The organism is Pseudomonas sp. Marseille-Q5115 (assembly GCF_916618905.1).
In the GTDB taxonomy this organism is placed as follows: Bacteria; Pseudomonadota; Gammaproteobacteria; order Pseudomonadales; family Pseudomonadaceae; genus Aquipseudomonas; species Aquipseudomonas japonica_A.
Map to the genome: position 1 here is coordinate 3602309 of NZ_CAKAKI010000001.1, position 57257 is coordinate 3659565.

At 61.4% G+C, this 57257-nt stretch carries 54 protein-coding genes; 27 read left to right on the top strand and 27 right to left on the bottom strand.

Going from position 1 to position 57257, the window contains the following annotated elements:
- The first annotated feature begins 209 nt into the window (after positions 1 to 209).
- On the top strand, positions 210 to 827 hold the full coding sequence (locus LG385_RS16480) for a flavin reductase family protein (protein WP_225775144.1): 618 nt from the start codon (positions 210 to 212) through the stop codon (positions 825 to 827).
- On the opposite strand, the gene LG385_RS16485 is transcribed toward LG385_RS16480, so the two are convergent.
- Positions 828 to 1154, bottom strand: coding sequence for a putative quinol monooxygenase (locus tag LG385_RS16485; protein ID WP_225775145.1), 327 nt, complete (start codon positions 1152 to 1154; stop codon positions 828 to 830).
- 334 nt (positions 1155 to 1488) lie between these two features.
- Between LG385_RS16485 and LG385_RS16490 the strand changes: the two genes are divergently transcribed.
- The 3 genes from LG385_RS16490 to LG385_RS16500 all read left to right on the top strand — a co-directional run bounded on the left by LG385_RS16490 (position 1489) and on the right by LG385_RS16500 (position 4276).
- A complete protein-coding gene (locus LG385_RS16490; protein ID WP_225775146.1) occupies positions 1489 to 2430 on the top strand; it encodes an AraC family transcriptional regulator in 942 nt (313 codons plus the stop codon).
- Positions 2431 to 2502: 72 nt separating this feature from the next.
- A complete protein-coding gene (locus LG385_RS16495; RefSeq protein WP_181117182.1) occupies positions 2503 to 2679 on the top strand; it encodes a hypothetical protein in 177 nt (58 codons plus the stop codon).
- 181 nt (positions 2680 to 2860) lie between these two features.
- Entirely contained in the window at positions 2861 to 4276 is a 1416-nt protein-coding gene (locus LG385_RS16500) for an MDR family MFS transporter (protein ID WP_225776267.1), read from the top strand.
- On the opposite strand, the gene LG385_RS16505 is transcribed toward LG385_RS16500, so the two are convergent.
- Entirely contained in the window at positions 4256 to 4918 is a 663-nt protein-coding gene (locus tag LG385_RS16505; protein WP_225775147.1) for a TetR family transcriptional regulator, read from the bottom strand. The genes LG385_RS16500 and LG385_RS16505 overlap by 21 nt on opposite strands.
- A 226-nt stretch (positions 4919 to 5144) precedes the next feature.
- On the opposite strand from LG385_RS16505, the gene LG385_RS16510 reads away from it, so the two are divergent.
- From LG385_RS16510 to LG385_RS16525, 4 genes are all read left to right on the top strand, one after another.
- Complete coding sequence (locus tag LG385_RS16510; protein ID WP_225775148.1) at positions 5145 to 6287, top strand: efflux RND transporter periplasmic adaptor subunit; 1143 nt, start codon at positions 5145 to 5147, stop codon at positions 6285 to 6287.
- Between the two features lie 3 nt (positions 6288 to 6290).
- Positions 6291 to 9440, top strand: a complete 3150-nt coding sequence (locus LG385_RS16515; RefSeq protein ID WP_225775149.1) for an efflux RND transporter permease subunit — start codon at positions 6291 to 6293, stop codon at positions 9438 to 9440.
- Positions 9437 to 10888, top strand: a complete 1452-nt coding sequence (adeC, locus tag LG385_RS16520; protein WP_225775150.1) for an AdeC/AdeK/OprM family multidrug efflux complex outer membrane factor — start codon at positions 9437 to 9439, stop codon at positions 10886 to 10888. Before LG385_RS16515 ends, adeC begins: the two co-directional genes overlap by 4 nt.
- 644 nt (positions 10889 to 11532) lie before the next feature.
- On the top strand, positions 11533 to 12885 hold the full coding sequence (locus tag LG385_RS16525; RefSeq protein ID WP_225775151.1) for an OprD family porin: 1353 nt from the start codon (positions 11533 to 11535) through the stop codon (positions 12883 to 12885).
- Between the two features lie 193 nt (positions 12886 to 13078).
- Here the strand turns inward: LG385_RS16525 and pcaC are convergent, their stop codons facing one another.
- The 9 genes from pcaC to pcaR all read right to left on the bottom strand — a co-directional run bounded on the left by pcaC (position 13079) and on the right by pcaR (position 22575).
- Positions 13079 to 13471 (bottom strand): 4-carboxymuconolactone decarboxylase, encoded by a 393-nt coding sequence (pcaC, locus tag LG385_RS16530; RefSeq protein WP_225775152.1) that lies wholly within the window; start codon positions 13469 to 13471, stop codon positions 13079 to 13081.
- Between the two features lie 14 nt (positions 13472 to 13485).
- Positions 13486 to 14274, bottom strand: coding sequence for a 3-oxoadipate enol-lactonase (pcaD, locus tag LG385_RS16535; RefSeq protein WP_225775153.1), 789 nt, complete (start codon positions 14272 to 14274; stop codon positions 13486 to 13488).
- 12 nt (positions 14275 to 14286) lie between these two features.
- Complete coding sequence (locus LG385_RS16540; RefSeq protein WP_225775154.1) at positions 14287 to 15651, bottom strand: 3-carboxy-cis,cis-muconate cycloisomerase; 1365 nt, start codon at positions 15649 to 15651, stop codon at positions 14287 to 14289.
- Between the two features lie 48 nt (positions 15652 to 15699).
- Positions 15700 to 16989: an MFS family transporter gene (locus tag LG385_RS16545; RefSeq protein WP_225775155.1), complete on the bottom strand. Its 1290-nt coding sequence runs from the start codon at positions 16987 to 16989 to the stop codon at positions 15700 to 15702.
- A gap of 120 nt (positions 16990 to 17109) precedes the next feature.
- Complete coding sequence (gene pcaF / locus LG385_RS16550) at positions 17110 to 18315, bottom strand: 3-oxoadipyl-CoA thiolase (protein WP_181117171.1); 1206 nt, start codon at positions 18313 to 18315, stop codon at positions 17110 to 17112.
- Positions 18312 to 19094, bottom strand: a complete 783-nt coding sequence (locus LG385_RS16555; RefSeq protein WP_181117198.1) for a CoA-transferase subunit beta — start codon at positions 19092 to 19094, stop codon at positions 18312 to 18314. The genes pcaF and LG385_RS16555 overlap by 4 nt, the downstream gene beginning before the upstream one ends.
- Positions 19091 to 19948, bottom strand: a complete 858-nt coding sequence (locus tag LG385_RS16560) for a CoA transferase subunit A (RefSeq protein WP_181117170.1) — start codon at positions 19946 to 19948, stop codon at positions 19091 to 19093. Before LG385_RS16560 ends, LG385_RS16555 begins: the two co-directional genes overlap by 4 nt.
- Positions 19949 to 20101: 153 nt before the next feature.
- Entirely contained in the window at positions 20102 to 21448 is a 1347-nt protein-coding gene (locus LG385_RS16565; protein ID WP_225775156.1) for an MFS transporter, read from the bottom strand.
- A 284-nt stretch (positions 21449 to 21732) separates the two neighbouring features.
- Positions 21733 to 22575, bottom strand: coding sequence for a pca regulon transcriptional regulator PcaR (gene pcaR / locus LG385_RS16570; protein WP_181117168.1), 843 nt, complete (start codon positions 22573 to 22575; stop codon positions 21733 to 21735).
- Positions 22576 to 23045: 470 nt separating this feature from the next.
- On the opposite strand from pcaR, the gene LG385_RS16575 reads away from it, so the two are divergent.
- The 5 genes from LG385_RS16575 (at position 23046) to LG385_RS16595 (ending at position 27870) form a co-directional block, all read left to right on the top strand.
- Entirely contained in the window at positions 23046 to 23249 is a 204-nt protein-coding gene (locus tag LG385_RS16575; protein WP_181117167.1) for a hypothetical protein, read from the top strand.
- A 129-nt stretch (positions 23250 to 23378) separates the two neighbouring features.
- The gene (locus LG385_RS16580; protein WP_225775157.1) at positions 23379 to 24851 is read left to right on the top strand and encodes an inorganic phosphate transporter; all 1473 of its coding nucleotides are present in this window, start codon (positions 23379 to 23381) and stop codon (positions 24849 to 24851) included.
- A 160-nt stretch (positions 24852 to 25011) separates the two neighbouring features.
- On the top strand, positions 25012 to 26106 hold the full coding sequence (locus LG385_RS16585; RefSeq protein ID WP_225776268.1) for a glycosyltransferase family 4 protein: 1095 nt from the start codon (positions 25012 to 25014) through the stop codon (positions 26104 to 26106).
- Positions 26099 to 26878: a DUF2334 domain-containing protein gene (locus LG385_RS16590; RefSeq protein WP_225775158.1), complete on the top strand. Its 780-nt coding sequence runs from the start codon at positions 26099 to 26101 to the stop codon at positions 26876 to 26878. The genes LG385_RS16585 and LG385_RS16590 overlap by 8 nt, the downstream gene beginning before the upstream one ends.
- Positions 26875 to 27870 (top strand): lysylphosphatidylglycerol synthase transmembrane domain-containing protein, encoded by a 996-nt coding sequence (locus LG385_RS16595; protein ID WP_225775159.1) that lies wholly within the window; start codon positions 26875 to 26877, stop codon positions 27868 to 27870. Before LG385_RS16590 ends, LG385_RS16595 begins: the two co-directional genes overlap by 4 nt.
- Here the strand turns inward: LG385_RS16595 and LG385_RS16600 are convergent.
- Positions 27848 to 28039 carry a hypothetical protein gene (locus LG385_RS16600; RefSeq protein ID WP_225775160.1) on the bottom strand — a complete coding sequence of 64 codons (192 nt, stop codon included), beginning with the start codon at positions 28037 to 28039 and terminating at the stop codon, positions 27848 to 27850. The genes LG385_RS16595 and LG385_RS16600 overlap by 23 nt on opposite strands.
- A 17-nt stretch (positions 28040 to 28056) precedes the next feature.
- Complete coding sequence (gene purU, locus LG385_RS16605) at positions 28057 to 28908, bottom strand: formyltetrahydrofolate deformylase (protein ID WP_181117162.1); 852 nt, start codon at positions 28906 to 28908, stop codon at positions 28057 to 28059.
- Between the two features lie 260 nt (positions 28909 to 29168).
- Between purU and mvaT the strand changes: the two genes are divergently transcribed.
- A complete protein-coding gene (mvaT, locus tag LG385_RS16610) occupies positions 29169 to 29549 on the top strand; it encodes a histone-like nucleoid-structuring protein MvaT (protein WP_181117161.1) in 381 nt (126 codons plus the stop codon).
- Between the two features lie 45 nt (positions 29550 to 29594).
- On the opposite strand, the gene sbcB is transcribed toward mvaT, so the two are convergent.
- Entirely contained in the window at positions 29595 to 31025 is a 1431-nt protein-coding gene (sbcB, locus tag LG385_RS16615; RefSeq protein ID WP_225775161.1) for an exodeoxyribonuclease I, read from the bottom strand.
- A gap of 442 nt (positions 31026 to 31467) precedes the next feature.
- Here sbcB and LG385_RS16620 point away from each other — a divergent pair, with 442 nt between their 5' ends.
- Genes LG385_RS16620 through LG385_RS16635 form a run of 4 tightly spaced genes read left to right on the top strand, consistent with a single transcriptional unit; the run spans position 31468 to position 35046 of the window.
- Positions 31468 to 31797 carry a DUF4129 domain-containing protein gene (locus LG385_RS16620; RefSeq protein WP_225775162.1) on the top strand — a complete coding sequence of 110 codons (330 nt, stop codon included), beginning with the start codon at positions 31468 to 31470 and terminating at the stop codon, positions 31795 to 31797.
- Positions 31794 to 32867, top strand: a complete 1074-nt coding sequence (locus tag LG385_RS16625) for a DUF4350 domain-containing protein (protein WP_225775163.1) — start codon at positions 31794 to 31796, stop codon at positions 32865 to 32867. Before LG385_RS16620 ends, LG385_RS16625 begins: the two co-directional genes overlap by 4 nt.
- Positions 32864 to 33844, top strand: coding sequence for an AAA family ATPase (locus LG385_RS16630; RefSeq protein ID WP_225775164.1), 981 nt, complete (start codon positions 32864 to 32866; stop codon positions 33842 to 33844). Before LG385_RS16625 ends, LG385_RS16630 begins: the two co-directional genes overlap by 4 nt.
- Before the next feature lie 11 nt (positions 33845 to 33855).
- Positions 33856 to 35046 carry a hypothetical protein gene (locus tag LG385_RS16635; protein WP_225775165.1) on the top strand — a complete coding sequence of 397 codons (1191 nt, stop codon included), beginning with the start codon at positions 33856 to 33858 and terminating at the stop codon, positions 35044 to 35046.
- Here the strand turns inward: LG385_RS16635 and LG385_RS16640 are convergent.
- Both LG385_RS16640 and LG385_RS16645 read right to left on the bottom strand, forming a co-directional pair.
- Positions 35015 to 35374: a PilZ domain-containing protein gene (locus LG385_RS16640; protein ID WP_181117155.1), complete on the bottom strand. Its 360-nt coding sequence runs from the start codon at positions 35372 to 35374 to the stop codon at positions 35015 to 35017. The genes LG385_RS16635 and LG385_RS16640 overlap by 32 nt on opposite strands.
- A 134-nt stretch (positions 35375 to 35508) precedes the next feature.
- On the bottom strand, positions 35509 to 35883 hold the full coding sequence (locus tag LG385_RS16645; protein ID WP_181117154.1) for a tetratricopeptide repeat protein: 375 nt from the start codon (positions 35881 to 35883) through the stop codon (positions 35509 to 35511).
- A 156-nt stretch (positions 35884 to 36039) separates the two neighbouring features.
- Between LG385_RS16645 and pyk the strand changes: the two genes are divergently transcribed.
- The 7 genes from pyk (at position 36040) to LG385_RS16680 (ending at position 43076) form a co-directional block, all read left to right on the top strand.
- A complete protein-coding gene (pyk, locus tag LG385_RS16650) occupies positions 36040 to 37491 on the top strand; it encodes a pyruvate kinase (RefSeq protein WP_181117153.1) in 1452 nt (483 codons plus the stop codon).
- Positions 37492 to 37613: 122 nt separating this feature from the next.
- Positions 37614 to 38441: an STAS domain-containing protein gene (locus tag LG385_RS16655; protein WP_225775166.1), complete on the top strand. Its 828-nt coding sequence runs from the start codon at positions 37614 to 37616 to the stop codon at positions 38439 to 38441.
- Positions 38442 to 38451: 10 nt separating this feature from the next.
- Positions 38452 to 38874, top strand: coding sequence for an STAS domain-containing protein (locus LG385_RS16660; RefSeq protein ID WP_225775167.1), 423 nt, complete (start codon positions 38452 to 38454; stop codon positions 38872 to 38874).
- Positions 38834 to 39232, top strand: coding sequence for an anti-sigma regulatory factor (locus tag LG385_RS16665; RefSeq protein ID WP_225775168.1), 399 nt, complete (start codon positions 38834 to 38836; stop codon positions 39230 to 39232). Before LG385_RS16660 ends, LG385_RS16665 begins: the two co-directional genes overlap by 41 nt.
- Positions 39223 to 40203, top strand: coding sequence for a SpoIIE family protein phosphatase (locus tag LG385_RS16670; protein ID WP_225775169.1), 981 nt, complete (start codon positions 39223 to 39225; stop codon positions 40201 to 40203). Before LG385_RS16665 ends, LG385_RS16670 begins: the two co-directional genes overlap by 10 nt.
- Positions 40196 to 41962 (top strand): ATP-binding protein, encoded by a 1767-nt coding sequence (locus LG385_RS16675; protein ID WP_225775170.1) that lies wholly within the window; start codon positions 40196 to 40198, stop codon positions 41960 to 41962. Before LG385_RS16670 ends, LG385_RS16675 begins: the two co-directional genes overlap by 8 nt.
- Positions 41952 to 43076, top strand: a complete 1125-nt coding sequence (locus LG385_RS16680; RefSeq protein WP_225775171.1) for a response regulator — start codon at positions 41952 to 41954, stop codon at positions 43074 to 43076. Before LG385_RS16675 ends, LG385_RS16680 begins: the two co-directional genes overlap by 11 nt.
- Positions 43077 to 43100: 24 nt before the next feature.
- Here LG385_RS16680 and hemB read toward each other — a convergent pair whose 3' ends face one another.
- The 10 genes from hemB to hmpA all read right to left on the bottom strand — a co-directional run bounded on the left by hemB (position 43101) and on the right by hmpA (position 54222).
- Positions 43101 to 44075 (bottom strand): porphobilinogen synthase, encoded by a 975-nt coding sequence (hemB, locus tag LG385_RS16685; protein ID WP_225775172.1) that lies wholly within the window; start codon positions 44073 to 44075, stop codon positions 43101 to 43103.
- An 18-nt stretch (positions 44076 to 44093) separates the two neighbouring features.
- Positions 44094 to 45257, bottom strand: coding sequence for a cyclopropane fatty acyl phospholipid synthase (cfa, locus tag LG385_RS16690; protein WP_225775173.1), 1164 nt, complete (start codon positions 45255 to 45257; stop codon positions 44094 to 44096).
- A 333-nt stretch (positions 45258 to 45590) separates the two neighbouring features.
- Complete coding sequence (gene alaC / locus LG385_RS16695) at positions 45591 to 46832, bottom strand: alanine transaminase (protein ID WP_181117144.1); 1242 nt, start codon at positions 46830 to 46832, stop codon at positions 45591 to 45593.
- 154 nt (positions 46833 to 46986) lie between these two features.
- Complete coding sequence (cyoE, locus tag LG385_RS16700) at positions 46987 to 47877, bottom strand: heme o synthase (protein ID WP_225775174.1); 891 nt, start codon at positions 47875 to 47877, stop codon at positions 46987 to 46989.
- 10 nt (positions 47878 to 47887) lie between these two features.
- Positions 47888 to 48217 carry a cytochrome o ubiquinol oxidase subunit IV gene (gene cyoD / locus LG385_RS16705; protein ID WP_225775175.1) on the bottom strand — a complete coding sequence of 110 codons (330 nt, stop codon included), beginning with the start codon at positions 48215 to 48217 and terminating at the stop codon, positions 47888 to 47890.
- Positions 48217 to 48840, bottom strand: coding sequence for a cytochrome o ubiquinol oxidase subunit III (locus tag LG385_RS16710; RefSeq protein WP_181117141.1), 624 nt, complete (start codon positions 48838 to 48840; stop codon positions 48217 to 48219). The genes cyoD and LG385_RS16710 overlap by 1 nt, the downstream gene beginning before the upstream one ends.
- 3 nt (positions 48841 to 48843) lie before the next feature.
- A complete protein-coding gene (cyoB, locus tag LG385_RS16715; RefSeq protein ID WP_225775176.1) occupies positions 48844 to 50868 on the bottom strand; it encodes a cytochrome o ubiquinol oxidase subunit I in 2025 nt (674 codons plus the stop codon).
- A 3-nt stretch (positions 50869 to 50871) separates the two neighbouring features.
- Positions 50872 to 51807, bottom strand: a complete 936-nt coding sequence (cyoA, locus tag LG385_RS16720; RefSeq protein ID WP_225775177.1) for a ubiquinol oxidase subunit II — start codon at positions 51805 to 51807, stop codon at positions 50872 to 50874.
- A 554-nt stretch (positions 51808 to 52361) separates the two neighbouring features.
- Positions 52362 to 52868 carry a disulfide bond formation protein B gene (locus LG385_RS16725; protein WP_225775178.1) on the bottom strand — a complete coding sequence of 169 codons (507 nt, stop codon included), beginning with the start codon at positions 52866 to 52868 and terminating at the stop codon, positions 52362 to 52364.
- Positions 52869 to 53040: 172 nt separating this feature from the next.
- Positions 53041 to 54222, bottom strand: a complete 1182-nt coding sequence (hmpA, locus tag LG385_RS16730) for an NO-inducible flavohemoprotein (protein ID WP_225775179.1) — start codon at positions 54220 to 54222, stop codon at positions 53041 to 53043.
- A gap of 149 nt (positions 54223 to 54371) precedes the next feature.
- Here hmpA and norR point away from each other — a divergent pair, with 149 nt between their 5' ends.
- Both norR and LG385_RS16740 read left to right on the top strand, forming a co-directional pair.
- Entirely contained in the window at positions 54372 to 55961 is a 1590-nt protein-coding gene (gene norR, locus LG385_RS16735) for a nitric oxide reductase transcriptional regulator NorR (protein WP_225775180.1), read from the top strand.
- 50 nt (positions 55962 to 56011) lie between these two features.
- The gene (locus LG385_RS16740; RefSeq protein WP_225775181.1) at positions 56012 to 56902 is read left to right on the top strand and encodes a chemotaxis protein CheV; all 891 of its coding nucleotides are present in this window, start codon (positions 56012 to 56014) and stop codon (positions 56900 to 56902) included.
- Positions 56903 to 56924: 22 nt separating this feature from the next.
- On the opposite strand, the gene LG385_RS16745 is transcribed toward LG385_RS16740, so the two are convergent.
- Complete coding sequence (locus LG385_RS16745; RefSeq protein ID WP_225775182.1) at positions 56925 to 57062, bottom strand: hypothetical protein; 138 nt, start codon at positions 57060 to 57062, stop codon at positions 56925 to 56927.
- Positions 57063 to 57257 lie beyond the last annotated feature (195 nt).

The window sequence follows — 57257 nt, forward strand, 5'->3', positions numbered from 1 at the left end:
AGTGGTGCACCGGCTGCACCTTCGGCCCCGGATTTCGGGATCCACAGCTTGCGCTTCGTTTACGGTAGGAAAATTTGTGCCAAAGTTGGCATGTTCGTACCAGATCGGATGCATTGAGTGGGAAGCCGGGTGCCAGAGATGGCAACTCGGCTTTAATATGCGGTCCAATAAGGCAGCTCACTTCGCCCTCCTTTATCAAGGTAAAGCCGATGCAAGACGATTTTCATTACTACGAACCCGCCAATGGCCACGGGCTGCCTCACGACCCGTTCAACGCCATCGTAGGGCCGCGCCCCATTGGCTGGGTGTCCTCGCGCAGCGCGAGCGGTGTGCTCAACCTCGCGCCGTACAGCTTTTTCAACGGCTTCAACTACATCCCGCCGATCATTGGCTTCAGCAGCGTCGGCCGCAAGGACAGCCTCAACAACATCGAGGCTACGGGCGAGTTCGCCTGGAACCTGGCAACCTTTGAACTGGCCGAGCCGATGAACCAGAGCTGCGCGGCCGTGGGGCCGGAAATAGACGAGTTCGCCCTTAGCGGGCTGACACCCGCGCCGTCCCGGGTGATCAGTGTGCCGCGCGTAGCGCAAGCGCCGGTATCCTTCGAATGCAAGCTCACCCAGATCGTGCAGTTGCAGCGTGCCAACGGGGAAACCGTGCCTAGCTGGCTGATCCTTGGGGAAGTGGTTGCCGTGCACATTCGCCGCGACCTGCTCAAGGACGGCGTGTACGACACTGCGGCCGCCCGGCCGATTTTGCGTGGTGGTGGGCCGGCGGATTACTTCGAGCTGGGCAACTTGTTCAAGATGCGCCGCCCTCAAGTGTAATCAACCAGCGCGACGCAGCTCGGCTTGCGCCGTGGGCTCGCCAGGCTGAATGTCGATCTGCTGAATGAGCCGCTGGTTCAGCAGGTCGGTGAACACCGCGGCGGCCGGGTTGCCAAGCCAGGTGGCGAAGGCGTGATGGTCCTCCCAGCACATACTCAAGTGCCATGTATGCAAGCTGCTCGGCTCGCGGCGTGCGGCAATGGACAAGCATCCGGCCAAAGGCCGGGTAGCTTCCACCAGCCGGGCCAGCTGCTCGCCTACAGCGCCGGAGCGGCCTGGCCAGGTACGGATAGCTGCGCGGTGGCTGATCAAAGGCTGTTGAGTCATGGTAAGGCTCCCTGAGTCCAGCCCAGCCAACGTGATGGCCGGGGGAATTGCTGACAGGGTCACCTTAGCCCCCACTGCGCAATGGTCGGTAGACCGATCCTGCGGGCAGATTGCCTGATCCTGCGAACCCGAACCTGACGCGCCCGCCTCACCACAAAACTGCCAACCGAGGCCGCTTGGGGTTCTGTGCAATCCAGTACGCGGCAAACAAGGTGGTATCCAACCTGCCAGCCGGCGCTGCGGCAGGATCAGGCAAGCAGCAGGCAGTATTGGCCTACCCTCATCATTTGCTTGTTTATAGGCTATACCCCGTAACTTACACGGAGCCCCCGCCATGCACGATTCCCAGCCCCGGCTTGCCGCCGATGCGGCACTGGAACGCCAGCGCGCTGAACTGGCCGATGTGATTCGCCGCCACACCAATGGCGAGGCCCTCTGCCAGACCGACGTGCCTGGCCTGGTGCTTGTACGCTATGAGCATTCCACCTCTTCGCTACCGGCGTTGGCTCAGCCTGCGCTCTGTGTGCTGGCCCATGGCAGCAAGGAAGTGACGCTGGGGGACGAGCGCTACATTTACGACCCTCTCAACTATATGGTGGTCTCGGTAGCGATGCCGATCAGCGGGCGCATCCTGGAAGCCGCGCCGGATAATCCCAGCCTGTCACTACGGCTGGATATCGACCCGGCTGAAATCACTGCCTTGATTGCCGATGCCGGCCCCTTGAGCGTTCCCGCCCGGCCCACCGGGCGCGGTTTGTACGTGGACCGGCTGTGCCCCGATCTGCTCGATGCCCTCCTCCGTCTGGTACGGTTGATGGACACGCCGCGAGACCTGGCGGTGCTGGCGCCCCTGATCCGGCGCGAGGTGTTGTATCGCCTGCTGCGTAGCCCTCAAGGCCACAGGCTGTATGAAATCGCCCAGGCCAACAGCCAGACCCACCGTGTAACGCAGGCCATCGAGTGGCTGAACGGCAACTTCAGCGAACCGCTGCGGATCGACGCGCTCGCTCGCCGGGCGAACCTGAGCGTGTCCACCCTTCATCATCGCTTCAAGGCGGTGACTTCGATGAGCCCGCTGCAATATCAGAAACAGCTGCGCCTTCAAGAGGCCCGCCGGCTGATGCTGATCGAAGGCATGGATGTGTCGGTGGCCAGCTACCGGGTGGGCTACGAAAGCCCCTCCCAGTTTAGCCGGGAATACAGCCGACTGTTCGGTGCGCCGCCAAGCCGGGACATGGCGCGGCTGAAAACCGCAACCTTGAGCAGTACCGGCTGAGCCACCGCTTGCGCTTGCACTCCCCGCACGCCGGCCTACGCTTGAATCATGGCAAGCAGTGGAGGAACGGCCATGAACACAAAAATAAAAACGGCTTTGGTTTACGGCACGGCGGGTGCGTTGGTGGTCACACTGTACGGCGCTTCCGTCTATCGCGTGGAACAACTGCGCACGGCTCAGCGAAGCCACACCGGGTGCAGCTACGCACTGTGCATTTCCCAGAACCCCTCGTTCAGCTCGCTCCGATGACGTTCGCGAGGGCTGGCGCAAGGTATCGGCTGTCACAAAGTTCATAGAAGCGCCGCATCGGCTTTAGTAGACTCCGGGGTCAGCCCAGGCCGGCCCGGCCGGGACGTGACTGCGAATCCGCCAGCCCGTGAACGACTCCAGCCCCTCCGCTCCCGCCTTGCGGGATGTCCTTATTGCGCTGATGAGCGCGATCTTTCTCGGCGCGCTCGATCAAACCATCGTTGCCGTCTCCATGCCTGCCATCTCTGCGCAGTTCTCCGATGTGGAGCTACTGGCCTGGGTAATCTCCGGCTATATGGTGGCCATGACCATCGCTACGCCGATCTACGGCAAGCTCGGTGACCTGTACGGCCGTCGGCGCATGATCCTGATCGGCATGGGGGTATTTACCGGAGCATCCGTGCTGTGCGGCCTTGCACAGAGCATGGAGCAGCTCGTATTCGCCCGCATTGTGCAGGGGTTGGGCGCCGGCGGCATGGTTTCGGTGAGCCAGGCGATCATTGGCGACGTGGTGCCACCGCGCGAGCGTGGCCGTTATCAAGGCTACTTCAGCAGCATGTATGCCGCGGCGAGCGTCGCGGGCCCGGTGGTGGGCGGGCTGATGACCGAGCATTTGTCGTGGCGCTGGGTGTTCTGGCTGAATCTGCCGCTGGGCCTGGGCGCCTGGCTGTTCATGCGCAAGACGCTGGCCGGCCTGCACACCCCGCAGCGCCAAGCCCGTATCGACTACCTTGGCACCGTGTTGATGATCGTGGGGCTGGGCAGCCTGTTGCTGGGCATCACCGAGGTGGGACAAGGTCTTGCATGGACCAGCACGCCGGTACTTTCCCTGCTGGCGACCGGTGCCCTGGCGGCGCTCATATTTATCTGGCACGAGCGGCGCTTTATCGAGCCCCTGCTGCCCATGCGGCTATTTGCCGACCGCTCGGCCGTGCTGTGCTGGTGTACGGTCTTTTTCACCAGTTTCCAGGCCATTTCTTTATCGACGCTGGCCCCGCTACGTTTCCAGGCAGTGACCGGGCAAGGCGCCGATACCGCTGCGCTATTCCTGTTGCCGCTGGCCATAGGCTTGCCGATCGGCGCGTTCTTCGGCGGGCGGCATACTGCTCGCAGCGGCCGTTTCAAGCCGGTGATCCTCACCGGTGCGGCGCTTATGCCGGTTAGCGTGCTGGGCATGGCCTACACGCCCGTGTCCACGCTGTGGTTGAGCTGCCTGTTCATGCTGCTGACAGGCATTGCGTCGGGGCTGCAGTTCCCAACGTCTCTGGTAGGGGCGCAGAATGCCGCAGCAGCGGGCGATATCGGAGTGAGCACCAGCACCACCAACCTCTTCCGCTCGCTGGGCGGCGCGGTGGGTATCGCCTTGATGTCTGCGCTTTTATTGGCTTTACTCGGCCCCGCGGGCGATAGCGCCACCAGCCCCCATGGCAATGTGTTGCTGGACAGCCTGGCCGCGGCCCATGCTCAGGCCGATGGCGGCCGCAATCAGGTAGCCGATGCCTTTACTTTGCTGTTCTGTATCAGCGCGGCGATAGCCTTGCTGGGCCTGGCGGCGGCGCTGGCGATGCCGAACCGCTTACTGCGCGGTCGCGGCTGATGGCCATTCGTCCTTTCGCAAGGCCGGGCTGAAGCGAAGCATGTCCAGCAGCGAGGCCACCAGCCGCGGCGCTTCTTCATCCAGGCGCTGGCTGTCGGGTAGCAGCAACCAGAGGCTGATATGGCCGTCAATGAAAGCATGAAGCGCCAGGGCGGCCCGGCGAGTGTCGAGTGTGGGCGGCAACTGTCCCCGGTTCACTGCGTTACGCAACGTGCACTCGATGCGCTCGTTGCATTCGGCAGTCACGGCCTGGCGCTGCTGACGCAGGTCGCACATCTCATTGGTGAACTCGCATTTGTGAAACAGGATTTCGTTGATGCGCCGGGTCTTGGGGTCGAGGGAAACGCCTTGAAAAAGTTTTACAAGCAGTGCCTGCATGCAGCCCAACGGGTCCGGCTCATCCACGCTCTCGCTGGCACGGGCCAGGTCTTCCAGTGGCTCGCTGAGGTTGTCCAGCAACGCCTGAAGCACGTCCGCCTTGTTGCTGAAGTGCCAGTAGATCGCTCCCCGGGTCACCCCTGCTCGGGCAGCGATATCGGCGAGCGTCGTATTGGCCACGCCGCGCTCATAAAAGGCGTGCTCGGCGGCTTCTACGATCTGCTTGCGGGTTTCCAGCGCTTCTTCTTTGGTACGGCGAACCATGGCAGTGACCTCATGGGGCGCTCCGCCAAAGGCGAAGCGGGCCAGCGCTTTTTATTATGGTGAGGCGCGGGCGGGTGATCGGTATGTGGCAATTTGTCGGGGTAACACCTATTTACAAACAGCCGCGAACGTAAGTATATTCGTTAGTAAGCTACTTATCTAGATGTTACAAATCCTTCGTTCCATTACTCTTGAGCGTCTTCCGCGTTCCGCCCCGAGGATCTTCATGCAATTCAAGCCAGCTGTTACCGCATTGGTATCCGCCGTCGCCCTGGCCACACTGCTCAGTGGCTGCGAGAAGCAACAAGCGGCACCGCCCGCTGCACAGGCTCCTCAGGTTGGCGTGGTCACCCTTCAGCCGCAGACCGTCACCCTTACCAACGAGCTTCCGGGCCGCACCAGTGCGTTCCGCATGGCTGAAGTTCGCCCGCAGGTGGATGGCATCATCCTCAAGCGCCTGTTCCAGGAAGGCGCGGATGTGAAGGTCGGCCAGCAGCTGTACCAGATCGACCCCTCGGTGTACGAAGCAACCCTGGCCAACGCCCAGGCTAGCGTGGAGCAATACCGCACCCTCACCAACCGCTACAAGCAGCTGATCGACGAGCAGGCCGTGAGCCGGCAGGAATACGACACGGCGCGCGCGCAACAGCTGCAAGCGGAAGCCACCCTCAAGAGCGCCCAGATCAACCTGCGCTATACCAAGGTGCTAGCGCCGATCTCCGGCCGCATCGGCCGCTCGGCCGTCACCGAAGGTGCATTGGTCACCAATGGTCAAACCACCGCCATGGCGACCATCCAGCAGCTGGACCCAATGTATGTGGACGTGACCCAGTCCACCGCAGACATGCTCAAGCTGCGCCGCGCGCTGGAAAACGGCCAGCTGCAGAAAGCCGGCAACAACTCGGCCAAGGTTCAGCTCAAGCTCGAGGACGGCACGCTCTACGGCCAGGAAGGCAAGCTGGAGTTCTCGGAAGTGTCGGTGGACGAAACCACAGGCTCCGTGACCCTGCGCGCGGTGTTCCCTAACCCCGAGCACACCCTGTTGCCGGGCATGTTCGTGCATGCCGAGCTGATGGCCGGGGTAGCCCAGGCCGCGATCCTGGCGCCGCAGCGCGGCGTGACCCGCGACCTCAAAGGCACCCCGACCGCACTGGTGGTGGGCGCCGACAACAAGGTCGAGCAACGCCAGCTGAAAACCAGCCGCACCGTGGGCGATGCCTGGCTGATCGAGGACGGCCTCAAGGCCGGCGATCGCCTCATCGTCGAAGGGCTGCAGTACGTCAAGCCAGGTGCTGAAGTGAAGGCGCATGAAGCGAAAGCGGATGCTCCCGCCAGCGCGCCGGCCGCCTCCGGTGGCCAGAAGGAGTAAACCATGTCGAAGTTCTTTATTGATCGGCCGATCTTCGCCTGGGTGATCGCGCTGGTGATCATGCTGGTGGGGGGGCTGTCGATCCTCAAACTGCCGATCAACCAGTACCCCGCCATCGCGCCGCCCGCCATCGCCATTGCCGTGAACTACCCGGGCGCCTCGGCGCAAACCGTGCAGGACACGGTGGTTCAGGTGATCGAGCAGCAGATGAACGGCATCGATAACCTGCGCTATATCTCGTCGGAGAGTAACTCCGACGGCAGCATGACCATCACGGTGACCTTCAACCAGGGCACCAACCCGGACATCGCCCAGGTACAGGTGCAGAACAAGCTGAACCTGGCCACGCCTTTGCTGCCGCAGGAAGTGCAACAGCAGGGCCTGCGCGTGACCAAGGCGGTGAAAAACTTCCTGCTGGTGATCGGCCTGGTGTCCAACGATGGCTCGATGACCAAGGACGACCTGGCCAACTACATCGTGTCCAACCTGCAAGACCCGATTTCCCGTACCTCGGGCGTGGGAGACTTCCAGGTGTTCGGCGCCCAGTACGCCATGCGTATCTGGCTGGACCCTGCCAAGCTGAACAACTTCCAGCTCACCCCGCTGGACGTGACTTCGGCGATCACCGCGCAAAACGTGCAGGTATCGTCCGGCCAGTTGGGCGGCTTACCCGCCCTGCCCGGCACTCAGCTGAACGCGACCATCATCGGCAAAACCCGCTTGCAGACCGCCGAGCAGTTCGGCGACATCCTGTTGAAGGTGAACACCGACGGTTCTCAGGTACGCCTGCGTGACGTCGCCACCATCGGACTGGGCGGCGAGAACTACAGCATCAACGCTCAGTTCAACGGCAAGCCGGCTTCGGGCATGGCGATCAAGCTGGCCACTGGCGCCAACGCGCTGGACACCGCCAAGGCAATCCGCGCCACGATCGACAACCTCAAGCCGTTCTTCCCGCAGGGCGTGGAAGCGGTGTTCCCGTACGACACCACCCCAGTGGTGACGGAGTCGATCTCTGGCGTGGTGCACACGCTGATCGAAGCCATCGTGCTGGTGTTCCTGGTGATGTACCTGTTCCTGCAGAATTTCCGCGCCACCATCATCACCACGATGACCGTGCCGGTGGTACTGCTGGGCACCTTCGGTATCCTCGCCGCCGCCGGTTTCACCATCAACACGCTGACCATGTTCGGGATGATCCTGGCCATCGGGCTGCTGGTGGACGACGCCATCGTGGTGGTGGAAAACGTGGAGCGGGTGATGGGCGAGGAGCACCTGTCGCCCAAGGAAGCTACCCGCAAATCCATGGGGCAGATCCAGGGCGCGCTGGTGGGTATCGCCTTGGTACTGTCCGCCGTATTGCTGCCCATGGCCTTCTTTGGCGGCTCTACGGGTGTGATCTATCGGCAGTTCTCCATCACCATCGTATCGGCAATGGCCCTGTCGGTGTTCGTGGCGCTGGTGTTCACCCCGGCCCTGTGCGCGACCATGCTCAAGCAGGCCGACGTTGAAACCCACGGCCAACCCAAGCGTGGGTTCTTCGGCTGGTTCAACCGCACCTTCGACCGCGGCGTGGTGCGTTACGAGCGCGGCGTGGGCAGCATGATCCGCCACCGCCTGCCAGCATTCCTGGTATACATCGTGATCGTGGCCGCCATGGCCTGGCTGTTCACTCGCATTCCCGCAGCCTTCCTGCCCGAGGAAGACCAGGGCGTGATCTTCACCCAGGTGCAGACCCCGCCCAACACCTCGGCCGAAAACACTCAGAAGGTGCTGGACCGCGCCCGCGAATACCTGCTCGATGCCGATAACGGCGAAGGCAAGGCGGTCAAATCCGTGTTCACCGTGAGCGGCTTCAACTTCGCCGGCCGTGGCCAAAGCTCCGGCCTGGCCTTCGTGATGCTCAAGCCGTGGGACGAACGTGACTCGAGCATGAGCGTATTCGAAGTGGCCAAGCGTGCCCAACAACACTTCTTCGGCTACAGCGACGCCATGACCTTCGCGGTAGTACCCCCATCGGTACTGGAACTGGGTAACGCCACCGGTTTCGACTTCTACCTGCAGGATCAGGGCGGGGTTGGCCACGCCAAGCTGATGGAAGCGCGTAACCAGTTCCTGGGCATGGCCGCGCAGAGCAAGATCCTGGCGGGCGTTCGCCCCAACGGGTTGAGCGATGAGCCACAGTACCAACTGACCATCGATGACGAACGCGCCCGCGCCTTGGGCCTGAGCCTGTCGGACATCAACAGCACCTTGTCCGTGGCACTGGGCGGCAGCTACGTCAACGACTTCATCGACCGTGGTCGGGTGAAGAAAGTGTACGTGCAAGGCGATGCCAGCGGCCGCATGCGCCCTGAAGACCTCGAGAAGTGGTACGTGCGCAATACGGCCGGGAAAATGGTGCCATTCTCCGCGTTCGCCACGGGTGAATGGAGCTACGGTTCTCCCAAGCTGTCCCGTTACAACGGCGTAGCGGCGGAAGAAATCCTCGGTACCCCGGCACCTGGCTACAGTACCGGCCAAGCCATGGACGAAGTGGAGCGGCTGGCCAAGCAGCTGCCAACAGGTATCGGCTACAGCTTCACCGGCCTGTCGTTCGAAGAGCGCTTGTCTGGCTCCCAGGCCCCTGCGCTTTACGCCTTGTCGGTACTGGTGGTGTTCCTCTGCCTGGCCGCGTTGTATGAAAGCTGGTCGATCCCGATCGCGGTCATTCTGGTGGTTCCGCTGGGTGTAATCGGTGCGCTTATTGCCACCAGCCTGCGTGGGCTGTCCAACGACGTGTTCTTCCAGGTGGGCCTGTTGGTCACCGTGGGCCTGGCGGCGAAGAACGCCATCCTGATCGTGGAGTTCGCCAAGGAATTGCACGAGCAAGGCAAGAGCCTGCTGGACGCAGCCGTAGAGGCGTGCCGGATGCGTTTGCGGCCGATCGTGATGACGTCCATGGCGTTCATCCTCGGCGTGGTGCCCCTGGCGATTTCCACCGGTGCCGGCTCGGGCAGCCAGCACGCCATCGGTACGGGCGTGATCGGCGGTATGATCACGGCCACTATCCTGGCGATCTTCTGGGTACCGATGTTCTTCGTTGCCGTATCGTCTGTATTCCATGGTCGCAAGAAACCAAGCGACCCTACACCTGATGAGGCTCGCCAATGAGCAAGTCACTGATGTCCCTGGCGATCGCCGCTGCGCTGATGAGCGGCTGTTCGCTGATCCCGGACTACCAGCAGCCGGCGGCCCCGGTTGCTGCGCAATACCCGCAGGGCCCGGCCTATGCGCCGGCCGACGCGGCCAAGGTTGCCGCGGCCGAGCAAGGCTGGCGCGAGTTCTTCCGCGACCCGGCCCTGCAACAGCTGATCGAGGCCTCGCTGCAGAACAACCGCGACCTTCGGGTCGCGGCGCTGAACGTCGACGCCTATGCCGCGCAGTTCCGTATTCAGCGGGCCGACCTGCTGCCTGCGGTGACCGCCGACGCCGCGGGTACCCGGCAGCGCAACCCGGCCGACCTGTCCACCACCGGCCGGGCTGGCATTTCCAGCAGCTACGCAGCCACGCTGGGCATCTCGGCCTATGAACTGGACCTGTTCGGGCGCATCCGCAGCCTCAGCCAGCAAGCTCTGGAAAGCTACTTCGCCACCGAGGAAGCGCGGCGCTCCACGCAAATCAGCCTGGTGGCGAGCGTGGCCAACGCCTACCTCACCTGGCAGGCCGACCAGGAGCTGTACCAGCTCACCCAGGACACCCTCAAGGCGTACGAAGAAAGCCTGCGGCTCACCAGCCGCAGCGCGGAAGTGGGTGTATCGTCGGCGCTGGACCTGAGCCAGGCGCGTACCGCCGTGGAAGGCGCCCGCGCCAACCTGGCGCAGTACCAGCGCCAGGTAGCCCAGGACCTGAACAACCTCACTGTACTGGTTGGCGGCCCGCTGCCGGCCGACCTGCCTGCGCCGCAGCGGTTGGATGAAGACCTGCTCAGCGAAGTGCCGGCTGGCCTGCCATCGGATCTGCTGACCCGCCGGCCGGATATCCTTCAGGCCGAGCACAACCTGCTGGCGGCAAACGCCAACATTGGCGCGGCGCGTGCGGCGTTCTTCCCCAGCATCAGCCTTACCGCCAGCGCCGGTACTGCCAGCGCCGACCTGGATGGGCTGTTCAAGGGAGGCTCCGGGCGTTGGATCTTCAGCCCTGCGATCAGCCTGCCGATCTTCAATGCCGGCGCGCTGGAAGCGAGCCTGGATTACTCCAAGATCCAGAAAGACATCAACGTCGCCAACTACGAGAAGGCGATCCAGACCGCGTTCCAGGAAGTGTCCGACGGACTGACGGCGCGCAAGACCTACACCGATCAGTTGCAGGCACAGCGCGACCTGGTGAAATCCAGCGAGGATTACTACCGGCTGGCCGACCGCCGTTACCGCATTGGCGTGGACAGCCACCTGACCTTGCTCGACGCACAGCGTTCGCTGTTCAGTGCCCAGCAGTCGCTGATCAGCGATCGCCTGTCGCAGCTCACCGCCGAAGTGAACCTGTACAAGGCACTGGGTGGCGGCTGGTATGAGCGTACCGGCCAGGCCAACAACGCCCCGCTTGAAACGCCGAAGGGTTAACCCTCTTCTGCCCCCGCGCCGCTAGCTGCCTTACAGTTAGCGGCGCCGCTTTGCCCACCCCTCTCGCCTCCTCTCGCAAGCCTGCCAGCGCCCTTCGCTGTCATAGGGCTGTCATAGACTTGTCATGAAAGCTCGACACACTAGCGGCCATCGGCCAGCTCTACGACGAGTGATCGTAGCCAGCGCCAGTTAAACGAAACGCATGGCCCGATTTCAAAAAGCGATAAGCGCACGCGCATTCTAGCGTCCTTGAGCGGTTCAGGGCTTGACGGCAGGATTTATTTAGACAAAAGTCATAGCGCGTTAACGAAAAATTTACTTACAATGAATCGGACGTCTGAGGACTGATGTCCTAAAGTAACCGGGCAGTTAGTGTTCGGCTATCGCCCGAATTACCTGTCATGGAATTGACCCAAAGGATCGGGAATTTGCACCATCCGCTAGGCAAGGCCACCCGCGCACACGGGTAGCTATGACCACACTAATAACAACAGGTTGGCCACTATGCATATCACCAGCGCCCATTCCAGCTGAACCACCCAACGCTTGATATCCGCGATGACTGTCGGAGTACCGTTCCACCGGTAACCCCGCGCCGTCTAGTGGCCCGCTATTGCCAATGATCAGCAGAGAACACAACAAGAATGAACGCCATCCCTTCGAGCTTTGCCCGCAAGAAAAGTTTCGGCCTCGCCCTCCTCGGCCTGGCTGTCTCGGCTGCCGCGCTGCCCGCGGCGGCTGCTGAATCGGGGTTTATTGAAGACACCAAGGCCACGCTCAACTTCCGCAACTACTACTTCGACCGTAACTTCGTCGACAATGGTGCCTCCATCGCACAGCCCGGCCCGGGCAATACTAACCGTGGCGCAGCGCAGGAATGGACCCAAGCGTTCATCCTCGATGCCAAGTCTGGGTTCACTCAGGGTACGGTCGGCTTCGGCGTAGATGTGCTCGGTATGTTCGCGGTCAAGCTGGACGGCGGCCGTGGTACCTATGGCACCCAGTTGCTGCCAGCGCACGACGGCAACGTCCCGGCAGATAACTTCGGCCGCCTGGGCGTGGCAGGTAAGGTCAAGTTCTCCAAAACCGAGCTGAAAGTAGGCGAGTGGATGCCGGTGCTGCCGATCCTGCGCTCCGACGACGGCCGCTCGCTGCCACAAACCTTCCAGGGCGCGCAGCTCACCTCGAAGGACATCGACAACACCACGCTGTATGCCGGCTCGTTCAATCGCAACAGCCAGCGTAACGACGCCAGCATGGAACGCATGTCGCTGAACAACGCCGGTTCAACCGTTCGCGGAAAGCCGACCATCAGTGGCAACGCGTTCAACTTCGCGGGTGCAGAATACACCTTCAACGATAAACGCACTCTGGTTGGCGCCTGGTATGGCCAATTGCAGGACGTCTACGACCAGACGTACTTCCAGGTACTGCACTCGCAACCCATCGCTGAAGGCCTCACCGCCGGTGCCAACCTGGGTTACTTCATTGGCTCATCCAACGGCGATGGCCGTGCAGACGATCAGCCGGGCGTAGAAAATCAACAAAACCGCACCATGTCCGGGCTGTTCTCGTTGAAGGCCGGTTTCAATACCTTCTACGTGGGCCTGCAGCGCGTGACCGGCAATGCCGGTTGGCAGCGTATCGCTGGTACCAGCGGCGGCACCCTGGCGAACGACAGCTACGGCTGGAGCTACGACATGGAAGGCGAGAAGTCCTGGCAAGTACGTCACGACTATGACTTCGCTGGCTGGGGCGTACCCGGCTTGACCGTGATGAACCGCTTCATCGAAGGTAGCAACGTTCACTCCGGCACCACCGTCACCAACGGTGAAGACCGTGGCCGTGAAACCGAACTGGCCTATGTGATCCAGAGCGGTACCTTCAAGTCGCTGAGCGTGCGGTGGCGTAACTCGACCTTGCGTCGCAACTACGGCAACACCAACAGCTTCAACGAGAACCGCCTGATCTTCAACTACCCGCTGAGCCTGCTGTAATCGGTTCGAAGGTAGCGTAATAAAAAACGGGGCTCGCGATGAGCCCCGTTTTTTTATGCCCGGCCAATGCTGCCGGCTACGCATTGACCCTGCAGCAGCGTGGCTTGCCCGCCACCGGGCCATACATCGGTGATACGCCGGCGCAACCCAGGTTTGCTGCTAAAGCTCGGCCAGGCTGACCTGGCGAACGACATTACTCTCGCGATTCCACGCCCAGCTCGTCCCACACCGATTCGGCCAGGTGGAAGGTGGCGTTGGCGGCGGGGATGCCGCAGTAGATCGCGCTCTGCATGATCACTTCCTTGATCTCGTCCCGCGTAACGCCGTTATTGGCGGCGGCGCGCAGGTGCAGCTTGAGCTCCTCGTTGCGGTTCATGCCGATCAGCATCGAAATGGTGATCAGGCTGCGGGTATGCCGTGGCAGGCCCGGGCGGGTCCAGATATCACCCCAGGCGTGGCGGGTGATCATCTCCTGGAACTCACCGTTGAACTCGGTGATGTTCTTCAGGCTGCGATCCACATGGGCATCGCCCAGTACCGCACGGCGCACCTTCATGCCTTCGTCGTAACGCTGTTGTTCGTCCACGGTGGTACCTCTTTTTATGCGCGCAGGAAGTCGAGCACGCGCTGGCTGAACGGCTCGCCCACTTCCACGTTGGACAGGTGAGCGGCGTGGAACACTTCGTGTTCGGCGCCCTTTACCTGTTGCTCAATGAATTCGCCACCGGCGGGCGGGGGCACGGCATCCTGGCTACCAGAGATGATCAGCAGCGGCACCTGGATGCTCGCTACCTGCTCACGGAAATCGGCATCGCGTACGGCACCACAGTTGGCGGCGTAGCCGTCCGGGGACGTGGCGGCCAACATGTCGGTGATGCGCTTGGCCTGTGCCGGCGCGCGTTCGGCGAACTCAGGCGTGAACCAGCGAGCGATGGACGCATCGCGCAAGCCCACCATGGCCGCTTCACGGTCCCGCAGCACGGTTTCGATACGGGTGTTCCACACCTCGTCGTTGGCGATCTTCGCCGCCGTATTGCAGATCACCAGGCGGTTCAGCCGGTCACCTGCATTGATCCCCAGCCATTGCCCGATCAGCCCGCCCATGGACAGGCCGCAGAACGAAACCTTGTCCAGGTTCAAGGCGTCGAGCAAAGCGAGCACGTCCCGGCCCAGCTGCTCGATGCTGTAAGGGCCTTCGGTTACCAATGATTGGCCATGGCCGCGCGTGTCGTAGCGCAGCACACGAAAATGCTCGGTAAAGGCCGGGATTTGCGTGTCCCACATGCCCAGGTCGGTGCCCAGCGAATTGGACAGCACCAACACGGGTGCGCCTTGCGGGCCATCGAGCTGATAATTGAGTTCGCCATCGGCGAGTTTGACGCGTGTCACGTAAACCTCCTTTCAAGCATTCAGACGATTGTGTTCAGCCACCGCGCGCTGAACCCAGCGCTGCGCCTGACCAAGGTAATGAGCGGGGTCCAGCAGTTGGTCGAGTTCGGCCGAAGAAAGCTCGGCAGTGACTTCAGAGGTATCGCCCAGTACGTCACGCAGGTGCCGGTGCTCGGCCACTGCCCGTTTGCAGCATTGTTCGATCAGATGGTGCGCGGTGTCCCGGCCCAGCCGCTGCGCCAGCACGATGCTCACGGCCTCGGCCAGCACCAGCCCATGGGTAAGCTGCAGGTTGCGGCCCATGCGCTCGGCGTCCACTTCCATGCCATTGGCGAACCCGATGGCCTGCTCCAGCGCACCGGACACCAGGCAACACAGCTCTGGCAGGGTGTCCCACTCCGCATGCCACAAGCCCAAGCTGCGCTCATGCTCCTGGGGCATCGCGCTCAGCAAGGTGGACACCAGCCCTGGCGCGCGGGTAGCGGTGGCGATCAACACCGCGGCGCCCACCGGGTTACGTTTGTGCGGCATGGTGGAAGAACCGCCCTTGCCCGGCGCGGACGGCTCGAACAGTTCGGCCGCCTCGGTTTGCATCAGCAGGCTGATATCGCGGCCCATCTTGCCCAAGGTACCGGCCAGCAGGCCGAGCACGCTGCCGAATTCCACCAGGCGATCGCGATGGGTGTGCCAAGGTTGCTCGGCAAGGTTCAGCTTCAGGGTATCGGCCAGCGCCTCGGCCACCGGCCAGGCTTGATCGCCCAGCGCGGCCAAGGTGCCGGAGGCGCCCCCGAACTGCACCACCAACAAGCGCGGCTTGAGCTCACGCAGCCGTTGGCGGTGGCGATCCAATGCGCCCAGCCAGCCTGCAAGCTTCATCCCAAGGGTGACCGGCGTGGCATGCTGCAGCCAGGTTCGGCCCGGCATCGGCAGCGCTTCGTAGCGCTGGGCTTGCTCGGCCAGGCGGTCGGTGAGCTGTTGCAGTGCGCTTTCCAGCCAGGCCAGTGCATCGCGCATCTGTAACACAAGGCCGCTGTCCATCACGTCTTGGCTGGTCGCGCCCAAGTGCACATAGCGTTCGGCGCGCGGGTCGGTACTGGCCACCTGCTTGCCCAGCATTTTCACCAGGGGGATTGCCGAGTTGCCGCCGCCGCCCACCGCTTGGGCCAGGGCGCCCGCGTCGTAGAGGCTGGCCTTGCACGCCGCTTCGATCACGGCCGGCACGTCGCTGGGGATCAACCCGGTACGCGCCTGGGCGCGGGCGAGCGCCGCCTCGAAGTCCAGCATGCCCTGGATACGCCCCTCGTCGGAGAAAATCCGGCGCATATCCGCTGCGCTGAAATAGGCATCGAACAGGCTGTTGGTCGGTCTTTCGCTCATGGTGTCCTCACACAAGGGCGCGCCACACCTGCGGCGCGCCTGCCCAAATCAATGATCGTGGTGCAGATAGGCGGCTTGCCGCGGCAACCGGAAGCTGAACAGGAACGCGATCACCATCATTACCGTGACATACCAGTAGAAGGCGTTTTCGTTACCGGCGCTTTTCAGGCTGAGCGCGACGAACTCCGCAGAGCCGCCAAAGATGGCGTTGGCTACGGCATAGGAAAGCCCTACACCCAGCGCGCGTACCTGCGGCGGGAACATCTCGGCCTTCACCAGGCCACTGATGGAGGTGTAGAAACTTACGATCGCCAGGGCCAGGGTGATCAGCGCGAAGGCGATGATCGGGTTGGTAACGGTTTTGAGCGCCATCAGTATCGGCACCGTGCACAGGGTGCCGAGCGCACCGAACCAAAGCATCGAGTTGCGCCGGCCAATGCGGTCCGACAGCGCACCGAACAGCGGCTGCATGCACATGTAGACGAACAGCGCGCCGGTCATGATGAAGCTCGCGGTTTCAGGGCTCATCTTGGCGGTGTTCACCAGGTACTTCTGCATGTAGGTGGTGAAGGTGTAGAAGATCAGCGACCCGCCCGCGGTGTACCCGAGCACGGTGATGAAGGCCAGGCGATGGTGCTTGAACAGGCTTTTCAGGCTGCCCGCGTCCTTGTCATTACGCGTTTCGGCCGTGAGGGTTTCTTTCAGCGAACGACGCAGCAGCAGCGAGACGAACGCGGCCAGGGCACCGATCACGAACGGAATGCGCCAGCCCCAGGCCATCAGCTCGGCCTTGTCGAACATCTGCTGCAGGATCACCACCACCAGCACTGCCAGCAGTTGCCCACCAATCAGCGTCACATACTGGAAGGAGGCAAAGAACCCGCGCTGGCCGCGCAGGGCCACTTCGCTCATGTACGTTGCCGTGGTGCCATATTCGCCACCTACCGACAGGCCCTGCAGCAGGCGCGCCACCAGCAGCAATACCGGCGCCGCCACGCCAATGCTCTGGTAAGTGGGCAGGAACGCGATCATCAGCGAGCCGGCGCACATCATCAGCACGGCGATCATCATCGAAGTTCGCCGGCCGTAGCGGTCGGCTACCCGGCCAAACAGCCAGCCGCCGATGGGGCGCATGAGAAAGCCCGCCGCGAATACACCGGCGCTTTGCACCAGTTGCACGGTAGGGTCATCGGAAGGAAAAAAGGAGGGTGCAAAATACAACGCGAAAAAGGCGTAGACGTAAAAGTCGAACCATTCGACCAGGTTGCCGGAAGACGCGCCGACAATAGCGAAAATCCGCTTGCGCCGTTCTTCGCCCGTGTAATGAGTTGTTGTCATCTGTTGTTCTCGTCAGGGGGTTACGGAAGCGCTACCGTACCACCGCAGACAATCGCCCGAAACGCTCCAGGCCTTGCGTGGAGGCCCGGAGTGTTTCGAGGGATTGAATGAAAGCGCCGGTTAAACCCGCTCCAGCGCCAAAGCCACGCCCTGCCCTACGCCTACGCACATGGTGGCCAAAGCTTTTTTACCGCCGCTGCGCTCCAGTTGGTGGACCGCAGTTACCACCATCCGCGCGCCGCTCATGCCCAGCGGGTGGCCCAAGGCAATGCCGCCGCCGTTGGGGTTGACCTGCGGGGCGTCGTCCGCCACGCCTAGGTCGCGCAATACCGCCAGGCCCTGCGAGGCGAAGGCTTCGTTGAGTTCGATCACGTCGAAATCCGACATGGCCAGCCCAAGGCGCTCGGTGAGCTTGCGTACTGCCGGTACCGGGCCGATGCCCATCACGCGTGGTGCGACGCCAGCGCTGGCCAGGCCGAGAATGCGCGCGCGTGGCTTCAGGCCATGCTTCTTCACCGCTTCGGCCGAGGCAATGATCAGCGCCGCGGCCCCGTCGTTCACACCGGAGGCATTGCCTGCGGTCACGGTTTTGTCCGGGCCGTTCACCGGCTTGAGCCGGGCCAGGGCTTCGAGCGTGGTGTCGGCACGCGGATGTTCATCGGTGTCGACCACGGTTTCGCCTTTCTTGCCGGGGATACGCACCGGCACGATCTCTTCAGCGAAGAAGCCCGAGGCTTGCGCCGCTGCGGCACGTTGCTGGCTGCGCAGGGCGAAGGCATCCTGATCGGCGCGGGACACGTTGTAGTCGTCGGCCACGTTATCCGCCGTTTGCGGCATCGAATCCACGCCGTACTCGGCTTTCATCAATGGGTTCACGAAGCGCCAGCCGATGGTGGTGTCTTCGATCTTCATGTTGCGCGAGTAGGCGTTTTCAGCCTTGCCCATCACGAACGGTGCACGCGACATGGATTCGACACCGCCAGCGATGGCCAGCTCGATCTCACCGGCAGCAATGGCGCGGAACGCCGTGCCGATGGCATCCAGGCCCGAGGCACACAGGCGGTTCAGGGTGATGCCGGGCACGCTGGGTGGCAGGCCAGCCAGCAGCAGAGCCATGCGGGCGACGTTGCGGTTGTCTTCACCGGCCTGGTTGGCGCAACCGAGGAACACCTCGTCTACCGCGCTCCAGTCCACCTGAGGGTTGCGCTCCATCAGCGCCTTGATCGGAATGGCGGCCAGGTCGTCGGCGCGAACCGAGGCCAGCGCGCCGCCGAAGCGGCCCACTGGTGTACGAATGGCATCACAGATAAAAACGTCGCGCATCACGCTTCTCCCGGGGCTTGGCCATGGGCCTTGGCAGTTCGGGCTTCCAGGTCACGCAAGGCGGTCAGTTCCACCTCGGTAGGCTCGCCCGTGGTAACCACATCATCGGCGAAGCGGATCGGCCAGCCGGTGGCGGCGGTGATCTGTTCGCGGGTAACGCCCGGGTGGATGGAAGTCACCACGAACTCGTTGCTGACCGCTTCGGGTTCCATGATGCACAGGTCGGTAATGATGCCCACCGGGCCGGCGCCGGGCAGGCCGAGACGCTTGCGCGAATCCCCGCCTTCGCCATGGCCAACCGAGGTGATGAAATCCAGTTTCTCGACAAAGCTGCGATGGGACTGCTTGAGGATGATCAGCACGCTCTTGGCGGAACCGGCGATCTCTGGCGCGCCACCGGCACCCGGCAGGCGAACCTTGGGCGAATGGTAGTCACCGACCACAGTAGTGTTGATGTTGCCGAAACGGTCCACCTGCGCCGCGCCGAGGAAGCCGACGTCGATCCGCCCGCCCTGCAGCCAGTAGCGGAAGATTTCACCCGTAGGCACCACGGTGTCCGCAGTTTCAGCCAGCTCGCCGTCACCGATGGACAGCGGCAGCACGGTAGGCTTGGCGCCGATCGGGCCGGATTCGTAAATCAGTACCACGTCCGGGGACGAGGTGAGGCGTGCCAGGTTGGCGGCCTTGGACGGCAGGCCGATCCCCACGAAGCACACCGAGCCGTTCTTCAGGCGCCGGGCAGCGGCCACGGTCATCATTTCAGAAGTGGAGTAGGTCATCAGGCGTTCTCCCCGGCTTGGCTGAGTTTGGCGCGGTATTCGTCGAAATCGCGGGTGCCGCGCACGTACTCGTCGATCCAGGCAGTAAAGGTGTCACGGCTGCGCGCGATCGGGTCCCAGTCCTGGTAGAAACGGTTGTCGCGTTCGGTATAACCATGGGCATAGGACGGGTGCGAGCCACCGGGCACCAGGCACACGGCGCTCAGCGCCCAGGTAGGCAGCACGCAAGCGTTCATCGGTGCCTGCAGGTCGTCGACGATTTCTTCCACCGTGACGATGCAGCGCTTGGCGGCCAAGGCGGCCTCTTTCTGCACACCCAGGATGCCCCACAGCAATACGTTGCCTTTGCGGTCGGCCTTCTGCGCGTGAATCACGGTCACGTCCGGGCGTACCGACGGCACCGCCGCCAGCACTTCGCCGGTGAACGGGCAGGTCACGGTCTTGATCAGCGGGTTGACCTTCGGCAGGTCGGAGCCGGCGTAAGCACGCAACACCGCGAACGGCAGGCCCGAAGCGCCAGCAACATAGGCGTTGGCCAGGTCGGCGTGGCTGTGTTCTTCGATTTCCATCGCGTGTGGCCACTGCTTTTCCACCGCGTCGCGCAGGCGATGCAGCGAACCGACGCCCGGGTTACCGCCCCAGGAGAAGATCAGCTTGCGCACGCAGCCAGCGCCAATCAGTTGGTCGTAGATAAGGTCGGGGGTCATGCGCACCAGGGTCAGGTCTTTCTTGCCCTGGCGGATGATCTCGTGGCCGGCAGCGGTCGGGATAAGGTGGGTAAAGCCTTCGAGGGCAACGGTATCGCCATCGTTCACGAACTGCTTCACGGCCTCGTGGAGCGAGAGAAGTTCAGCCATGTCGCGTGGACTCCTTCTTGAATGAGCCTGTATCGATAAGGGCCGCGAAGCGCGGCCCGTTGCAAATGCGTGGCCGGAGATTAAGTCTGGCCACGCTGCCAAACAATCCGATTATCGAGTATGCGTTCGATTATCGAACGCATACTCCAGCGGTCAGGTGGCGTCGGCGTGGCTGACCTTGCCCTTGATAAACACGGCAATCGTGGCAAGCGCGGCGGGCACCAGCAAGGCGGTGAGCACCTGAGCGAAGGTCCAACCGGCCCCCAGCAGCATCGCACCGCTGGACGCACCGACGATGGCGCCGAAGCGGCCGATGCCTAGCATCCAGGACACTCCGGTGGCCCGGGATTGGGTGGGGTAGTAGCGCGCCGCCAGCGACGGCATGGCCGATTGAGCACCGTTCACACACATGCCCGCTACCAGTACAAGGGTAGCCAAGAGTGCGAAGTTGCCCAGGCTCTGGCCTACGAAGTAAGCAAATACGCCAGCCAGCAGATAGAAGGTGGCAATCACTTTGTGCGGGTTGAAGCGGTCCATGGCCCAGCCCACGGCGACCGCGCTGAGCACGCCGCCAAACTGGAACAGCCCGCCGATGAAAGCGGCCTGTTCCATGCTGGCGCCGCTGTCTTTGATCAGCGTCGGCAGCCAGCTGGTCAGCAGGTACACGATCACCAGGCCCATGAAGTAGGTGAGCCACAGCAGCAAGGTGCCGGCCTTGTAGGTGCTGGAGAAGATCACCGCAAACACGTTGCGGGCTTTCACCGTGGTGAGCTCCGGCACGCTGAAGCTGCCAGCCTGCGCTACGGTTGCCGGGTCGATCGGGGCCAGCACCTTGCGCACTTGATCATTGCCGCGGTTGCGCACAATCAGGAAGCGCGCCGATTCAGGCAGCCAGAATATCAGAACCACCAGCAGGATCATTGGCAGGATGCCGCCGAGCAACAACAGGCTGTGCCAGCCGTAGGCCGGAATCAGCTTGGCGGAGATGAAGCCGCCGCCCGCCATGCCCAGGTTGAAGCCACAAAACATGCTGGTTACCAACAGCGACTTCAAGCGCTCCGGGGTGTACTCGGAGAGCAGCGTTGTGGCGTTCGGCATGCCAGCACCCAGGCCGATGCCAGTGAGCAAGCGCAGCAGCATCAACTGGTCGAGGTTCGTGCTGTAGGCCGAGGCCAGGCTGAACACGCCGAACACCGCAACGGCAGCGACCAACACCACCTTGCGACCGAAGCGGTCGGCCAGTGGGCCCGAGCCCAGCGCACCGATGACCATCCCTGCCAACGCGGCACTCATCACCGGGCCAAGGCTACCTTTGGCCAGGCCCCAGTCCTGCGATAATGCCGGAGCGATAAAGCCCATGGCAGCGGTGTCCAGGCCATCGAGGAAAACAATCAGGAAACACAGAATAACGACTCGCCATTGAAAGCGCGAAAGCGGTTGGCTATTGATGAACGACTGTACGTCGAGGCAATTGCCGATTGTATCTTGAGGACGGTTCATTGTTTTTATCCACCGTAAGCACGCACTGAAGCACCGCACGCGCTCATTCGAACGTGTGGCAGGCCTACAGTTGCGTAATAGTGTTGTTCAGGCCCGAAGTCGGCCGTGTTGACAGAAGCGCGGAGGTTGCTGAAGGAGAGTGACGTTCATGGCAAAGCCTCTCGCTTTATTATGCCGGCCCGGGGGACCCCAGCCAGTCAAGCGACATTAGAATTGACTCGGGAAACCGTCAATTCGATAAACGCATATTGGTGCGTTTATCGAACGGATCTCGGCGCCCTGGCTCAGCTGAACAGCTGGCTACTAAGGTCTCGGCTGGCAGCGAGCATGATCGGCAGGAAGCGCTGCTCAAGCTCGCCCCGGTTTACCCGGCCGGCGTGGGTGCTCACATTAAGGGCGGCCAGTACTTGCCCGGAGGCGTCGTACACCGGCACGGCAATCGAACGAAGGCCCTGCTCCAGTTCCTGGTCGACAATGCACCAGCCTTGCTGGCGCACCTGTTGCAGGCAGCGCGCGAGTTCGTCCCGGTCGGTAAGGGTCTTGCTGGTCTTGGGCTGCAGTTCCACATGCTCCAGGTATTCCCGCAGTGTGGCGTCATCAAGGGCGGACAGCAGAATCCTTCCCATCGACGTGCAGTACGCAGGCAGGCGACCACCCACCGACAGGTCCACCGAAATCAGCCGCTGCGTAGTGGCGCTGCGGGCGATGTACAAGATGTCGTCGCCTTCGAGGGTCGCCATGTTGCAGGCTTCGTGCAGCTGTTCGCTCATGCGGTCCAGATAGGGCTGTGCCGACACCGCCAAGGGTGTGGACGACAGGTAAGCGTGGCCGAGCGTGAGCACCTTGGGCAGCAGCGAATAGGTACGGCCGTCGGTAGTGGCGTACCCGAGCTTGATCAACGTATGCAGGCAGCGCCGCACGGCAGCACGGGGGATTTCGGTTCGGTGGCTGATCTGCGCGATGGTCAAGTGGCGCTTGCGCTCCTGGAAGGCTTGCACCACCGCCAGCCCTCGCGCCAGAGACGTCATGAAGTCGGGGTCGCCAGCGAACGCCTGGATGCGCTTGGCCGGCGAGGCAATGATAGGCGGGGCCAGTGAACTGAAGGCGTTGCGCAGTTGATCGTTCATAGAAGGTCCTCTGAACCGCGAAGGTCATGCCAGCGTAGGGCGATTATCGAACGAACGGCCGATAATCGCAATTGACCCCGTATCCTCGCCACTATACCTTTGCAGGGCCCTATTTGACTTCCCGGAGAGACTGGTCAGGTACCCACCAGGGAAGTCAGGCGCAGCCTCGCTCAAGCGGGGCTTTTTTATTCTCTGCGATCAACTACCCTCCTTGTTGAACTGTTTTTAAACTTTCTTGTACATGTACGGATCCAAGAGTAAGACCGGTGTGTTAGCCCGGCTCACGGCAACTACAGCTACATGTATATTTAGAAACCAACGAAAGTTGACTACGCTTGACCCATGGCGCTACCGTTGCGCAGCCATCGTTGCACGGTGTTTCACACCCACGCAAACGGGCTGCCGACTATCCATTCGGCGGCGCTTACAATCCGGATACTCCATCCCGGTACACATAAAAAGGTAATCATGTGACTAAAGATGAACTGCGCGCGGAACTTGAGCGCCAGGAGAAACGTTTCAAGGATGTTTACGGTGGTGAAGTTACCACCTATGCCGCTCAGCCCGAACCTGAGCGAAAGCCCTGGCGTAAACGTGCCAGCCTGCTGGACCAGGCATTCCAGCAAGAGATTGAAAAGATCGAAAAGGAACTGAAAAGCCCCGAAGCGAGCTGAGTACCTTCCAGCCGCCGTGCGTGGCGCCTGTGGCAAGCCTGTTGCGCAAGCCGATCAGCAGGCGGGGCATCGACTTTCGGGATTTTCTGTCATAATCCCGCCCCCTTAACGGCTGGTCACAAAATCTTCATGATCGATCTATTCAGCGGACTGGACGCCTGGGTCCTTATAAGCCTGTTCGTGGCTTTGGCCTTCGTCCTCGCCTTTGAGTTCATCAATGGCTTTCATGACACCGCAAACGCGGTGGCGACCGTCATCTACACCAAGGCAATGCCGCCGCATCTGGCCGTCCTGCTTTCCGGCTTCTTCAATTTCCTGGGTGTGTTGCTCGGTGGCGTGGGCGTGGCCTATGCCATCGTTCACCTGCTCCCGGTCGAGCTGTTGATCAACGTCAATACCGGCCACGGCCTGGTGATGGTGTTCTCGCTGCTGGCCGCCGCCATCGCCTGGAACCTGGGTACCTGGTATTTCGGCATTCCGGCGTCCAGCTCTCACACGCTGATCGGCTCGATCCTCGGGGTAGGCCTGGCCAACGCCCTGATCAACGACATCCCGCTGGGTGAAGGTGTGAACTGGCAGAAAGCGATCGACATTGGCGCCTCGCTGGTCGTGTCGCCCATGGCAGGCTTTTGTGTGGCCGGGCTGATGCTGATCGCGCTCAAGCGCTGGCGCCCCCTGTCCAAGATGCATAAAACGCCCGAACAGCGCCGTCGCCTGGATGACAAAAAGCATCCCCCTTTCTGGAACCGCCTGGTGCTGGTGCTTTCCGCCCTGGGTGTGAGCTTCGTCCACGGCTCCAACGATGGCCAGAAGGGCATCGGCCTGATCATGCTGGTACTGATCGGCATCGTTCCCAGCCAGTTCGTGCTCAACCTCACCAGCAGCACCTACGAGATCGAACGCACTCGCGACGCCACCCTGCACCTGGCGCAGTTCTACCAGCGCAACAGCGCCAGCCTCGGCGAGTACCTGGCCCTGGGCAAGTCGAGCGAAGGGGACCTGCCGGAACAGTTCGAATGCAACCCGCAGCAGACCGAACCTACCATCAATGCGCTGCAGGAAAACCTGCGTGGGGTCTCCGACTACCACACCCTGCCTGCCGACAAGCGTATCGAAACCCGCCGCTTCCTGCTTTGCCTGGACGACACCGCGCGCAAGGTAAGCAAGCTGCCCGGCCTGGATGCACGTGAAAAAGCCGACCTGGAAAAACTGCGCAAGGACCTTACCAGCACCACCGAGTACGCACCCTTCTGGGTGATCTTCGCGGTGGCGCTGGCGCTGGGCGTGGGCACCATGGTGGGCTGGAAGCGCGTGGTGCTGACCATTGGCGAGAAGATCGGCAAGCAAGGCATGACCTACGCACAGGGTATGTCCGCGCAAATCACCGCCGCCTTCGCCATCGGCCTGGCCAACGTGTTCAGCCTGCCGGTCTCCACTACGCACGTGTTGTCGTCGGGGGTTGCGGGCACCATGGTCGCCAACCGTAGCGGCCTGCAGGGCAGCACCGTCAAAAATATCCTGCTGGCCTGGGTGCTCACCCTGCCTGTATCCATGGCCCTGGCCGCTGGCCTGTTCTGGCTGGCTTCCAAGCTCATCGCCTGATGCATCGAGGCCGCTCCTGCCGGGGCGGCCTCCCTCCCTTCCCTCCCATGTCACGCCAGCACTAAACGAAGCGCCGGGATCGAACATCTAATGTTCACGAAGGTCCATGCTAGGACCACGGCCCGAAGGAAAGCTGATCGTGCACATTGCTGACATCACCATGTTCTATGCCCCAGCGAGTGGAGGGGTGAGAACTTACCTTGATGCCAAACACCGTCACCTGACCGGTAAAACCGGCATCCGTCACAGCCTGTTGATCCCCGGCCCCAGCCTGAGCGAGGAGAACGGTGTATACCGGGTGCCGGCGCCTGCCCTTCCTTTTGGCAACGGCTACCGGTTTCCACTGCGTCAGGCCCCGTGGAGAAATGTGCTCAAAGACCTGCAACCCGACGTTATTGAGGTCGGCGATCCCTATCTCACTGCGTGGGCAGCGCTCGATGCCCGCCGCCAGCTGGATGTTCCGGTGATAGGTTTTTATCACTCCGACTTGCCCCTGCTGGTAAGCAACCGTATGGGCAACTGGTTCACCCCGAATGTGGAGGCTTACGTCAGCAAGTTGTATGGCAACTTTGACCGAGTGCTGGCCCCCAGCAAGGTGATGGCCGATAAACTGCGCCGCCTGGGCATTCGCGACGTTCATGTACAGCGTTTGGGTGTAGACCTGGAGACATTCAATCCCGCGCGCCGGGACCCTGATTTACGCAAGCAGCTGGGTATTGCCGAAGACACCCGTTTGCTGATCTTTGCCGGGCGCGGTTCGAAAGAAAAGAACATTCCTGTATTGCTTGAATGCATGAAGTATCTGGGCGCCGGTTACCACTTGCTGTTAGTAGGCTCGAATATGCCAGCGAATGTTCCCGAGAACGTGTCGGTCATCAACCACTTCTGCCCCATCCCCGAAGTGGCTCGCCTGATGGCCAGCGCCGACGCCCTGCTGCATGCCGGTAACCAGGAAACCTTCGGGTTAGTGATCATCGAAGCCATGGCCAGCGGCATTCCCGTGGTAGCGGTCGATGCCGGTGCGTTCAAGGAATTGATCACCGACGAAGGCGGGCTGCGATGCCCGCCCAACGATCCAGGCGCCATGGGCGAATGCGTGCGGCAATTGTTCAAGGGCGACCCGGCCGCCTGGGGGAAGCGCGCCCGTGCCTACACCGAGCGAGAGTTTGCCTGGGATGCCGTGGTCAGTGGCCTGCTGGGCCATTACCGCGCGGTACAGACCAGCTATGGCATGCCGGTGGTGGCTCATGGGTGATATTGCGAACACCGGGGAACGCAGTGTATTGCTGGTACTGCACGATGTTGCACCGCAAACCTGGCCGGACTACCAACCCTTCGTGGACGCTGTGGATGCCCTCGGTGGCGTGACCATGACCCACCTGGTGGTACCCGACTTCCATCATCGCAACCGCCTCGACCAACACCCCGAATTCTGCCGCGTGCTGGAGCACCGCCTGAGCAAAGGGGATGAACTGGCGCTGCATGGCTACTTCCATGCCGACGATGCGCCGCCGCCACGGACGCCCAGGCAGTGGTTCATGCGGCGCGTATACACCTGGGAGGGGGAGTTTTACACGTTGGCCGAGCAGCAGGCACTGGAACGCATCGGCAAGGGCATCGAGGTGTTCCAACGTCAGCGATGGCCATTCGAAGGCTTTGTGGCACCGGCCTGGCTGATGAGCGAAGGCACCCGCAGGGCCCTTCGGCAGCTCCCGCTCTCTTATACCAGCGACCCACAGCACTTCTACCGGCTGCCCAGCTTCGAAAAAATCCCGGCGCCGGGCCTGGTATGGAGCGCCGGCAGTGCCTGGCGGCGCAGCCTTTCCCGCGTAGTGAGCGACTGGCAGCTCAAGCAATGGCGGGCTGCGCCGTCGCTACGCCTGGGCCTTCACCCGGTGGACATGCGATATCCCGAGTCACGCGAGTATTGGCTGAACACGCTGCGCCGCCTGCTCGAAGAGGGGCGCATCGCGCAGACCAAGCGCAGCTGGCTGGCGCAGCAAGGCCACTTGGCCCAGGCCGCATGAAACGCCTGGGCTGGCTGGCGCTGGCACTGGCGGTTGCAATCGCACTGCCATGGGCGCTTGGCGGCGGTGAGTTGCTTGGCCGCTTGCGTGGTTTCCCGCTGCCATTGCTGCTGGGGTTATTCGCGATGATCGGGCTGTGCTGGACCCTTAACGCCATACGCCTTCGCGTATTGCTTCAGGCACAAGGCAAACGGCTGAGCCTGCCTCGCACCATTGGCATGGTGATGGCCACTGAATTCGCCATTTGCGCGACTCCCGGCGGCAGCGGCGGCCCCCTTACGCTGGTGGCACTGCTTGACCGCCAGGGTGTACCGCCGGCGCGCAGTGGGGCGGTGTTCGCCATGGATCAGCTGAGCGACCTGCTGTTTTTCTGCCTGGCCATCGCCGGCGTGCTGCTGTACGCGCTGTTCCATCAACTCAACAGCCGCATGGAATGGTTGCTTGGCAGCAGTGCGATATTGATGACGCTGGCGCTTCTCGCGTGCTGGGGGGTGGCCCGGCATCAGCGATATTTCGTGTCGCTCACGGCTTTCATCCTCAAACGCCTGCGCATGCCCAGGCCGCGCCGTTGGCGCTGGGCCAGGCGCTGGCTGCATTTCGTGCATGCGTTCAAGGATACGTTGGGAATGCCCAAGGGCTCGCTGGCCCTGGCTTTTCTGCTGACATGCTCACACTGGGCGCTGCGGTTCAGCGTGCTGTGGCTCGCGCTGCGCGGGTTAGGCTCCGACCTGGACTGGGCGTGGGCATTTCTGGTGCAGATTCTTTCGCTGAGCGCGGGGCAATTCAGCCTCCTGCCAGGTGGCGCTGGCGCAGCCGAACTCACCAGCGCGGCCCTGCTCGCCCCCATGGTCGGGAAGCCTACGGCGGCTGCGGCCATTCTGATCTGGCGCGTAGTGACGTACTACTTCTACTTGCTGGCTGGCGCCCCCATTTTCGTATTGATGGTGGGCAAGCCGCTGCTACGGCGGCTTATGGCGTTTCGTCAGGCTTGACAGTAACAGGGGGCTCGTCGCCGACCACCACTTGCCATAACGCTTGAGCACCGGGAAATTCCGTGCCGTGCGCAGGTGTAAGGGCTTGTGGATCGTAGCGGGCCGTACATCCCTCGCCAAGCGTGGGCGGTGCTGTGGAGGTGGCACGGTCCAACGGGTTGTTGCTCATGCTCACCTCCAGGCAGGTCAGTCGAACACGACCGTCTTGTTGCCGTGCACCAGCACACGGTCTTCCAGATGGTAGCGCAGGCCCCGGGCGAGGACCATTTTCTCTACGTCCCGGCCCAGGCGGACCATGTCTTCGGTGCTGTGGCTGTGGCTGATGCGAACGACGTCCTGTTCGATGATAGGCCCGGCGTCCAGTTCTTCGGTCACATAATGGCAGGTAGCGCCTATCAGCTTCACGCCGCGCGCGGCAGCCTGATGGTAAGGCTTCGCGCCCACGAACGAAGGCAGGAAGCTGTGGTGAATGTTGATGACGCGCTGAGCATAGGCACTGCACAGTTGCGGTGGCAGGATTTGCATATAGCGGGCAAGCACCACCACGTCGGCGGCATGCTCGCTTACCAGGCGCGAAACTTCGGCAAATGCCGGCTGCTTGTCGGCTGGATTGACCGGAACATGGTAATAAGGAATGCCGTGCCATTCGACCATGCTGCGCAGGTCATCATGGTTGGAGATCACACAGGCGATATCGCAATCGAGCTCCTGGCTGTGCCACCGATGCAACAGGTCGGCAAGGCAATGGGATTCGCGGCTGGCCATCAGCGCCACGCGCTTCTTGCAAGCCGAGTCGGTGATCTGCCACACCATGGAAAACGCTTCGGCGATAGGCGCAAAGGCGGTGCGGAACTCTTCCAGGCCAAAAGGAAGGCTATCGGCGCGGATTTCATGGCGCATGAAGAACCAGCCACTCTGCTCATCGGAGTGGTGGCTCGCTTCGGTAATCCAGCCATTGTGCGAAGCCAGGAAATGGCTGACCTTGGCAACAATGCCAACGCCGTCGGGGCAGGCGATCACCAGCCGGAAAGTGCGCATCGGTAAAGCTCCAGAACATCGAGAAAAGAGCCGCATTCTAGCGACTACCGCGAGAATCTGCAGTATCCACAACGTCGCAACCGGGTTTTCCTGATACCGCATTGGCACACGCCATGCTCCGCTCATCACGAAAACATGCGGAAATAGAAATGTCGAAGGAGTGTTATCCACTAATTGAAAACACCGAAGGTTAATCTTTACTCCAATTACTTCAGTGTTTATTATCGTCGCGGATCGTCAACCCATTCATAGGTAGTGTCATGTCGCTTATCAACGAATACCGCACCACGGAAGAAACCATCAAGGAACTGCAGGCCCGCCTGCAAAGCCTGTCCCAAGACAAGAACCTGCAAACCGAGCTGGAATTCGAAGGCAAATTGCGCGACCTGATGGGCGAATACCAGAAGTCCCTTCGCGACATTATCGCCCTGCTGGACCCTGAAGCTCGCAACTCCAAGCCAGGCCGTAGCGCACCTGTTAAAGCCACCGGCACCAAGCGTGCCCGCAAGGTGAAGCAGTACAAAAACCCGCACAATGGCGAGATCGTCGAAACCAAAGGCGGCAACCACAAAACTCTGAAAGAGTGGAAAGCCAAGTGGGGCGGTGACGAAGTCGAAAGCTGGGCAACTCTGCTGGGTTAATCCCTGTCGAGCGCCTCACCAAACGCCAGCACTGCTGGCGTTTTTTTATAGCTGTAGTTTTAACCGCAATCCGTTCACGTAGTGTTGCCACTGCCCCAGCAATACGCGCTGGCTATCCGATGCGTTCGCCAAGGCTTGCGCCATGGCCTGGTCGAAGCTGCCAAGGGTATGCGGTGCGCCGAATGCCGGGTCGCTCAGCCGGCCACGGCAGAATGTTTCCCACAGGGCACGTTCCCCTGCATCGAGGGTGTGCGGGAAATTACGCGCACGATAACGGAACAGCAACTCGGGCAACCGCGGGTCATCGAACATCCAGGTTTCACGGGCAAGCGCTTCGGGCCGGCTGTCTCGAACTTTCTGACAGAGCCGCCGGTCCCGCTCACCGATAAAGCCGGCGTACAGCTGCTGTTCCGGGTCATCATTGGGGGCGAAATCATCGCTGGCATAAATGTGTTCGAGTTTGCTTGACCATAAATGCTGGGCCTCGCGCAAGCCCTTAACGCGAGTTTCATAAATGCCAAAGTCGATCTGCAACCGTTCATGATCTTTTTTGGCGATCACGCCCAACGGCGCAATCGCCGGGCACCGGTTAACATGGATCAACTTCAACGGCACCGGTAATTCGCCGTCAAGCAGTTGATCACGACGGGTATACAGCCGGCGGGCCAATATTTGTGCCTCTTCTTCCCACAGTACACAAGGCTCGTGGCTGAGGTCGCAAACGATGAGTGCATTGCGATTACGTGGATGCCAGGCCAATGGCAGCACAATACCCAGATAATTGCGTGCGGCCCCGAAGCGACCGGAAATATGCACCATGGGGCGCATCAGTTGAACCTGCTCGATAACCTTGTGTTTACTGCGCAGCGCAAAGAACCATTCATAAAGTTTGGGCTGACGTTCACGAATCAGCCGGGCCAGGCCAATGGTTGCCCTTACGTCCGACAGCGCGTCGTGCGCCTGGCCATGGTCGATACCGTTGGCGGCGGTGAGCAATTCGAGCCTGAGCGACACCTGCCCGTCGGCATACGGCCACTCAATGCCTTCGGGGCGCAATGCATAGGCCGCGCGTACCAGGTCGATCAAGTCCCAGCGGCTATTGCCTCCTTGCCATTCCCGGGCGTAGGGATCGTAGAAGTTGCGGTAAAGGCTGTAGCGCGTGACTTCGTCGTCAAAGCGCAGCGTGTTGTATCCCGCCCCACACGTGCCGGGCTGGCTCAGTTCGGCATGCACCCTGGCCATGAATTCGGCCTCTGGCAGGCCGCAGTCGCGCAAGCGTGATGGATCGATGCCCGTGACCAGGCAAGCCGCCGGGTGCGGGAGAATGTCATCAGCCAGGCGGCAATAAAGATTGACCGGTGTGTCGATCTCGTTCAATTGCAGATCGGTACGAATACCCGCCACCTGAACTGGCCGATCTCGGCTGGGGACGATACCGGTGGTTTCGTAGTCATACCAGAACAGGCTTGTAGTCACAGCAGCTTCCTGAAGCGAGAAGGCTTACAGTTTAAGGGCCCGATGGGGTGCTAGCCAGTTTCAAGCCGTTACGTGCCAATACTCACAGGCCGGTTGCCTGAACGCACGGCCATGGCTAGCATCGGGTGCCTATCCCTTGCCATGAACGGCCATGCCGCTGAACGGACTCCCTCCCCCTCCTCGCCTGGCTGCGGCAATGCTCCTATTACTGCCGCTTGCGGGCCATGCCGAGCCATCCGCTCCATCTTTGAGTGCAGAGGCCGCAAGGGCCACCATCGGCCGCCTTTTGAACGCGCCCGCCTTTACCGGCCATCTATTCTCCGCGGGCGAATTGGCTGCGGGGGCAGCGGTCGCTTTTCTGGCGGCACTGGCGCTGGTCATGAGCGAGCGGGCAAAACGCAGAAAAGCCGCACCGGTGTGGCCAGGCCCTGCGTATAGCCCCATGACGCCGCCAACGAATCTCACGCCGGTGATCGATACCGCCGAGCGTGAATGGCCAGCCTCTCCACAGGCGGCGCTGGACCTTCTGTACCAAGGGCTGCTTGCTCGCGCTGCCACGGATTACCACCTTCACATCCCGCTCAGCGCGACAGAGCAGGAGGTACTCGCACGCGTGGCGAGCCTGAGGCTGGGTGCACTCGAAGATTTCACTCGCCGGTTGATCCAGCAGCGGCAGAGCGCTGTCTATGCCGGCATGCCACCCGATGACGCCGCATGGGCCGGCCTTGTCACCACCTGGCATCGGCTGTTCCCCACCGATGTGAACGCATGAAGCGGCTAGCCGTCGCGGCGTTGCTGATCATCACGGGGCTGTTGCTTCTCGCCGCCCTACGAGTGCACCACGATGCAGACCCGTACCTGGCCGCTGAACGGTTTTTGCGCGAGCAAGGGCTGCAAGTGACCCGAACCCAGGACCTGGCGCCCCTGAGCCGGGTACCTCCGGTGGATTTAAGCGTAATGTTGCTCGGTGACCGTGAATACATGAGCCCCAGCCAAGCCCAGACATTGATGGCATGGGTGTATGCCGGGGGGCGCTTGCTGGTGACAGTGCAAGGGTATTGGGCGCCAGGCCGTGGCGCAGCGGACCCGCTGCTGGACCCGCTCAATATCCGCTTGCTCGATGCCTATGCGAGCGCTGGCGGCGCGCCGGTATCCGCGCGCACCACCCTCACCGCGATGTATCTGGAAAGCGAGCAGGCGCCGCTGCTGATGGGCTTCGCTCCGGGCCGGCACCTGGAGGACGCGGACGACCTTGCCCAATCCTGGGCCAACAGCCCGCAGGGCACCCACATGCTGCAACTTACCCTGGGCGCTGGAACCCTTACGGTGGTGAGCGACACCGCGCTGTGGCGCAATCGTGCCATCGGCCAGTTCGATAACGGCTGGTTGCTGTGGTACCTCAATCAAGGCCGCCATGTAGTGATGCAGTACCGGGAGGCTACCCCTCGCGCAAGCGTGCTTCAACAGCTCGCCACCTACCCCGCTACACTTGCCAGTGCGGTATTGGTGTGCGTACTTCTGGCGTGGGCCACCGCCGCCCAATGGGCGTTGCTCAAGCCAAGGCCCCGGGCCACCCGCACAAGGCGCTTGCGTGCGGGGCATCCCACGGAGCAGGCACTGCTTCGCAGCCTGCGGGAGGACATCCACTGGCGGGCCAGCCACCGCTACCCCGGCTTCGCTCACTGGCCGGTCACCGAGCAGTGGCACCTGCTGGCCAAACTCACCGTAACCTCTACCGCGCACATTGCCGAGGCCATGCGACCACCGGCGGGAAAGGCTCGCACGGCCTTGTCCTTCGAGCAGCAGGTGGCGCAGCTTCAAACCATCAGGAATGCCCTATGACCGACAACCTCAGCGCCCCATCGTCCGATACAGGCAGCCCGGATACCGTGCCCGCAAGCGGTGCATCGCTCGCCGCCTGGGCGAACGAACTCAACACGGCGCTGGTCGGCCAGCCGGCGGTTATCGAAGCGCTGCTGATTGCGTTGCTTGCGGGGGGCCATGTACTGCTGGAAGGTCCGCCCGGGTGCGGAAAGCGGACCGCCGCGCGTGCGCTGGCCGCTTCCTTTGGCGCCGCGTTCAGCGAAGTACCCTGCCTGCCCGCACCGGCTGTAGCGGCGCTGCATCCGCAGACGAGCAACAGCGGCGAGGCCAGCGCAACCGGGCAGGTGCTGCTGGTTCACGGGCTGGAGCAGGCCAACCTGGACACCCAGGCGGTACTTGGCCAAGCCCTGCGGGCAGCGGCGGAAGACACAGTGGAACTCCCCGCCAGCCAGGTCGCCCCTTTCCTGCTCATTGGCTGTCGTCATCCGTTGGACAGTGCCGGAGTAGCACCATTGAGCGAGTCCTTGCTCGATCGTTTCATGCTGGCGGTACCGGTGGGCTTTCCAGGGGTGGAAGACGAAACCCGCATGGTCCGCGAGGTCAGCCTTTCGCCTTTCGAAGACATGCTGGCCATTGCAGCGCCACAGCGCCTGCACACCTTCGCCCAGGTGGTCAGGCTGCGTGCCAGCCGAGCTGAGGTTCGAGTGGATGAGCGACTGGTCGACTACGCGGTACGGCTGGTGCGAGCGACGCGCTACGGGCCACGCCTGAGTACCGGAGCCGGGCCACGCGCTGCCATTGCCTTGGTGCGCTGTGCCCAGGCCCGCGCTTTACTGCAAGGCCGCGACCACGCGCTCCCAGAGGACATCAAGGCGTGCGCGCCCGCGGTGCTGCGCCACCGTGTTCGATTGGCCGTCACCCAGCGCGTAGAGGGTATTGCGCTGGAGCAGGCGCTGGCCGAGCAGCTGGATCAGGTGGGCGCTCCCCGCCCATGAGGCATAGGCGCATGCTCCGCCCACGCTATCGCGTGTGCATCCTGGCCGCCATGTTGCTCGGGCTGGCCCTGGCTACCGAAGGCACCGGGCTCAACGGCGCGCTGCTTGCCGTTGCCTGTGCCGCAGCGGTTGCGCTGAGTGCGATCGATATCGGCTGGGCATTGCGGCGTCCGCCACAAGTGCTTGAACGGGAACTGCCAGGCAGGCTCGCCGTTGGCAAGGAGCAACTGATATGGGTCACGCTGCAAAACCCCCACGCCCGCCCCTTGCGGGTTCGCTACAGCGAACCGCTTGAGACGGAGCGCAGCGCCCGCTTGTCAGGCCTTCCCCGACTGCTGACTATTCCTGCCAGGCACCGCGCCCGGTTTGCCTATGGGCTACGCCCCATAAGCCGGGGCGCCTTCGGGGTAGATGCCTGCGAGCTCCATGTCAGTGGGCCGTTTGGGCTATGGGAGGCTCGGCACTTGCATTCGTTGCCCCAGCGCAGCCGCGTGGGGCCAGCCCTTTGTGCACTCGAATCCCTCTGCCACCACTACAGCGTTGCCGGGCCAGCGCTCTCAGCGGATTTGGTATTGTGGATCGACACCGGGCCACTGATGGCAAGCACCCGCAATGGCGAGCGGCTTCTGGATCACGCCATTGACGCCGCCCTTGCGCTCGCCTGCCATGCCATGGCACAGGGCCAACGGGTTGCGTTGCACCTGGCAGGTGGGCAGGGTCGGGAGTACCTGAGCCCGGGCATGGGGGACGGCCAACTGCAGGCGCTGTACCAAATCCTGGAAGATCCACCGCTGAGCATTCAGCCCACCGATTGGGCAGCCAGTGCCACCAGCGTGCTGGGACACACGTCTCGCCCCGCTGTTGTGGTGCTGCTCACTCGCCTGCTCCATGAACCCGGTCAGGTGATCACCTCGCTGGCCGCGGTAGCCGCTGCCCACCGCCTGATCGTGGTGGATAGCGTCGAGCGCTCCATGCATCAGCAGGCGCGATCAGCTGTGCACGATAACGCATCGGCCCACGCCTACTGTATGGCCATGCAGGTACTTGCTGGACGGGAACGTGTTTGCCTGGCGCTGGAAGCAATCGGGGCCCAGACCCTGGTGGCGCCTGGCACGCAACTCCCCGAGGCACTATTGGCCTGCTATACGCGCTTGAGTGAAACGGAGCGCCTCAGGCCGAGGCGCTCAGGGGGAGGAAACTGAAGTAACGGCGCAGGGCGCCCACCAGTTGTTCGTACTCCACAGGCACCTGAAGCAGCATGAACCCTGAATCATAAAAGCCGGGCGTCGCGTCTTCCTGGCACCACAGGCAGCTGCCGGTGAGGTTGATCAACTGAATCTCGCCATCATGCGCAGGGACCTTCAGCTGAAGCTCAAAGTCAGGGCCAACCAGTAACGGCACGGTACTGATCAGCATCAACCCGGCTTCAGAGACGTTCCCCAGGTAACCGATCGGGCGGTCGGTATAGCGGTTATACACCTTGAGGTAGTACGGCAACTGGTGCCGCTCTATGCGTCGTTCGATATACATGGCGTATTCACTGTTTCGTAGCCGTATCATTCGGACCGGCACACAGCGCTTAAAGTGCCTTCCGATCCCAAGCTTGGCAAGAAGCTACCAGCAGGCTAGCACTCTGCCAGTAACTTTGCCTCCCAAACCCGCGCTTAGTTGCCCACCGGATGCGTCACCGCCGCGCCTTCCGTCGGGAATCGCCCCAGTTGCTCAAGTGTCTGCAAGCGCGCCTTCGCCCGGTAGGCGTACTCGCTGCCCGGGTACTGATAAATGATGAACTGGTACGTCTGGGCGGCGTCCGGGTAGAGGTTCTGCCGCTCCAGGCATTGCCCGCGCAACATGGCGCTTTCTGGCCTTATATAAGGGCGAGCGCGGCTCTTTCTGTCTACTTGCGACAACTCCAGCATGACCTTCTGACAGTCGCCGTCGTCATACGCTCTGTAAGCGCTATTCAAATGCTGATCCATCGACCAGCGGGTACATCCGGCCAGAGCGGCCAGCACCGTCAACACAATGAGGGTTCGCATGAAGATCTCCTTTACACCTGAAGTGTATCGGCCACCGGCCAGAATACTTCAACCCTGCGTGCGCCCCTCGCACCCGCTCAGGTAGTGCAAACCGTCGATGACTACAGCGGCTTTGAGGAGTAGCCTCTTACCGCGCGTCAATAAAGGAGCCAGTGCATGACCGTACGCCGTACAAAAATCGTCGCCACCCTCGGCCCAGCCAGTAATTCGCCAGAGGTACTGGAGCAACTGATTCTCGCCGGGCTCGATGTCGCTCGCCTCAACTTCTCCCATGGCACCCCGGACGAGCACAAGGCTCGCGCTCGCCTGATCCGCGATATCGCTGCCCGCCACGGCCGCCACGTTGCCTTGCTGGGCGACCTTCAGGGCCCGAAAATCCGCATTGCCAAGTTCGCCAACAAGCGTATCGAGCTCAAGGTTGGCGACCCGTTCACCTTCTCCACCACGCACCCTCTTACCGAAGGCAACCAGCAGGTGGTAGGCATCGACTACCCGGACCTGGTCAAGGATTGCGGCGTAGGTGACGAACTGTTGCTCGACGACGGTCGCGTGGTCATGCGGGTCGAGCGTGCGGACGCCGACGCGCTTCATTGCGTGGTACTGATCGGTGGCCCCTTGTCCGACCACAAGGGTATCAACCGCCGCGGCGGTGGCCTGACCGCGCCCGCTCTCACCGAGAAAGACAAGGCTGACATCAAGCTCGCAGCGGAAATGGACCTGGATTACCTCGCCGTATCCTTCCCCCGCGACGCCGCGGACATGGAATACGCGCGGGAACTGCGCGACGCCGCAGGCGGCACCGCCTGGCTGGTGGCCAAGATCGAGCGCGCCGAAGCCGTTGCCAACGATGAAAGCCTCGACGGGCTGATTCGCGCCAGCGACGCGGTAATGGTGGCACGCGGTGACCTGGGCGTGGAAATCGGCGACGCCGAACTGGTAGCCATCCAGAAGAAGATCATCCAGCACGCTCGCCGCAACAATAAAGCGGTGATCGTGGCGACCCAGATGATGGAGTCGATGATCCAGAACCCCATGCCTACCCGTGCCGAAGTATCCGACGTGGCCAACGCCGTGCTGGACTACACCGATGCGGTGATGCTTTCGGCTGAAAGCGCGGCGGGGGCCTACCCGATCGAAGCGGTGCAGGCCATGGCGCGGATCTGCCTTGGTGCGGAAAAACACCCCACCAGCAAGAAGTCCAGCCACCGTCTGTATACGCAGTTCTCCCGCTGCGACGAAAGCATCGCGCTGGCGGCCATGTACACCGCCAACCACTTCCCTGGCGTGAAAGCGATCATTGCGCTGACTGAGAGCGGCTATACCCCGTTGATCATGTCCCGCATCCGCTCTTCGGTGCCGATTTTCGCGTTCTCGCCTCACCGCGCAACCCAAGCGCGCGTGGCAATGATGCGCGGCGTATACACCGTGCCGTTCGACCCCTCTGCCTATGAAGTGGGCAAGGTCAGCCAGGCGGCGGTAGACGAGCTGCTCAAGCGCGGCCTGGTGGAGCAAGGCGACTGGGTGATCCTGACCAAGGGCGACAGCTACCACACCATCGGTGGCACCAACGGCATGAAGATCCTGCATGTAGGGGATCAGTTGGTTTAAGCCTGTGCAAATGGGCTCTTCCCTCAGGAAGGGCCCCGCAGCCCGGTGCTTGCGCTTCTGTTTGTGCAGCCTTCTTGTTACTGTGGCTCGTTTTTCAGACGAACCCCCACAGGAAGGCTTTAATGACCGTCGCTGCGCTTGCTGAAATCTTCAAACAGAACGAAAGCGCTATCCTCGAGCAGTGGATCGAGATTCAGCGCCAGGCAGGGATCCGCTCGGATCTTATCGACGACCGCACCATGGTCGACAACTCCCGGGACCTGCTCAAGGCGTTCATACGCGCAATTGCCGAGAGCGGTGACGACATCAACCAACCCGGCTGGGCACCGGTCAAGTCCCTGCTCGAGCGCCTGTCCCAGGCCCAAAGCCGCCAAGGCTTCACCCCGACAGAAACCGCAACCTTTATTCTCTCTCTCAAGGAACCAGTGTTTGCCTTGCTGAGCGCTGCGGGCAACGAGCTGCTGACCGTGAGCCGGCTGATCGACAAGCTTGGCCTCTACAGCATGGACCGTTTCCTGTCTGGCCGTGAAGCGGTGATCCGCGAGCAGCAGGAAAGCATGCTGGAACTGTCCACCCCGGTGGTTCAGTTGTGGGCCGGCGTGCTGGCGGTACCTCTGATCGGCTCGCTGGACAGCAACCGCACCCAGGTGGTGATGGAAGCACTGCTGCAGAAGATCGTGGAAACCGAGTCCGACATTGCCATCATCGACATCACCGGCGTGCCTACCGTAGACACCATGGTCGCGCAGCACCTGCTCAAGACCATCACGGCGGCCAAGCTGATGGGCGCCCGTTGCATCATCAGCGGTATTCGCCCGCAGATTGCCGCTACTATCGTGCACCTTGGCGTGGAACTGGGCGACGTGGTCACCAAGGCCTCGCTGTCGGATGCCTTCCAACTGGCCCTCAAGGAGCTGAACGTTCGCCTCGTCAGCGCCAATCCACGCTGAGGTTCGCGTTATGGTCGACAAGATTCCGATTCTCAAGATGGGCCGCTACCTGCTGCTGAGCATCCAGGTAGACATGCATGACCAACTGGCCATGGACCTTCAAGAGGACCTGACCGAACAAATCGTTCGACACAGCGCCAAAGGCGTCCTTATCGATATCTCCTCACTGGAGATCGTCGATTCGTTCATTGGCCGCATGCTTTCCCACATCGCCAACGTCTCGAGAATACTCGATGCCAAGGTCATCGTCGTCGGCATGCAGCCGGCGGTAGCGATTACCCTGGTAGAGCTCGGGCTGTCGTTGTCTGGGATTGCCACTGCGCTCAATGTCGAAAAAGGCATGCATTGGCTGGAAAAGAACGTGAACGATGATCTGGTCGCCGAGGTCGAGAGTGACGAACACAGAGACACTCCCGCTGAAACAGGAAACTGACATCGTCATTATCCGCCAACGGGTTCGCAAGGCCGCCGAAGAAGCACGGCTTGGCCTGGTATCGCAGACGAAGATCGTGACTGCCGCCAGCGAAATCGCGCGTAATGCGCTGATCTACGGAGGCGGTGGCGAATGCCAACTCGAACGCACCCAGCGTGACGGCCGCGCGGCCGTGCGGCTGGTGGTTGCCGATCAGGGCCAGGGTATCGCCGACCTGGACCAGGCCATGGTGGACGGTTACACGTCTGGCGGTGGCCTGGGCCTGGGGCTGAGCGGCGCGCGGCGGCTGGTGGATCACTTCAGCATTAACACCGCACCTGGCGAAGGAACAACCGTGGAATTGTGGAAATGGAAGTAGACAGCCAGGCCTGCAGCCTGGTGCTCACCGTAGGCGACCTGGCGCATGTGGACGCGGCCCGCCGCGCGATCGTGCGCCAGGCCGGCCAGCTGAGTACCGACGAGGCGCTGCTGGGCAAGCTCACGATTGTAGTGCAAGAGCTTGGCCGCAACCTGGTGCTTCATGGCGGCGATGGGCAATTGATCTACCGTCAGGGCCCGGATGGCTTTCACCTGCTTGCGGTAGACAACGGCCCGGGCATGGCCAACGTAAGCCAATGCCTGGCCGACCATTATTCCTCCATTGGTACGATGGGGGTCGGCCTGGGATCGGTTCGGCGGCTGGCTGACCATTTCGATATCTTCAGCCAACCCGGCCAAGGCACCGTGGTGTATGCCAGCTTCCGCCTTGGGCCGGTCGAGCCGGGATTGAGCCATGGTGCGGTATGCATACCTTATCCCGGAGAAACCGTAGCCGGCGATGGCTGGGCCGTGCTGGGCAACCGGGTGATGGTGTGTGATGGGCTGGGCCATGGCCACGCCGCCAACGCCGCCAGCGCACGGGCGCGGGAAGTATTCATGGCGCACGACCCCAAGGTGCCGCTGGAGCAGCTGATGGAGCAACTGCACCGGGCGCTCATGTCTACCCGTGGCGGTGCCGTCGGCATCGCCGAGGTCAAGCCGCAAGCCAGGCAGGTGCTGTATTGCGGCATGGGCAACATCGCCGGGCTGCTGCTTGCGGAAAAAAACCGCAGCATGGTTTCCAGCAACGGCACCGTTGGCTACCGGATAGGTCGAACAACTACCTTCTCGTATCCATGGGACCCAGGCACCGTGCTTATTCTATCCAGTGATGGCATCAAGACTCGCCTCGATACCGATCGCTATCCGGGGTTGCACATGCGCCACCCCGAGACCATCGCCGGGCTGCTGAGCCGCGACTTCAGTCGTCAGAACGACGACGCCACAGTGGTGGTGGCTCGAATTGACTGAGCTCCGACGGCTGAGCAGCTTGCTGATACAGGCAGAAACCGATGTGGTGACCTGCCGGCAGTGCGCCAAGCAGATCGCCCAGTGGTTGGGCCTGCCCGCGCTGGACCAGATTCGCCTGGCCACCGCGGTGTCCGAGATCGCCCGCAATATCTACCAATATGCCCGTAGCGGCGCGTTTCACTTTTACCTGGGGCGGGATGCCCGCGGCAGCGTAGTGAGCATCATCTTCGATGCCGTTGACCAGGGCCCTGGCATTGCAGAGCTCAACCGTATCCTGGACGGTAGCTACGTCTCCCCTACGGGCATGGGCGTAGGCCTGCGGGGCGCACAGCGGCTACTGGAGCACTGGGATATCCAGACCAGCCCTGGGGGCACCCGCATTCGTGGCGGCAAGGCTGTGCATCCACCGCGCCCATTCCCGGACGACCGCCAGATCGAAACCTTGCAGCGTGACCTGGCAAATGCCGGTGTGGCCGACCCCTTCGTGGCGCTACAGGAGCAAGGCTCGGACCTGCTCCTGACAGCGGCCGAGCTGCAGAACAAACAGCGCGAGCTGGAAGCCACCAACCTGGAGCTGGAAACCACCAACAAAGGCGTGGTGGCGTTGTATTCGGAGCTGGAAAAAACAGCGCATGAACTTACCGCCGCGAGCGAGTCGAAGTCCCGCTTCTTCTCCAACATGACCCACGAGTTCCGCACCCCGATCAACATCATCGAAAACATCTCGAAGTTGTTGCTGACCGGTAGCGATGACGAGCTCAATGCCGAACAGCTCAAGCAGGTCGGCTTTATCAGCGCGGCCGCCGGTGAGCTGGCCGAAATGGTCAATGAGTTGCTGGACCTGGCCGAAGCAGAATCCGGGCGAATGGAAGTGGTAGCCTCGGCGTTCTCGCTCGAATCGTTCGTGGAGCAGCTGCGTCAGTTCACTGCAGCGCTAGCGTTGCGTTATCCCCGCCTGAGCTGGGAAGTGATCTCTCCAGATCACCCGGTGATGCTGGAAACCGACCGCAACCGCTTGTTCCAGGTGATGCGCAACCTGATCAGCAACGCGTTCAAGTACACACCTGAAGGCTCGGTCACCGTACGGGTGTTCCAGCCAGACGAAAAAACCATTGAAATGGTGGTCGAAGACACCGGTGTGGGTATTTCAGAGGAGAACCTGAGCCGCATCTTCGAAGAGTTCGCGCGTATCCGCATGCCTGGCCTTACACAGGTGCAAGGCAATGGCCTTGGCTTGCCGCTGGCACAGCGCCTGGCCGTGTTGCTGCGTGGGCAGATCCGCGTGAGCAGTGGCCTTGGCAAGGGCAGCCGCTTCAGCGTGGACATCGCCCGCTGCTTGCATGAGGAAGATGCCGACGACCTGGAAAACCTGAGCCTCGAAGGGCTGACAGTGTTGATCATCGACGACAACGAAGGCGACCGTTATCTGCTACGGCGCCTGCTGGAACCCTATAAACCTGTGATCATCGAAGCGACGTCCGCCGGTGACAGCATCGACAAGCTGCATGCCGTACGACCTGACATCATCTTCCTCGACCTTGAGCTACCTGACATCTATGGTGCGGATCTGCTTGAAAGTATGGATTGGGCCATGCACGCACGTGTGTTGATCAACACGGCCAAGCCGCTCAGCGACAGCGAACGCCTGGCGCTGGCTGGCCAATGCGCGGGCGTGTTGCCAAAAGGCCAGGCGAACTACGCAGAGTCGGTACTGCGGCAAGTGCGGCGACTGTCAGGGAGCTTGCGGGATGCGAACTAGGCGGATTCTGATCATCGACGACATGCACGCCAATCGGTATGTGCTGCGCAAGATCCTTTCCAACGAGGCCACCTATGAAGTGCTCGAGGCCAGCAATGGTGCCGACGGCCTCGCCTTGATGGATGCCAGCGTGGACCTGGTGATCCTCGACATCAACCTGCCGGACATGAGCGGCTTCGAGCTCATTCGTGAAGCCGAGCAAAAGCTGGGCAGCGACCATGTGCCGGCGATCATCAATATCTCGGCCACCTTCATCAGCGGTTCCGACAAGGCCATGGGGCTGAACAAGGGCGCCCGGGCGTACCTCACCCACCCTATCAATGCCGACGAAATGCTCGCGACCATCGCCAGCCTGGTGAAGTCGGACAATCGTCTGGAGCGGGTGGAACGGCGCCGCCAGGTCGCCGTCGCCCGTAGCGAAAGCCTTAAATCCGAAAAGATCATGCTCGAGCGCTTCATGCGCTCGTTCAGCCACGACCTGCGCTCGCCGCTGGCAGCAGCGACAATGGTCACCGGGCTGATGAAAAAGAACCCGGCGCGGCGCACCGAAGAGTTGCTGCAAATTCTCGAGGACAACCTGCGCCGCATCGATCGCATGATCGGCAACGTACTGGATATTTCACACGTGGCCATGGGCGGCGGGATCAAGCTCACGCCTGAGCCGTTGGTAGTGGGGCCACTGTTCGAAGACGCCCTCAAGAACCTGCGCCTGCAGATAGCGCAGCCTATCGAAGCACACGTGGACGTGACCGACCTGGTGGTGACCTGGGACCGCAATGCGTTTTTGCGGATAGTCGACAACCTGGTGATCAACGCCAGCAAGCACGGTGACAGCGAAGCGCCCATCCATGTGCGGCAATGGCTGGAGGGAGGCGATATCTATTTCAGCGTTACCAACGTTGGCAGCTTCCCCGAGGAAGTACTGACCAACCTTGCCACGCCCTACTTCATCTCCACCCGTAGCGAAACCAAGGGCTGGGGGTTGGGCCTGCCCATTGTGAAGGCACTGTGCGAAAGCTGCGGTGGGCACGTGGCGTTCAATAACGCCGGTGGCTTCGCTCAGGTAGCGGTGCGGCTTCCGCTTGTGTTGCACGGTGCCAACGGCCGCGAGTGAACGCGGCCGCGGGCAGTCGAGAAATCAGATCCCGTCGCGGGCGATGTCCATGGCGAAATAGGTAAGGATGAGGTCTGCCCCTGCACGCTTGATCGCACCCAGGCTTTCACGCATTACACGCGCTTCGTCAATGGCGCCAGCCGCGGCACCGAACTTGATCATCGCGTATTCGCCACTAACCTGATAAGCCGCCAGCGGCAAGCGCGAGGCCTCGCGGATATCTCGAATAACGTCGAGGTAGGCACCCGCCGGTTTTACCATCAGCGCGTCGGCGCCTTCCTGCTCATCGAGCAACGATTCCCGTATCGCCTCGCGGCGGTTCATCGGATTCATCTGGTAGGCCTTGCGATCACCTTTTAGCGCCGTACCGCCCGCTTCACGGAACGGGCCATACAATGCCGACGCGAACTTGGTGGAGTACGCCATGATGGACGTGCCATGGAAGCCTGCGGCGTCAAGCGCGCTACGGATCGCCTGCACCTGGCCATCCATTGCTGCCGAGGGCGCGATGAAGTCGGCGCCTGCCTGAGCGGCCACTACAGCCTGGCGGCCGAGATTGACGAGGGTGGCATCGTTGTCCACCTCATCACCGTGCACCACACCGCAGTGGCCGTGCGACGTGTATTCGCAGAAGCAGGTATCGGACATCACAACCATTTCCGGCACGGTGTCTTTGCATATCCGGGCCATCCGCGCCACCAGGCCATTTTCGTTCCAGGTGTCGCTACCGGTCGCGTCCAGGTGATGAGACACGCCGAAGGTCATCACCGAGCGGATGCCTGCCCGCGCGTAGCGCTCGATTTCACTCGCCAGGCGAGACTCGGGAATCCGATTCACACCCGGCATGCTGGTGATGGGTACGAAGTCATCGATACCTTCCTCTACGAAGATAGGCAATACCAGGTCCTGGAGGCGAAACTCTGTTTCCTGGAACACCGACCGCAGGGCCTCTGACCGGCGCAAGCGGCGGGGACGACTGACAGGGAACATATTGCTCATTGAAATACCTTTAGCTGATCAACTGACGCGCTCGTAGCCGCCGAGTACGCCTTTTTTCGACAGTACCCATTGCCAGAGCTGAATGTCACGCGCCCTGAACGCACCTGCGCAGGACAGTAAATAATAGCGCCACATGCGGAAGAACCGGTCGCCCATCCGTTCGGCGAAGTGTGGCCACGCCGCTTCGAAGTTCTCACACCACGCCATAAGCGTCTTGTCATAGTCGGCGCCGAAATTATGCATGTCTTCGGCAACGAACAGCCCATCGATTGCATCACCCACCTGACCGATCGAAGGCAGGTCGCCGTTACGGAAGATGTACTTGTCGATCCACCGGTCCGGTGTGCTGTGGCGGCGGTTCTTGCCGATGGTATGAAGAAGGAACAACCCTTCGTCCTTCAGGCAGCGGTGAGCAGTTTCCATGTACACGCGGTGGTTCTTGCGGCCCACATGCTCAAACATCCCCACACTGACGATGTGGTCGAACTGCTCGTCCACATCTCGGTAATCCTGCAGCCGAAACTCTATGGGCAGGTTGGAATAATGGGCCTTGGCCCAATCGCATTGCTCGCGAGAAATGGTAACGCCGACGCATTGCACCCCATAGTGCTCTGCGGCGTAGGACATGAAGCTTCCCCAACCGCAACCAATGTCCAGCACCCGTTGCCCGGGCTGCAGGCGCAGCTTGCGGCAAATCAGGTCCAGCTTGGCGGTTTGCGCCTCGGCCAGGTCGCTGGCGTCTTTCCAGTAGCCGCAGGTATAGGTCATCCGCGGGTCGAGCATTTTCTCGTAAAAATCATTGCCCAGGTCATAGTGCTGCTCTCCTACCTGCCACGCCCGATCCTTGTTCTGCAGGTTTACAAACTTGGCCTTGACCGCGTGAAACAACAGCGCCGCCGGGTTTACCATGTCTGCAACGCCTGCGCGCAACAGCCTGGCGAAGAACTCATCCAGATGCTCAGCCTCCCAGCCACCGCTCATATAGGCTTCGCCCAGCCCCAGATTGCCTTCGGCCAGGGCCTTGGCGGGGACGCTGGGATCTTTAAGGGTCATGTCCCAGGGCTGTACCCCATGCATGCCTATCCCTGCCTTGGCGAGTAGCTCCTGAGCGAAGCGCAACGAGCTGGTGTGTGAATCGGCGGAAGCGGAAGAAGCGGGTGAACCAGAAAGCTTGGTGTGCATAGCTATCCCCTGTTCAAAACGTTCTATCTGAGCTGAGCGGATCTGGGCCTAAGGCAGGGAGAGTAAGTAGAGTTAGTCTAGTTGAGACGCTGACAGCGGGATTCCAGCGCAACGGCCACTAAAGCGTAACAGCCATACGCCAGCTTCGCCTGTAGCCAAAAGCGAATGCCGTGATGGATTTTATTTATCAAACGAGAGTAATCCGGCAACGGGCTAGCGCACAATGACGACAGCGGAATAGTGTCTTACTGAAGCGGCAACAGTAAACGTTGCCGCTTCAGCCAAGTGCTGGGGATAGGGCATCCACCCCACACGAACCAGACCGGGCCCAGCTTATTCCTGAATCGCCGCGCCCGGCGCCCTGGCTGGCTTGGGTAGCAAACCGTCAGCCCGGAACATCTGGCGGATGCCGCGCACAGCCTGGCGGATACGGTCCTGATTTTCTATCAGCGCGAAGCGCACGTGGTCGTCGCCATAGTCGCCGAACCCGATACCAGGCGAAACACAGACCTTGGCGTCGGCCAGGAGCTTTTTGGCAAACTCCAGGGAGCCCAGCTGTGCATAGGCGTCGGGAATCTTCGCCCATACGTACATGGACGCCTTGGGGTTTTCAACCATCCAACCGATCTCGTGCAGCCCTTTCACCAGCGTATTGCGGCGCTGCCGGTACTGTTCGGCGATGTCCAGCACGCATTGCTGGTCCCCTTCCAGCGCGGCAATGGCGGCCACTTGCAACGGTGTGAAGGTGCCGTAGTCGTGATAGCTCTTGATCCGCGCCAATGCTGCAACCAGCTCCGGGTTACCCACCATGAAGCCGATACGCCAGCCTGCCATGTTGTAGCTTTTGGACAGTGTGAAGAACTCCACCGCAATGTCCTTGGCCCCTGGCACCTGCATGATCGAGGGTGCCTTCCAGCCGTCATACACGATGTCGGCGTAAGCCAGGTCGTGCACCACCAGCACGTCGTAACGCTTGGCCAGCGCGACCACGCGCTCGAAGAAATCGAGCTCCACACACTGGGCGGTCGGGTTCGACGGGAACCCCAGGATCATCATCTTCGGCTTGGGAATGGACTCGCGGATCGCCCGCTCTAGCTCGTTGAAGAAGTCCACTCCTGGTACCAGCGGCACGGAGCGCACCTGAGCGCCGGCAATCACTGCACCATAGATGTGGATCGGGTAACTGGGGTTGGGCACCAGTACCGTATCGCCCTGGTCGAGCGTGGCGAGCATCAAGTGCGCCAGCCCTTCCTTGGAACCGATGGTGACAATGGCTTCGCTTTCGGGATCTATCTCTACCGCGTAACGGTCAGCGTACCAACGCGAGATGGCACGGCGCAGGCGGGGAATGCCCCTGGAGGTGGAGTAACCGTGGGTGTCTTCGCGTTGAGCAACGTTCACCAGCTTTTCGACGATATGGGGTGGCGTCGCCCCATCGGGGTTGCCCATGCTCAGGTCGATGATGTCTTCACCGCGACGGCGCGCGGCCATCTTGAGCTCGGCGGTGATATTGAAAACGTAGGGGGGAAGGCGATCAATGCGCGCAAAGCGGCGCGGCGAACGGAGTTCGGCCATGGTGTCCTCGAGGTACGTAAGCGCCCGGAACCGTCCGAGCGACGCTGGCCAGATCATTTGGCCTGGCCCGAAGATAGAGCCATCCTTGCCCTGTTGTCCAGTAAGCGCCCATAAAAAAACCGGGCAGCGCCCGGTTTTTTTTAGTCCTCGTACCTCACGGCAATGCGGAAGTCAGCAGCAGCCCAGCGGACGCCTTGAAGTCCACCGACATCATCACGCTGAGTGCCGTGATGGTGAAGATGGAAAACACGAACAGCTTGCGCGCCCATACTCGGTCGTCGGAGGCCTTGTAGCCTGTCCACGCCATATACAGCCAGTACATACCCATGGCAGCCGCTACCGCCATGTAGCTCAACCCGGCGTAGCCGCCAAGGGTAAGCATCAGCGTAGCGAGCACAAACGCCAGGATGTAATACACGATATGCCGTTTGGCTACCGGGATCCCGCGCTCCACCGGCAGCACCGGAATGGATGCCGCACGGTAATCGTTGAGGCGGAAAATAGCGATCGCATAGGAATGCGGCATTTGCCACAAGCTGAACATCACCAGCAAGGTAAGCGCGGCCATGTCGAAGCGGCCAGTCACCGCCACGTAACCGATTACCGGCGGCATGGCGCCCGAAAGGCTGCCTACCAGCGTGCCGTGCACGGATCTGCGCTTGAGGTAGAGGCTATACAGCCCTACATAGATCCCAAACCCCACCAGGCCCGCGAAAGCGGCCAGCGGGTTGGCCAGCTTGTAGAGCAGGCCGAACCCAATCACCCCCAGCACGGCTGCATAAACCAGCGCGACCTTGACGGAGATAATGCCCTGCACGATTGCACGATTGCGCGTGCGCTCCATCTTCACGTCGATATCGCGGTCGATGCAGTTGTTGAACGCACAACCCGATGCAACGACCAGCGATGTACCAATCACCGTGGCAAGGAACAGGCCGAGATCGACATGCCCTTGCGCAGCCAGGAAGAAGCCGCCCGCCACAGAAAGCACGTTACCGAAAATGATCCCCGGTTTGGTGATTTGGATAAAGTGCTTAACGGACATGCAAGCTACCTCACTTCGCCAGCATGAAGTGGTGAACGCTGAACATGATCCACAGCGACAGGCCAACGAGGAAGATGATGATCACCGCCGAGAAAATGAAGGCAATCACGTTCCAGCGCTGCTCCGAAGAGCGATCCAGGTGAAGGAAGTAGATCAGGTGAACGATCACTTGAACCACTGCGAACACCAGGATGATGGCAAGGATTGCGTCCTTGGACATCGACTGGAACATCACCAGGCCGAACGGAATCACTGTCAGGATAACCGACAGGATAAAGCCGACCATGTACGACTTGGTGCTGCCGTGGCTGGCGCCACCGGCGGAATGGTTGTTAGCCATTACAAGGCCCCCATCAGGTAGACAACGGTGAACACGCAGATCCAGACCACGTCCAGGAAGTGCCAGAACAGGCTGAGGCAGCTCATGCGGGTCTGGTTCGTCGCGGTCAGGCCGTGCTTGCTGATCTGAGCCATCATCACGGCCATCCACAGCAGGCCGCTGGACACGTGCAGACCGTGGGTGCCTACCAGCGTGAAGAACGCCGACAGGAAACCGCTACGCTGAGGGCCGTAGCCTTCTTCGATCAGCTTGTGGAACTCGTTGAGTTCCATGCCGATGAAGCCAAGGCCGAAGAGGAAGGTGATGAACAACCAGGTCATCACGCCGCTCTTGTTGCCCTTGTACATCGCCAGCATGGAGAAGCCGAAGGTGATCGAGCTGAACAACAGCAGGAAGGTTTCGACCAGGACGTAGTCCAGCTCGAAGATCTCGTGCCCCGAAGGGCCACCTGCGAAGTTCCCGGCCAGCACCCCGTACGCGGCGAAGATCGACGCGAACAGGATGCAGTCAGTCATCAGGTAGATCCAGAAGCCGAAGACAGTCATGCCCCCGGCATCATGGTGATCGTCGTGCCCATGCTCGTGGCTATGGGCGACTTCACCGTGCAGAACGGTATTAGCCATGGTTCAAACCTTCTCCAACGTGGAGTTCACACGAGTACCGCTGGTAACGCCGGCATGGGCGTTGGCCAGTGCGCGCTGACGCTCGCCTTCGATACGGGCGACTTCCGCCGCCGGAACGTAGTAGTCGATGTCGTCGTCGTAGCTGCGGACGATCAAGGTGATGATCATGCCCACGAAGCCTACGGCAGCCGCCCACCAGATGTGCCAGATCATCGCGAAGCCAAACACCAGGCTGAACGCTGCGATCACGAAGCCCATGCCAGTGTTGCGCGGCATGTGGATCTGCTTGTAGTCCGCGGCATCAGCGGTGGCTTCGCCACGCTCTTTCATGCCCCAGTAAGCGTCCAGGTCGGAAACCACCGGTACTTCAGCGAAGTTGTAGAACGGAGGTGGCGACGAAGTCGACCATTCCAGGGTACGGCCATCCCACGGGTCGCCAGTGACGTCGACGTTCTTTTTGCGATCGCGGATCGACACATAGATCTGCAGCAGCTGGAAGCCGATACCGGCGGCTACGAACAGCACGCCGACCATTGCCACGTAGAACCATGGGGTCCACTCGGGGTTGTCGGTGTGGTTCAGGCGACGGGTCATGCCCATGAAGCCCAGCACGTACAGCGGCATGAAGGCAAAGTAGAAGCCGATCAGCCAGCACCAGAAGCTGTACTTGCCCAGGCGCTCGTTGAGCTTGAAGCCAAACGCTTTCGGGAACCAGAAGGTGAAGCCCGCCAGGTAGCCGAACACAGCGCCGCCGATGATCACGTTATGGAAGTGCGCGATCAGGAACAGGCTGTTGTGCAGCACGAAGTCCGCGCCAGGCACCGCCAGCAGTACGCCGGTCATGCCGCCGATACTGAAGGTCACGATGAAGCCGACGGTCCAGAGCATCGGAGTCTTGAACTCGATGCGGCCGCGGTACATGGTGAACAGCCAGGTGAAGATCTTCACACCCGTCGGCACGGCGATGATCATCGTCATGATGCCGAAGAAGGCGTTGACGTTCGCACCCGCACCCATGGTGAAGAAGTGGTGCAGCCATACGATGAACGACAGTACGGTGATGGCGATGGTTGCCCATACCAGCGACACGTAGCCGAACAGGCGCTTCTTGGCGAAGGTCGAAGTCACTTCCGAGAACACACCGAATGCCGGCAGGATCAGGATGTAAACTTCAGGGTGGCCCCACGCCCAGAACAGGTTGACGTACATCATCGGGTTCCCACCAAGCTCGTTGGTGAAGAAGTGCATACCCAGATAACGGTCAAGCGACAGCAGCAGCAGTGTGGCGGTCAGGATCGGGAACGAGGCGGCGATCAGGATCGCGGTGCACAGGCAGTTCCAGGTGAACACCGGCATCTTCATCAGGGTCATGCCAGGGGCACGCATCTTGAGAATGGTGACGATGAAGTTCACACCGGTAAGCAACGTACCCAGGCCGGATATCTGCAGTGCCCAGATGTAGTAGTCCACCCCCACGCCCGGGCTGTACTGGATGCCCGACAATGGCGGGTAGGCTACCCAGCCGGTCTTGCCGAATTCACCGATACCCAGCGAGATGTTGACCAGCAACGCACCGACCACGAAGAACCAGAAGCTCACCGAGTTCAGGAACGGGAAGGCCACGTCGCGGGCGCCGATCTGCAGCGGCACCACGATGTTCATCAGGCCGATCATGAACGGCATCGCCATGAAGATGATCATGATCGTACCGTGAGCGGTAAAGATCTGATCATAGTGTTCAGGCGGAAGGTAGCCGGTCGAACCGCCAACGGCGATTGCCTGCTGCGTACGCATCATGATGGCGTCGGCAAAGCCGCGGATCAGCATGATGATGGCAACGGCGATGTACATCACGCCGATTTTCTTGTGGTCGACAGAGGTGAACCACTCTTTCCAGAGATAGCCCCACTTCTTGTAGTAGGTAATCGCTGCGAATACACCTGCCCCGAGCACGGCAACGACGGCGAGGGTCACCATCACTATCGGCTCGTGGAAGGGTATCGCTTCCAGAGTTAATTTACCGAACATCTTTTACTCCTCTGCCCCAGCAGCTGAATTCTCACTTACTTCCTTACCTTCCTTGCCAAGCACACCCTTCTCGTGCATCCCGTGGTGGCCTGCGTTCATGCCTTCATACTTGTCGATGATGGACTGGAACAGGTTAGGCGTAGCCGAGGAATACAGTGCGACGGGGTTCTTTTCACTTGGTTTGGCCAGTGCTGCGTATTCGGCCGAATCAAGCTTCTTCGGTGAATTGCGAACGTCGTTGACCCAGGCGTCGAAGCCTTCCTGAGTAGTGGCTTGCGCCTGGAAGGTCATGCCGGTGAACCCAGCGCCGCTGTAGTTGGCGGAGATACCCTGGAAGTCACCGTTTTCATTGGCGATCAGGTGCAATTTGGTCTGCATGCCCGCCATGGCGTAGATCTGGCCGCCCAGTGCGGGGATGAAGAACGAGTTCATCACGGCGTCCGAGGTAATCTCGAAGCTGACCGGGGTATGCGCCGGGAACACGATCTTGTTCACGGTGGCAATGCCCTGTTCCGGATAGATGAACAGCCATTTCCAGTCCAGCGCTACAACCTGGATACGCACCGGCTTGACGTCGGAATCCAGCGGGCGATAGGGGTCGAGGTGGTGGGTGGACACGTAGGTCACATAGCCAAGGACCAGAATGATGATCAGCGGAACGCCCCAGACGACCGCTTCAATCTTGGTGGAGTGGGCCCATTCCGGCGCGTAGGTCGCGCTCCGGTTCGACGCACGATATCTCCAGGCGAACCAGAAGGTCATGACGATCACCGGGATGACCACCGTGAGCATCAGGCCGAACGCGAGGAGAATCAGGTTTCTCTCGTCGATGCCCACCTGCCCCTTGGGATTGAGCAGGGTCCAGTCGCACCCACTGAGAAAAAGCATGCCGAAAAAGGGCAATATGCCAAACAGTCTGGGGTAACGCTTTTTACTCATCTCACGACCTCTAAAGCTTGCTTCAATGCAATGTGTGTTGTGATCGCCAACACTTCGTCCTGCCAAGCGTCAGCATTTTTCGGGATCGAACATGTAGGTGCCTGGAAACCAGCCGCTGCTGAATCAGGCGCCCCGTGTCGTGCAGTGCTCAAATTGCTTTGACTCGTCGGATTATAGGCAAGTCGCCCGATCGCGCCCCATTCCTTTGAGGTACCCATCGGGGTGACAACCGTGAAGGGTAGACAACCGGACACCGCAGGTGCCTCCCGCGGTCCGAAAAAAAAGGCTTACGCCTTGATTTGCAAGGGCCTGGAGAGGTTGGCCATACGGAAATTGCCGCGATTGTAGTGAGCTAGCCCAGTGATGAATATGACTTATATAGCAACAGTACATTACGAATTATGCAACAATCGCCCGATATTTCAACCCCTTGCGACATGTTGTCGCAGCGCAGTCGAAGCGGGCCAAAGGCTTGGGTGGCGCGGGTTTCAGCCAATCCAACGAGCAGAATGGATGATCGGTCACGATGACCGGATCGTTACACCCGGCATGATTCATGACCGGCGACGGTTGCTCCATACACCTAACGGTACGAGTACTACGATGAGCACAAAGGCGACCAATGCCCATTGGGCCAGCGATAGCCCGAGCACGGGCGGATACGGCGTGGTGCAGAAACCCTGAACCTCGAACACCGACGGGAGCAGCCGGGCAAGAGGAAGGCCGTCGACAATCGGCTGCAGTACGTCCACCCCGCAACTGGACAGCGGATGAGCCAGTACCCAGACATGCTTGCCAGCGGCGGCGATGCCGCCCAATGCGCTCACCACTGCAAGCGCCTCGAATACCGTGACCGCGCGCCGACCTGGCAGCGCTGCGCCGATGAACGCGAACACGCCGATGAACAGGAACGCATACCGTTGAAGGATGCACAGCGGGCACGGCGCTTCGCCTAGCACCACCTGCATATAAAGGGCGCCTCCAAGCAGGGCCATGCAGATAATGCCTAGCAGGAAGAGAAAACGCCGCTCACGTGCGAGGGAGAAATGTGTGGGTTCCATGGGACGTCCTATTGTGCTGGCCGACAGCACGCTTCACCGCGAAGGGGCGCTAAGGTAGCACCGTTGATCGGGGAGCAGTAAAGGAAGCACGCATTAAACGTCGGTTAAATGCGAAAAGATATTACCGGCACCGTCCAGGCACGCGCGGCACCGGTGCTTCATCCCCTTATTGTCATACCAGGGTGGACGCCGGTCCGAAGAATTCGTGCCGGGTTTGCTCGGGCGGAACCCCCAACGCTTCCAGGCTGCGTTTCACCGCCACCATGAACGGCTTCGGGCCAAGCACATAGGCATCCACATCGCGGTTACGCGGTAGCCAACGCTCCAGGTGCTCGCCACTGAGCAGGCCGACGGCGTCAACACCCGCCCTCCCCTCTTCCCCTTCGGCATAGCAGTAAAAGCGCGACAGCTGCGGGTATTGCCGTGCCTGTTCGTCCAGCCAATCACGAAACGCATGTACTTCGGCGTTACGTGCGCTGTGGATAAACACGACAGGGCGCCCCGTAGGCAGTGCTGCCTCAAGCATCGCCAAGGTTGGCGTAATGCCCACCCCACCGCTGATCAGCACCACCGGGCGTTTGCCTGGCTGCAATACGAACTCTCCTGATGGCGGGAACAGATCCAGGGTGTCGCCCACCGCGAAGCACTCATGGAGAAACGGGGAAACCACGCCGCTCGGGACATGTTTCACGCTGATCCGGTAACCGCCGCCATTGCCCAAGGCAGACACGGAATAATTGCGACGGTGCTCCTCGCCATCAATCAACACGCGCAAGCCGATATATTGGCCCGGTGCAGCCGGCAGCACGGGCTTGCCATCGGCAGGCACCAGATAGAACGAAGCAATTTCGGTACTTTCCTGAACCTTGCGCGCCAGCACGAAGGGCCGCGCCCCCCGCCAGCCGCCGGTGGCGACTTCCTTCTCATGATAAAGCCCCTCTTCGGCGCCTATAAGGATGCCTGCCAACTGCCCATAGGCCGCGCCCCAGGCTTCAAGCACCTCGGGGGTTGCGACCTCGGCACCCAACACTTCGGAAATGGCGCGCAGCAGGCAGCCGCCTACGATGGGGTAGTGCTCAGGAAGGATCTGCAAGGCCACGTGCTTATTGATGATCTGGCTTACCAGCCCGCCGAGTGCCTCCAGGCGGTCAATGTGGCGGGCATACATCAGCACGCCATTGGCCAATGCGCGTGGTTGATCGCCGCTGGCCTGGTTAGCCTGGTTGAACAGCGGCCGTACTTCGGGGTGTTCCGCAAGCAGCAGCTTGTAGAAATGCGTGGTAAGAGCCTCTCCGCCGCTTTCCAACAAGGGAACGGTGGCTTGAATGATGGCACGGTGTTGAGCACTGAGCATGATATTCTCCGAAGGGTCCGTGAGGTGTCTGCTCAAGGAATTACAGGATTCATGCCAGCTGAACGGCCCATAAGAATCAGGCACTTAGGCGTATAGCGTCGAAATGACTCGCTGCCATACGTAGTCACTTTGACCGCAAGCGAGTCGATATGACATCAAAACCGTTGCTTGAGGCGTTGCTCGGGCTGGTCTCCGACCTTTCCCAGACACTGCCCGCGACCGAACGTTACCAACGCCTTCTGCACGCCATGCGTAGCCTGCTTCCTTGCGATGCTGCTGCCTTGCTGCGCCTGGACGCCGACTGGCTGGTCCCGGTGGCCGTCGATGGCTTGAGCGACGATACCCTCGGGCGCCGCTTCAGGGTCAGTGAACACCCCCGCTTTCAGGCGCTGTTGAGCCAAACTTCACCCACGCGCTTCCCGGCCGACAGCCCGCTGCCCGATCCTTACGATGGGCTGGTGGCCGGGCATGCCAGCCACCTGGAGGTTCATGACTGCCTGGGGTGCCCGCTTTATGTGGATCAACAACCCTGGGGGCTGTTGACGCTGGACGCCCTGGACCCACGCCGGTTCGACGGTATCGAACCTGGCACGCTGGAAGCCTTTGCCAGCCTGGCTGCGGCGATAGTCACGGTAGAACAGCAGATCGCCCGCCTGGCCTCGGGTCAACGTAGCGAGCTGAACGCAGCGTCCCGTGTTGGCTTTACCAACGACGAGATCATCGGGCAGAGCCCTGCGATTCGCCAGCTTATGGCGCAGATCCAACTGGTAGGGCCAAGCGAGCTGACCGTTTTGGTTACCGGGGAAACCGGGGTAGGCAAGGAACTGGTGGCCCAGGCGCTGCATAAGGCGTCCGGGCGTGCCGCCAAACCTTTGGTCAGTCTCAATTGCGCGGCGCTACCGGACGCCCTGGTAGAAAGCGAGCTGTTCGGGCACGTGAAAGGCGCGTTCACCGGCGCCGTGAGCGATCGGCGAGGCAAGTTCGAGCTGGCCGACGGGGGTACCTTATTCCTCGATGAAGTTGGCGAACTCCCTTTGGCTGTGCAGGCCAAGCTACTGCGCGTACTTCAAACCGGCCAGCTCCAGCGCTTGGGCTCGGACCGTGAACATCGCGTGGCGGTGCGGTTGATCGCCGCCACCAACCGCGACCTGGCGGCGGAAGTTGCCGCCGGGCGTTGCCGGGCCGATTTCTATCATCGCCTGAGCGTTTACCCGCTTCCGGTTCCGCCCTTGCGGGAGCGAAGCAGGGATATTCTCTTGCTGGCCGGTTACTTTCTGGAGCAGAACCGCTCACGCCTGGGCCTCAACAGCCTGCGCCTGAGTGAAGAAGCCCAGGCAGCATTGCTCGCCTATCCATGGCCGGGCAACGTCAGGGAGCTGGAGCATATGATCAGCCGTTCAGCGTTACGTGCGCTGGGCAGGCTACCCTCGCGCCCTCGCATCCTTACCCTTGCGGCCCAGGACCTGGACCTGGATCTCGCTTCCGGCGGCTATCCCCCCGACGCTCCCAGGCACGCGTCCATTGCCGCTCAAGCACCGGTGGCGGCGAGCGGGCACGGCGGCTTGCGCGAGGCAGTGGACCGCTTTCAACGCGAGATGATCGAGGCTGCCCTGCACCGTCACGGGTACCATTGGTCCAACGCTGCCCGGGAGCTGGGGCTCGATCGCGCAAACCTCAGCCGCCTGGCACGACGCCTCGGTGTTGCGCGGCCCTCAAGCGATCCGGCCGGCGGCCGATAAACCCTGAGTATTTCCCGCGGCCCGTTCCGAACCCGCTTCAGAAGGTAGATATGTCCAAAGCAAACGCCGAGTCGCTCTCGCTCCTGTTGTTCACCCTGCGCAGCGGCAAGCTGATGGCGATCAACCTGCTGAAGGTCAGTGAGATCATTCCCTGCCCGGCGCTCACTCGCCTTCCCGACTCGCACCCCCATGTGCGCGGCATCGCCACCCTGCGCGGCGCGTCGCTGTCGGTGATCGACCTCAGCCGGGCAATTGGCGAGCGCCCGCTGGAAGACCCTTCGGGTGGCTGCCTGATCGTTACCGACGTAAGCCGCTCTCGCCAGGGCCTGCATGTGCAGGCGGTGAGCCGCATCATTCACTGCCGGTCTACAGACATCCTTCCCCCGCCGCATGCGTCAGGCGGGCGGTCCTTCATTACAGGTGTCACCCAGGTAGACGGTGCGCTGGTGCAGGTGCTGGATATCGAGAAGGTGATCCACGGTATCGCCCCGCCCCGCCCCGAACCCGCATCAAAAGACCTGACGTTCGAGCAAGCCGAGTTGCTGGCCCAGGCGCGCATACTGGTTGTGGATGACAGCCAGGTCGCCCTGCAGCAATCGGTGCTTGCCCTGCGCAGCCTTGGGGTCGAATGCCAGACCGCGCGGAGCGCGAAAGACGCCATGATGTGCCTGCTCGACCTGCAAGGGACAGCGCAGGAAATCAATATCGTGGTATCAGACATCGAGATGCCGGTGATGGACGGCTATGCCCTCACCCGCACGCTGCGTGAAAGCGTTGACTTCAATCAGTTGTATATCCTCCTGCATACGTCCCTGGACAGCGCCATGAATAGCCGGCGGGCGGATGAGGCGGGCGCGGATGCGGTGCTGACCAAGTTTTCGTCGCCGGAACTCACCGAGTGCCTTATCCGGGCTGCTCGAGCTGTGAGTTCCAAGCCGTGAGCTCTAAACCGCGTTGAGCGTATTACAGCTGGATGATCAGGCCGGCAATGCCCAACAGGTAATTGACCGGCCCCTGAGCCAAGGGGAAAACGAATACCTGAACCGCGCCGGCAAAGCTTATGAGCAATGCGCCTGGTACAACGCTGGAGACGATGGACATGGCAGTTTCTTTATCGGTTTTGCAGGCTAGTGTCTCCGGCGGGCTTGGATGGATCTATCAGCAGCTTCCGAGCCTTCTGTAGGAAAAGTCACTTACGGATCAACGACTGCCTCCTCAGCCCTCGAAACCTTTACCCCGAGCACTTTTTTCAAACACACGTTGGCTCCATTCACTTCCAACGCTTTGCCAAGACTT

Bases quoted from the DNA above. Each gene is read 5' to 3' on its own strand.
- LG385_RS16740 (WP_225775181.1), top strand. From the start codon at position 56,012: ATGTCCAAAGCAAACGCCGAGTCGCTCTCGCTCCTGTTGTTCACCCTG.
- mvaT (WP_181117161.1), top strand. From the start codon at position 29,169: ATGTCGCTTATCAACGAATACCGCACCACGGAAGAAACCATCAAGGAA.
- alaC (WP_181117144.1), bottom strand. From the start codon at position 46,832: ATGGCCGAACTCCGTTCGCCGCGCCGCTTTGCGCGCATTGATCGCCTT.
- LG385_RS16485 (WP_225775145.1), bottom strand. From the start codon at position 1,154: ATGACTCAACAGCCTTTGATCAGCCACCGCGCAGCTATCCGTACCTGG.
- LG385_RS16540 (WP_225775154.1), bottom strand. From the start codon at position 15,651: ATGAGCGAAAGACCGACCAACAGCCTGTTCGATGCCTATTTCAGCGCA.
- hemB (WP_225775172.1), bottom strand. From the start codon at position 44,075: ATGAGCAATATGTTCCCTGTCAGTCGTCCCCGCCGCTTGCGCCGGTCA.
- LG385_RS16655 (WP_225775166.1), top strand. From the start codon at position 37,614: ATGACCGTCGCTGCGCTTGCTGAAATCTTCAAACAGAACGAAAGCGCT.
- LG385_RS16505 (WP_225775147.1), bottom strand. From the start codon at position 4,918: ATGGTTCGCCGTACCAAAGAAGAAGCGCTGGAAACCCGCAAGCAGATC.
- LG385_RS16600 (WP_225775160.1), bottom strand. From the start codon at position 28,039: ATGAGCAACAACCCGTTGGACCGTGCCACCTCCACAGCACCGCCCACG.
- cyoE (WP_225775174.1), bottom strand. From the start codon at position 47,877: ATGTCCGTTAAGCACTTTATCCAAATCACCAAACCGGGGATCATTTTC.
- LG385_RS16490 (WP_225775146.1), top strand. From the start codon at position 1,489: ATGCACGATTCCCAGCCCCGGCTTGCCGCCGATGCGGCACTGGAACGC.
- purU (WP_181117162.1), bottom strand. From the start codon at position 28,908: ATGCGCACTTTCCGGCTGGTGATCGCCTGCCCCGACGGCGTTGGCATT.
- LG385_RS16590 (WP_225775158.1), top strand. From the start codon at position 26,099: ATGGGTGATATTGCGAACACCGGGGAACGCAGTGTATTGCTGGTACTG.
- LG385_RS16625 (WP_225775163.1), top strand. From the start codon at position 31,794: ATGAAGCGGCTAGCCGTCGCGGCGTTGCTGATCATCACGGGGCTGTTG.
- adeC (WP_225775150.1), top strand. From the start codon at position 9,437: ATGAGCAAGTCACTGATGTCCCTGGCGATCGCCGCTGCGCTGATGAGC.
- LG385_RS16560 (WP_181117170.1), bottom strand. From the start codon at position 19,948: ATGGCTGAACTTCTCTCGCTCCACGAGGCCGTGAAGCAGTTCGTGAAC.
- norR (WP_225775180.1), top strand. From the start codon at position 54,372: ATGACATCAAAACCGTTGCTTGAGGCGTTGCTCGGGCTGGTCTCCGAC.
- cyoA (WP_225775177.1), bottom strand. From the start codon at position 51,807: ATGAGTAAAAAGCGTTACCCCAGACTGTTTGGCATATTGCCCTTTTTC.
- LG385_RS16515 (WP_225775149.1), top strand. From the start codon at position 6,291: ATGTCGAAGTTCTTTATTGATCGGCCGATCTTCGCCTGGGTGATCGCG.
- LG385_RS16745 (WP_225775182.1), bottom strand. From the start codon at position 57,062: ATGTCCATCGTCTCCAGCGTTGTACCAGGCGCATTGCTCATAAGCTTT.
- hmpA (WP_225775179.1), bottom strand. From the start codon at position 54,222: ATGCTCAGTGCTCAACACCGTGCCATCATTCAAGCCACCGTTCCCTTG.
- cyoB (WP_225775176.1), bottom strand. From the start codon at position 50,868: ATGTTCGGTAAATTAACTCTGGAAGCGATACCCTTCCACGAGCCGATA.
- LG385_RS16645 (WP_181117154.1), bottom strand. From the start codon at position 35,883: ATGCGAACCCTCATTGTGTTGACGGTGCTGGCCGCTCTGGCCGGATGT.
- pyk (WP_181117153.1), top strand. From the start codon at position 36,040: ATGACCGTACGCCGTACAAAAATCGTCGCCACCCTCGGCCCAGCCAGT.
- LG385_RS16495 (WP_181117182.1), top strand. From the start codon at position 2,503: ATGAACACAAAAATAAAAACGGCTTTGGTTTACGGCACGGCGGGTGCG.
- LG385_RS16510 (WP_225775148.1), top strand. From the start codon at position 5,145: ATGCAATTCAAGCCAGCTGTTACCGCATTGGTATCCGCCGTCGCCCTG.
- cfa (WP_225775173.1), bottom strand. From the start codon at position 45,257: ATGCACACCAAGCTTTCTGGTTCACCCGCTTCTTCCGCTTCCGCCGAT.
- LG385_RS16725 (WP_225775178.1), bottom strand. From the start codon at position 52,868: ATGGAACCCACACATTTCTCCCTCGCACGTGAGCGGCGTTTTCTCTTC.
- LG385_RS16680 (WP_225775171.1), top strand. From the start codon at position 41,952: ATGCGAACTAGGCGGATTCTGATCATCGACGACATGCACGCCAATCGG.
- LG385_RS16635 (WP_225775165.1), top strand. From the start codon at position 33,856: ATGCTCCGCCCACGCTATCGCGTGTGCATCCTGGCCGCCATGTTGCTC.
- LG385_RS16595 (WP_225775159.1), top strand. From the start codon at position 26,875: ATGAAACGCCTGGGCTGGCTGGCGCTGGCACTGGCGGTTGCAATCGCA.
- LG385_RS16660 (WP_225775167.1), top strand. From the start codon at position 38,452: ATGGTCGACAAGATTCCGATTCTCAAGATGGGCCGCTACCTGCTGCTG.
- LG385_RS16630 (WP_225775164.1), top strand. From the start codon at position 32,864: ATGACCGACAACCTCAGCGCCCCATCGTCCGATACAGGCAGCCCGGAT.
- LG385_RS16580 (WP_225775157.1), top strand. From the start codon at position 23,379: ATGATCGATCTATTCAGCGGACTGGACGCCTGGGTCCTTATAAGCCTG.
- LG385_RS16565 (WP_225775156.1), bottom strand. From the start codon at position 21,448: ATGAACCGTCCTCAAGATACAATCGGCAATTGCCTCGACGTACAGTCG.
- LG385_RS16640 (WP_181117155.1), bottom strand. From the start codon at position 35,374: ATGTATATCGAACGACGCATAGAGCGGCACCAGTTGCCGTACTACCTC.
- LG385_RS16710 (WP_181117141.1), bottom strand. From the start codon at position 48,840: ATGGCTAATACCGTTCTGCACGGTGAAGTCGCCCATAGCCACGAGCAT.
- LG385_RS16525 (WP_225775151.1), top strand. From the start codon at position 11,533: ATGAACGCCATCCCTTCGAGCTTTGCCCGCAAGAAAAGTTTCGGCCTC.
- cyoD (WP_225775175.1), bottom strand. From the start codon at position 48,217: ATGGCTAACAACCATTCCGCCGGTGGCGCCAGCCACGGCAGCACCAAG.
- pcaR (WP_181117168.1), bottom strand. From the start codon at position 22,575: ATGAACGATCAACTGCGCAACGCCTTCAGTTCACTGGCCCCGCCTATC.
- LG385_RS16480 (WP_225775144.1), top strand. From the start codon at position 210: ATGCAAGACGATTTTCATTACTACGAACCCGCCAATGGCCACGGGCTG.
- LG385_RS16545 (WP_225775155.1), bottom strand. From the start codon at position 16,989: ATGACAACAACTCATTACACGGGCGAAGAACGGCGCAAGCGGATTTTC.
- LG385_RS16620 (WP_225775162.1), top strand. From the start codon at position 31,468: ATGACGCCGCCAACGAATCTCACGCCGGTGATCGATACCGCCGAGCGT.
- LG385_RS16500 (WP_225776267.1), top strand. From the start codon at position 2,861: ATGAGCGCGATCTTTCTCGGCGCGCTCGATCAAACCATCGTTGCCGTC.
- LG385_RS16670 (WP_225775169.1), top strand. From the start codon at position 39,223: ATGGAAGTAGACAGCCAGGCCTGCAGCCTGGTGCTCACCGTAGGCGAC.
- LG385_RS16585 (WP_225776268.1), top strand. From the start codon at position 25,012: ATGTTCTATGCCCCAGCGAGTGGAGGGGTGAGAACTTACCTTGATGCC.